The sequence below is a fragment of the Naasia sp. SYSU D00948 genome (genome assembly GCF_017916515.1).
Classification (GTDB): Bacteria; Actinomycetota; Actinomycetes; order Actinomycetales; family Microbacteriaceae; genus Naasia.
In genome coordinates, this window is sequence record NZ_JAFMTA010000001.1 from 1 (window position 1) to 55,864 (window position 55,864).

The window sequence follows — 55,864 nt, forward strand, 5'->3', positions numbered from 1 at the left end:
CGCTGTTGAGTTCTCAAGGATCGGACGCACCCCACACCCCAGCCTTCCGGCCTCGGTCATGAGGGCAACTGCTCCAAATTGTGAGCTCCCGCCTGCCCGGGTCCTGGTGTGCGCGGCACACCGGCCTCGGGGCTTCGGAGGAAGCCATCCATCCTAACTCCGGAGCCGTCGATCCGCAAGGGATCGGGGCTTCGTTGAGGAGGAGGTTTGTCCCGCTTGAGGCCGGGGAGCTCTTCGGCTCTCCCGCACCTTTGGGGCGACGAGGGACTACATTACGTTCCCGTTCCGCGGGCCACAAGTTTCCCTGCGGCCCGGGCGTGTCACGCCTGTCCCCGGTCTCGGTGCGTCAGGAGGCCGGAACCCCCGCCGTCTCCAGGAAGACCCCGGCGAGAGTCCTCTTCCCCCGGCGGAGCACCGCCACTCCCCCGGCGAGCGTCCCCGCGGCGAGAGTCGCCGCCTCGTCCGTCACCTTGACGTTGTCCAGGTAGACGCCGCCCTGGGCGATGGCTCGGCGGGCCTCACTGAGGCTGCTGCAGAGTCCGGTGTCCGCGAGAGCCTGAGCGACCGTGGTGGACGCGGGCGTCGTCGTGTGGGGGATCTCGCGCAGAGCGCCGGCAAGGACATCGGGATCGATGGCGGACAGGTCTCCCTGTCCGAACAGCGCCTCGGAGGCGGCGATCACCCCGTCGGTCGCGGCCTCGCCGTGGACGAGGGCGGTGACCTCCCGCGCGAGCGTCCGCTGCGCCTTCCGCCGGAAGGGCGCCTCGGCGACGGCCCGCTCGAGCGCGGCGATCTCCTCCCGGGAGAGGAAGGTGAAGACCTTGAGCCGGTCGATGACATCCGCGTCGTCCGTGTTGACCCAGAACTGGTAGAAGGCGTAGGGACTCGTGAGCTGCGGGTCGATCCAGATCGCGTTGCCCTCGCTCTTGCCGAACTTGGTGCCGTCGCTGTTGGTGATCAGCGGCGTGCCGATCGCGTGCACGGACGCACCTTCCACCCGGTGGATCAGGTCGGTGCCGCTCGTGAGGTTCCCCCACTGGTCGCTGCCGCCCGTCTGGAGCACGCAGCCGCGGGTGCGGTACAGCTCGAGGAAGTCGAGCCCCTGGAGGATCTGGTAGCTGAACTCCGTGTAGCTGATCCCCGCGTCGGAGTTGAGCCTCGCGGCCACCGCATCCTTCTTGAGCATCGTGCCCACCCGGTAGTGCTTCCCGATGTCGCGCAGGAAGTCGATCGCGGACAGCGGGGCGGTCCAGTCGAGGTTGTTCACCATCTGCGCCGCGTTGTCCCCCTCGAACGAGAGGAAGCGCTCGATCTGCGAGCGCAGGGCGCTCACCCACTCGGCGACCAGCTCTTTGGAGTGCAGCGTCCGCTCCGCGGTGGGCCGGGGATCGCCGATGAGTCCCGTCGACCCTCCGACGAGCCCGATGGGCCGGTGCCCGGCGAGCTGCAGCCGGCGCATGGTCAGCAGCTGCACCAGGTGACCGAGGTGCAGGCTGGCGGCCGTCGGATCGAAGCCGCAGTAGAACGTGACGGGCGGGCCGGACAGCAGCTCGCTCAGCCGGTCCTCGTCGGTGGAGACGGCGACGAGTCCCCGCCACCGGAGCTCGTCCCAGATGGAGGGGAACGAGCGATCGTTCGACTGGCTGTTGAGGTCCGCAGGCACGGACCTACGCTAGCAACGGCCGCTCGGTCGCCCGGCCGGACGGGCAAGGCCCCGTGCTTGCCGCACCGCCGGTCAGGCCTGTCGGCTTGATCGGTCCGGATCAATGCGCCATACTTGAGCGATGTTCGTACTCACCGTGGACCAGGTCGACAGCCGCAACGCGGAGGACCGCGTCCGCTCGGCCATCGACATCGTCACGGATCAGTTCGGGGAGGAGCTGGTGCTGCCTCCCGAGCGGAGCGCCGGCGACGAGTTCCAGACCCTGACCCGTGACGCCCATACCGCCCTCGCCGTGGTGCTGGCTCTGACCCGGCGAGGACACTGGAGCGTCGGCCTCGGCGTCGGCCCCGTCCGCGAGCCGCTGCCGGAGAGCGTCCGCGAGGCGACCGGTCCCGCGTTCGTCGCGGCGCGATCCGCGGTCGAGCAGGCCAAGAAGGCTCCGCACCGCTTCTGGCTCGTCGCGGACGGCCGGGGGCTGCTCGACGGGGAGGGCGTCCGCGCACTGCTCGAGCTGGTGCTCGCGGTTCGCGCCCGGAGATCCGACGAAGGCTGGGAGGTGATCGACCTGCTGAGGGACGGCCGAACGCAGGCCGCGGCAGCCGAGGTCCTCGGGATCAGCCCGCAGGCGGTGAGCCTGCGACTCTCCGCCGCGCAGTGGCGCCTCGAGGAGGCCGCCCTGCCCGCCCTCGTCCTACTCTTGGAGGATCTCGACCGCGGAGTGGTCCGCTCGACGATCCCCTCGCCAGGAGCGCCATGATGCCCGCCGTTCTGTCCGTGCTCTACGTCGTGCTGCTCGTGCTCGTCATGGCAGGGGCCGCGACGCTGAGCGTGCTGGCATGGTGGCGCCCGACGGTGCCCTACGCGGCAGCCGCCTCCGCGGCAGTGGCCTCGGGTCTGCTGCTGGCGGCGATCCCCGCGGGCGATCTCGGCTTCGGCGTGACCGCGCTCGTGACGGCGCTCGCGCTGGTGGCCGCGGTCGTCGGCGGAGGGCCGGCGGCGACCGTCGCCCTCAAGGTCGCGACGCGCGATTCGGTGCTGGAGGGCGTCCACGGAGGGATCCTCGAACACGGCGGCGAGGTGCTCCGCGGCGGCATGATGATCGGCCTGCTCGAGCGCCTGGCGCTTGCGGGCCTGATCCTCGCCGGCTTCCCCGAGGGCCTCGCGGTCCTCGTCGCGGTGAAGGGCGTCGGGCGCTTCGGGGAGTTCGAGTCCCCGGCATCCCGAGAGCGGTTCATCATCGGCACCTTCGCGAGCCTGATCTGGGCCGCGGCCTGCGCCGGCATCGCGGTCCTCGCCCGCGCCTGACGCCGCGCGCTTCTGCGCGGATCAGGAGAACACTCGCGGATCAGGGCCGCCACCGGGACCCGCACGCCGTTCAGGAAGACACGCCGTGCCTGGTGCTCGTTGTCCTGATCCGCGCAGCCTCCGGGCGCGCGGTCAGGCGGGGAGCTGCGACAGGAACGCCAGCACCGCGCGGTTGACGTCCTGGGGCGCCTCGCCGTTGACGCCGTGCCCGGCGCCCGGGATGACCGTCATCCGGGCGCCCGGGATCCGCGCCCGCAGGTCGGCGGCGACCGGCACCGGCGACCGCTCGTCGAGCTCGCCGGACACGAGCAGCGTCGGCACGTCGATCGTGGGCAGCATGCCCCGGAGATCGAGCGGGAGGAACGCACGGGCGACCGGCGCGAAGGCCGCCGGTCGCGAGTCCCGGAGGATCCCCATCGCCTCGTCCCGCAGCGACGCCGCGGCATCGCTGTAGACGCTGCGGAGGAAGTCGCCCGCCCAGTCCTCGACCGGGGTCGCGAAGGCCGCCTCCGTCCACCTCGTCCGTCGCTCCACCTCCTCCGGCGGCAGCGACCCCCTCCACCCGGCGTAGGCACTCATGAGAAGCAGGCTCCGCACGACCGCCGGATGTTCGTGGTACACCACCAGCGCGCACATCGACCCGAACGAGAGTCCGCCGAGGTGCGCGGCCTCGAGTCCGAGGGCGTGGAGGAAGCCGGCGACGACATCGGCGTAGTCGGTCACCCGGAACCCCGGCGGAGGATCACCGGAGGCCCCGCAGCCGGGACAGTCCATCGCGATGACATCGAGCTCCTCGGAGAGGCCCTCCAGCTGCGGCCGCCACTCCCGGCTGTCGCTGAACGCCCCGTGGAGCAGCAGGAGCGGCGGTCCTCGGCCCGCGCGGCGGTAGCCGATGCGAAGGCCGTCCACCTCGACCGTCCGGGTCTCCGGGATCATGCCGACAGGATGCGGTCGCGCGCTGGGAGTCCGGGCAGAGCCCCGCTCGGGCGTCTCGATCGGCCAGGCCGCACCGCGATCCGTGTCCTCGCCGCCGCTTCAGCACCGGGCGGGAGGGCGAACCCTCAGACCGGCAGGCGTCCCTTCGGGTAGCCGCCGTTGCTGTACAGGAGCTGCCCGTTGATCCACTGTCCGGCCTCCGACAGCAGGAAGCGGACCAGGTTGGCCGTGTCCTCCGGCGTGCCCAGGCGTCCGGTCGGCTGTGCCGCGAGGCCCGCCTCCCGGATCTCGTCGGTCATCCAGCCGGTGTCGACGGGGCCGGGATTGATGACGTTGGCGCGCAGCCCCGTATCGCCGAGCTCGTGCGTCGCCGCGAGGACGAGGCGGTCGAGCGCCCCCTTCGTGGCGCCGTAGGGGACGTTGCCGACGGTGTGATCGCTGGTGAGCGCGAGGACTGCGCCACCCGTGCTCGGCAGCTGCCGGGCGAAGCCGGCGATCAGGAGCCAGGACGCCCGGACGTTGACCGCGTAGTGGCGGTCGAAGCTCTCGACGGACGTCGTGAGGATGCTCGAGTCGACGCTCTCGCAGTGCGACAGGACGAGTGCGTCGAGCGGACCAAGCTCGGCATGCGCCCGCGTCACGAGCTCGCCCGCCTGGTCGGGCCGCTCGAGGTCGGCCGGGAGCAGGACGACCTCGGCGCCGCGTCCGCGGAGCTCCGCCGCGATCCGCTCGGGGTCGTCGGGCCCGCCCTCGAGCCCCATCCGGCGGTCGTACGGGGTCCAGTACGAGAGCGCCAGGTCCCAGCCGTCGTCCGCCAGGCCCGCCGCGATCCCGGCGCCGATGCCGCGCCGCCTCCCGACGCCGGTGATGAGAGCCCTCATCCGGCCATCGTGGCATGGGCCGGCGCGGGTGCTGCGGACACCCGCACCCCGCACCCGGTCGCGGGTGTCCGCACGGCCCGCGCACCGCACGGCGCCCGCCACGGCGGACCTCCGCAGGTGGCGGCCGTCAGCCCCGTTTGCGCGGAGTGTGCGCCCGGTACGGCGAGACCGTCGGGTCGCCCGGGAGGTAGAACCGCCACGGGAACACGTGCGTCCCGCCCTCGCCGGACACCCCGGTGCGGGGGCTCACCGCGTACTCCGCGACCGGCGTCGCCGGGAACTCCAGCAGGTAGGGGTCCGCGAACACGTCGGAGCCGCCGTCGCTCAGCGGGATGCCCATGGCGACCGCGAGGCGAGCGGGACCGCGCGCGAGGTCGCGGGAGGCGACGGCGGCACCGCGACGGGCGCGCGCGAGCTCCTCGCCCTCGACGATCTCCCCCGCCCGCAGCAGGCATCCCGCCGCCCGCCCCTCGGGCAGGCAGACGATGTTCGCGCACACGTGCATGCCGTAGGTGAAGTAGGTGTAGAGATGCCCGGACGGCCCGAACATCACCGAGTTGCGCCGGCTCTTGCCGCGGTGAGCGTGCGATCCGGGATCGCGGCCCTCGCCCGAGTAGGCCTCGACCTCGGTGATCCGCAGCGAGACGACGCCGTCCTCACCCCGGCGCGTGAGGACGGCCCCGAGCAGCAGCGGCGCGACCGTCTCGGCGGGGCCGTCGAGCACGGACCGGTCGAGGGCGGCGTGCGTGCTCAGAAGAACGTGCCCCGCGAGATCGACACGAGGATCGCGGCCACGACGACGAGCGACGCGAGGATCGCGACCAGGATCACGAGCCAGTTCCGCGGCTCCTGACCGTCGCTCACAGGGTGTCCCCCGCGAGAGCACGGATGCGTCCGGTCAGCGTCGCGAGCTGCTCGCGGACCCGGTCGGGCGCAGTGCCGCCGACGCCGTCCCTGCTCGCCACCGAGCCGCGCACCGTGAGCACCTCGCGCACCTCCGGCGTGAGGTGCGGGGAGACGGCCGCGAGGGCGGCGTCGTCGAGGCCCTCGAGCCCGACGCCCGCCTGCTCCGCGGCGCGCACGAGCGCGCCCGTGATCTCGTGCGCCTCGCGGAAGGGAACCCCCCGCTTCACGAGCCACTCGGCGACGTCGGTCGCGAGCGAGAAGCCCTCCGGCGCCAGGGCGGCCATCCGCTCCGTGTCGAAGTGCAGCGTCGCAACCATGCCGGTGAACGCGGGCAGCAGCACCTCGAGGGTCTCGATCGAGTCGAAGACCGGCTCCTTGTCCTCCTGCAGGTCGCGGTTGTAGGCGAGCGGGAGGCCCTTGAGCGTCGCGAGGAGCCCGGCCAGGTTGCCGATCAGCCGCCCGGACTTGCCGCGCGCGAGCTCGGCGATGTCCGGGTTCTTCTTCTGCGGCATGATCGACGAGCCGGTGGAGTAGGAGTCGGAGAGCGTCACGAACCCGAACTCGCGCGTGTTCCAGAGGATGATCTCCTCCGCGAGCCGCGACAGGTCGACGCCGATCTGCGCCGCGATGAACGCGAACTCCGCGACCACGTCCCGCGACGCGGTCCCGTCGATCGAGTTCTCGACGACGCGCGAGAAGCCGAGCTCCGTCGCCACCGCCTGCGCGTCCAGGCCGAGCGTGCTGCCGGCGAGGGCGCCCGCCCCGTACGGGGAGGCGTCGGCGCGCCGGCCCCAGTCCGTGAGGCGCTCCAGATTGCGGACGAGCGGCCAGGCGTGGGCGAGCAGGTGATGGGCGAGCAGGACGGGCTGGGCGTGCTGCAGGTGCGTGCGGCCCGGCAGGATCGCCCCGAAGTGCCGGTCCGCCTGGGCGGCGAGGGCGTCGATCAGGTCGACGAGGAGGCGCGTCAGCGTGCCGGCGTGGTCCCGGAGGAGCATGCGGACGAGTGTGGCGACCTGGTCGTTGCGGCTGCGGCCCGCGCGCAGCTTGCCGCCGAGGTCCGGGCCGGCGCGCTCGATGAGGCCCCGCTCCAGGGCCGAGTGCACGTCCTCGTCCGACGGCTCCGGCAGGAAGGCGCCCGACACCACGTCCCGCTCGAGCCGGTCGAGCGCGTCGACCATGGCCGCGAGCTCATCGGTGCTCAGGTATCCCGCCGCCGACAGGGCGCGTGCGTGCGCCCGCGACCCGGCGAGGTCGTAGGGCGCGAGCCGCCAGTCGAAGTGCGTCGAGCGGCTCAGCGCCTCGAGCTCGGGCGCCGGGCCCGAGGTGAAGCGCGCACCCCAGAGCGCGCCCTCGCGGGCGGCTCCCTCGTCGATCTCGTCGGCCATCGGCCCCGCTATCCCTGCAGGTCGCGCTTGCCGGAGATCCTGCTGGGGAGCGACCAGATCTCGATGAAGCCCTTCGCGAGCGACTGGTCGAACGTGTCTCCGGTGTCGTAGGTCGCGAGGTTGAAGTCGTAGAGGCTCTGCTCGCTGCGGCGCCCCGTGACGACCGCGCGGCCGCCCTGCAGGGTCAGCCGGATGTCGCCCGAGACGTGGCGCTGCGTGTCGTCGATGAAGACGTCGAGGCTGCGCTTGAGCGCCGAGAACCAGAGGCCGTCGTAGACGAGCTCCGACCACCGCGACTCGACGCCGCGCTTGAAGCGCGCGAGGTCGCGCTCGAGGGTCAGGTTCTCGAGCTGCTCGTGGGCCTCGATGAGCGCGATCGCGGCGGGCGCCTCGTACACCTCGCGGCTCTTGATGCCGACGAGCCGGTCCTCGACCATGTCGATCCGGCCGACGCCGTGCTTGCCCGCCACTGCGTTGAGCTGCTGGACGGCCTCGAGCGGACTGACGGGCTTCCCGTCGATCGCGGTCGGGACGCCCTCGGTGAAGGTGACCACGACCTCGTCGGCCGGCTTCTGCTCGGCCGGGTCCTGCGTGTACTCGTACAGGTCCTCGATCGGCGCGTTCCACGGATCCTCGAGGAAGCCGGTCTCGACCGCGCGGCCCCACACGTTCTTGTCGATGGAGTAGGGGTTCTTCTTCGACTGCTGGATCGGCAGGCCGTGCTCCTCGGCGTAGACGATCGCCTTGTCGCGCGTGAGGGCGAGGTCCCGGACGGGCGCGATGCTCGTGAGATCGGGCGCCAGTGCGGCGACCGCCGCCTCGAAGCGGACCTGGTCGTTGCCCTTGCCGGTGCAGCCGTGGGCGACGCTGTCCGCTCCGAGCTCCTTCGCGACCCGCGCGAGGTGCCGGGCGATCAGCGGGCGGCTCAGCGCGGAGACGAGCGGGTACTCCTTCTGGTACATCGCGTTCGCCTTGAGCGCGGGCATGAGGAAGTCGGCCGCGAACTCGTCCTTGGCGTCGACGACGACGGACTCCACGGCGCCGCAGTCGAGGGCGCGCTGGCGGATGTCCTCCATGTCCTCGCCGCCCTGGCCCACGTCGACCGCGAGCGCCACGACCTCCTTGCCGGTCGCGTCCTTCAGCCAGCCGATGCCCACCGAGGTGTCGAGTCCCCCGGAATAGGCGAGCACTACGCGTTCTGCCACAACTCTCCTTCTGTGCGTCCTATCAACCCTAAGCGCCCGGCTCCCCGGGTCCGGACGGCCTACTGCTGCTGGCGCAGGAGCCAGACGAGCAGGGCCTTCTGGGCGTGCAGGCGGTTCTCCGCCTCGTCCCAGATCACGCTCTGCGGCCCGTCGATCACGGCGGCGTCGACCTCGTAGCCCCGGTCGGCGGGCAGGCAGTGCAGGAACAGGGCGTCCTGGGCGGCGGCGCCCATGAGCTCCGGCGTGACCTTGTAGCCGCCGAGTGCGCGGATCCGCTCCGCCTTCTCGTCCTCCCGGCCCATCGACACCCAGGTGTCGGTGACGACGACGTCGGCTCCACCGACCGCGGCGAGGGGGTCGGCGAGCACGGCGACCGTGCCGCCGGTCCGCTCGGCGATCGCGGCCGCCCGCTCGACGACGGCCTCGGCGGGCTCGTACTCGATGGGCGCCCCGATCCGCACGTTCATCCCCGCGGTCGCCCCCGCCAGGAGGTAGGACTGGGCCATGTTGCTGGCCCCGTCGCCGAGGAACGCGACCGTGAGGCCCGCGAGGCTCCCGCGGTGCTCCCGGATGGTGAGCAGGTCGGCGAGGAGCTGGCACGGGTGGAAGTCGTCGGAGAGCGCGTTGACGACGGGCACCGTCGTCCCCTCCGCCATCTCGACGAGCCCGGCCTGGCCGTAGGTCCGCCAGACGATCGCGGCGACCTGCCGCTCGAGCACGCGGGCCGTGTCGCTCGGCGACTCCTTGCCGCCCAGCTGGCTGCTCGCCGTGGAGATGATGAGGGGGTTCCCGCCGAGGTCGGCGATGCCGACCGCGAAGGACACGCGCGTCCGCGTCGACGACTTGTCGAAGATGACGGCGACGGTCTGCGGACCCGCCAGCGGCTTCTGGGCGAACCGGTCGCGCTTGAGCTCGACGGCGAGATCGAGGATCTCCGCCTGCTCGTCGGGCGTGAGGTCGTCGTCGCGCAGGAAGTGGCGGGTCATGTGTCTCCGGATCAGCTGTTCGGTGGGTCGCGGGCGTCAGAGGTCCGCGAGAGCGCGCGAGAAGCGGTCGCGGAACTCCTCGAGCTCCTCGTCGCCGACGATCAGCGGCGGGACGATGCGCAGGCTCGACGCGTTCGGCGCGTTGAGGATGAGACCGTGCGCGAGGCAGCGCTCGGCCACCTCGGCCGCGCGGTCGTCCGCGATGCCGACGCCCACCATGAGCCCGCGGCCGCGGGTCTCGGTGACGAGCGGCGATCCGATCCCCTGGATCGCCTCCCGCAGCTGGACGCCGCGGACGGCCGCGTTGCGGACCAGGTCCGCCCGCTCGATCTCCTCGAGGACGGCCCCGGCCACCGCGGTCGCGAACGGGTTGCCGCCGAAGGTGCTCCCGTGATCGCCGCGCTGCAGCAGGTCGCTCGCGCGCCCGAAGGTGACGAGCGAGCCGATCGGGATGCCGCTCGCGATGCCCTTCGCGATCGTGACGGCGTCGGGACGGATGCCGTCGTGCTGGTAGGCGAACCAGTCGCCGGTGCGCGCCACGCCGGTCTGGATCTCGTCGACGATGAGCAGCGCGCCGTGCTCCTCGGTGAGCTCCCGCGCCCGGCGGAGGTAGCCGTCCGGCAGCGGCACGACGCCCGCCTCCCCCTTGATGGGCTCGACGACGAGGGCCGCGACCGAGTCGTCGAGAGCGTCCTCGAGGGCCTCGATCGTGGAGTCGATGTGGTCCACACCCGGCACCATCGGCCGAAACGGGTCCTGCATGGTGGGCTTGCCGGTGAGGGCGAGCGCGCCCATGGTGCGGCCGTGGAAGGAGTTCTTGAGGCTGAGGATCCGCGAACGGCCGTCGGTGGAGTTGCGGCGCGCGAGCTTGAACGCCGCCTCGATCGCCTCCGCCCCCGAGTTGCCGAAGTAGGCGCGGCCGCCCTCCCCCGCTCCGGTGAGCCGTCGGAGGGTCTCGGCGAGGTCGATCTGCTGCGGTGTCGCGAAGTAGTTGGAGACGTGCACGAGGGTCGCCGCCTGCCGCCCGGCAGTCTCGACCACGACGGGATGCGCGTGCCCCAGCGAGTTGACCGCGATCCCGGCGAGGAAGTCGAGGTAGCGGCGTCCGTCGACGTCCCACACCCAGCAGCCCTCGCCGCGCGCGAGCACGAGCTGCGGGGTGCTGAGCGTGCGCATCAGGGCGACGCGGTGCCGCTCGGTGTAGGCCTGCGCGGCCTCTGCGGTGTGCATCACGGCACGACCTCCGTTCCGATCCCGCTGCCCGTGAAGATCTCGATCAGGATCGAGTGCGGCACGCGACCGTCGATCACGGCCGCCTTCTCGACGCCGTTCTCGACCGCTTCCAGGCAGGCGGACATCTTGGGGATCATCCCCGCGTCGAGGCTCGGCAGCAGGCTGCCCAGGCGGGACGCGGTGATGTGGGAGACGAGGGAGCTGCGGTCGGGCCAGTCGCTGTACAGCCCCGGCACGTTGGTCAGGATCACGAGCTTGGCGGCCCGCAGCGCGACCGCGAGAGCGGCCGCGGCCGAGTCGGCGTTCACGTTGAGGGTCTGGCCCGGCTCGGCGCCGTCGGGAGCGATCGAGGAGACGACCGGGATGTGACCCGAGTCGAGGAGCGCGAGGACCGGATCCGGGTCGACGGAGTCGACGTCGCCGACGAGGCCCAGGTCGACCTCGACCCCGTCGACCACCGCGCCGCGGCGCTTGCCCGTGAACAGGCCCGCGTCCTCGCCGGAGATGCCGGCGGCGAGCGGGCCGTGCTCGTTGATGAGGCCGACGATCTCGCGGTTCACCTGGCCGGTGAGGACCATGCGCACGACCTCCATCACCTCGGGGGTCGTGACGCGGTAGCCGCCGCGGAACTCGCTCGGGATGTCGAGGCGCTCGAGCATCGCGGTGATCTGCGGACCGCCGCCGTGCACGACCACCGGCTTGATGCCGACGTAGCGCAGGTAGACCATGTCCTCGGCGAACGCCCGCATCAGCTCGGGGTCCTCCATGGCGTTGCCGCCGAACTTCACGACGACGATGTGCCCGGCGTACCGCTTGAGCCAGGGCAGCGACTCGATGAGGGCGTCGGCGCGCGCGGCGGCGACGGCGGGGTCGGTCTGCTGGAGGGGCAGGGAGTCGGAGGCGGCGGTCATGTCAGCTGGAGTACGCGCTGTTCTCGTGGACGTAGGCGTGCGTGAGGTCGTTGGTCAGGATGGTGGCGACGGCGGACCCGGCGTGCAGGTCGATCAGGACGGTGACCTCGCGGGGCGCCAGGTCGACGGCGCTGCGCGGCTTGTCGGGCGCGCCCTTGTGGCACACCCGCACGCCGTTCATCGAGACGTCGACGTTGTACGGATCGAACTCGGCGGTCGTGGTCCCGATCGCGGCGAGCACCCGGCCCCAGTTGGGGTCGTTACCGAAGACGGCGGCCTTGAAGAGGTTGTTGCGCGCGACGGACCGGGCCACCTCGACGGCCTCGTCCTCGGTGCGCGCGCCGATCACCTCGATCGCGATGTCGTGGGACGCGCCCTCCGCGTCGTGCTGCAGCTGGCGCGCGAGGCTCGCGCAGACCTCGATGAGAGCCTGGCGGAACTCCTCAGCGTCCGGGGTCACGCCGGACGCGCCGGACGCGAGCAGCGTGACCTGGTCGTTCGTCGACATGCAGCCATCGGAGTCGAGGCGGTCGAACGTGACGCGGGTCGCGGAGCGCAGCGCGGCGTCGAGCGCGGCCTGATCGACGACGGCATCCGTCGTGAGCACGACGAGCATGGTCGCGAGGCCCGGCGCGAGCATCCCGGCGCCCTTCGCCATGCCGCCGATGGCCCAGCCGCCGCGGCGCACCTCGGCGATCTTGGGCACGGTGTCCGTCGTCATGATGGCGCGCGCGGCGTTCGCCCCGCCGTCGGCGGACAGGCTCGCGGCCGCGGCGCCGACGCCCGCCAGGACGCGCGCGCGGTCGAGCTGCTCCCCGATCAGCCCGGTCGAGCAGACGAGGACGTCGCCCGCGCTGACGCCGAGCTGCGACGCCACGGCCTCAGCCGTCGCGTGCGTCGTCTGGAAGCCCTGCGTCCCGGTGAAGCAGTTCGCCCCGCCCGAGTTGAGGACGATGGCGGAGGCGACGCCGTCCGCGATGACCTGCTGCGACCAGAGGATCGGGTTGGCCTTCGCCCGGTTGCTCGTGAACACGGCCGCGGCGTGCTGGAGGGGCCCCCGGTTGACGACCAGGGCGACGTCCGGGCCGCCGCTGGCCTTGAGGCCCGCCGCGACGCCCGCCGCCTCGAATCCCGCCGGTGCGGTGACGGTCATGGCGCGACTCCGTCCAGGGGCAGGCCCAGGGTCTCGGGGAGACTGAGCGCGATGTTGAGGGACTGCACGGCGGCGCCCGCGGTGCCCTTCACGAGGTTGTCGACCGCGGCGACGACGATCACACGGCCGGCGGTCGCGTCGACGGCGAGCCCGAGCAGGGCGGTATTGGCGCCCAGCACGTCGGCCGTGCGCGGGAACGCCCCCTCGGGCAGCAGCTGCACGAAGGGCTCCCCCGCGTACGCGGTCTCCCACGCGGCGCGGACGTCCTCGGCGCTCACGCCCGGCGCGAGCATCGCGGTGGAGGTGGCGAGGATGCCGCGGGACATCGGCACGATGGCGGGGGTGAAGGAGATCGTCGACGTCTCCGCCCCGGCCCACCGCAGCGCCTGCTGGATCTCGGGGATGTGCCGGTGCCCGCCGCCCACGGCGTAGGGGTTCGCGCTGCCGAGGATCTCGCTCGCGAGCAGGTGCGACTTGAGTGCGCGTCCGGCGCCCGAGGGCCCGACGGCGAGGACGCTGACGATGTCGGTCGGCAGGATGACGCCGGCGGCGATGCCGGGCGCCAGGGAGAGGGCGACCGTGCTCGCGTTGCAGCCGGGGGCGGCGATCCGGGAGGCGCCCGCGAGCCGCTCGCGCTGCTTGACGGTGCCCCCGGCGGTCCTCAGGAGCAGCTCCGGGACGCCGTAGGCCCACGGCTCGGCGTGGTCGCCGCCGTAGAACGCGGCCCAGTCGTCCGCGGACTCGAGCCGGTGGTCCGCGCCGCAGTCGACGACGACCGCGTCCGGTGACAGCTCGGCGGAGATGGCCCCGGAGGCGCCGTGCGGCAGCGCCAGCAGGACGACGTCGTGGCCGGCGAGGGTATCCGGCGTCGTATCGGCGAGGACCAGGTGCGAGAGCGAGCGCAGGTGCGGCTGCACCTCGCCGAGCGCGCGCCCCGCCGAGGAGTGCGCGGTGACCGTGCGCACGTCGAACTCGGGGTGGGAGGCGAGCAGCCGCAGGAGCTCTCCGCCTGCGTAACCGGACGCCCCTGCGACGGCGACGGTCAGAGGCATGCATTCAACCTTAGCGAGAACGGCGTGCCGCCCCTTGCCCCCTTGCTTCGGCGGCCGGGCGGCGCGGGTGGCCGTGGGCGTGTGCGGTGCGCGCGCTGCCGAGCGCACCCTTCCACACCGAATGCGCCCCGGAACACCGAGCGCACCCCGTGTCCACGGTGCATCCGGTGCTTCAGGGCGCACTCAGCGGCGCCGACCGCGCCCCGCCGGGTCGCACACGCGCCAGGCCGGCACCCCGCCGCGCGGGCTACTCCCGGAGGGACGCCCCGAAGCGCTCGGCCGCGACCGCGACGCCCGCGAGCTTCGCCGCCGTGGCCTCGGCCGCGGTGAGCGTCCGGTCCTCCGCGCGGAAGCGCAGCGCGAACGTGAGCGACTTGGTGCCCTCCGGGACGCCGGGGCCGCGGTAGTCGTCGACGAGGCGGATGTCCTCGAGGAGCTCCCCCGCGCCCTCGGCGACCGCGCGCAGCACGTCGCCGGCCGGCACGTCCATAGTCACGACGAGCGACAGGTCCTGCGTCGCCGCGGGAAGGGCCCGAATCGGGACGGCGTGCGGGTCCGGATCGGACAGCGCGATCAGCCGGTCCAGGTCGAGCTCGGCCGCCGCGACGACGGCGGGAAGATCCGCCGCCTCGGCCACCGCAGGCAGGAGTTCGCCGGCCCAGCCGACCGTCTCCTCGCCCGCCGGGCCGTCCACGACGATGCGAGCGGTGCGGCCCGGGTGGAACGCCTGGTGCCTGCCCTGGACGGCGCGCACGGGCACCCGGAGCGATGCGGCGACGCGCTGGACATCCGTGAGCGCGTCCCGCCAGTCCGCCGGGATCGCGTCCTGGCCGACCTGCTTGGGCACCGCGGCGCCGGTCAGGACCGTGGCGACGTGCCGAGGCTGCGGCGGGATACCGGCCTCGATGCTCGCGAGCACCTCGCGCGTGGGCAGCGCGGCGATCGGCGGGATGTAGTCGGTGCCGTACTCGATGCCCGGCTCCGGGCGGAAGGTCGCGCCGACCTCGAAGAGGTGCAGGTCGACGAAGCCGCGCGAGCGGTTCCGGTGCGCGATCTCGAGCAGGCCGGGCAGGAGCGAGGTGCGCAGGAACGGCGCCTCGGCGTCGAGCGGGTTCGCGAGCCGGACCGCGGGGACCTCGCCCGCCTCCGGCGACCCGAACAGGTCGTTCTGCTCCCTCCGCACGAACGGGAAGGCGAGCACCTCGACCGCGCCGTTCGCGGCGAGCATCTGGGACACCGACCGCCGCAGCTTCTGCGAGCGGGTGAGGCCGCGGCCCGGAGGCGCGACGGGAAGGACGGACGGGATGCGGTCGTAGCCGGCGAGGCGCGCCACCTCCTCGGCGAGCGACGGCGCGTCCACGAGGTCGGGCCGCCACGTGGGCGGCGTGACGCGGAGACCCGCCGGGTGCTCCTCCACCTGGGCGCCGATCCGCGCGAGAGCGGAGCGGATCTCCTCCGCGGAGTAGTCGACGCCGATCAGGCGGGCGACGAAGCCCTCGGGCAGCTCGACAGGGGCCGGCGGCTCGAAGCTGTGGTGGCCGGAGCCGAGGGGGTCGACGGTGCCGCCCGCGAGATCGACCAGCAGCTGGACGACCCGCGCGGCCGCCGCCTCCGCGACGGCGGGATCGACGCCCCGCTCGAATCGCTTCGAGGCCTCACTCGGCAGCTTGTGCCGGCGCGCGGTCCGTGCGATCGAGACGGGGTCGAAGTTGGCGGCCTCGATGAGCACGTCGCGGGTGGTCTCGCTGACCTCGGTGGTCGCGCCGCCCATGACACCTGCGAGCCCGATGGGACCGGAGTCGTCCGTGATGAGGAGGTCCTCGGGCGAGAGCGTGCGGATCTGCCCGTCGAGGGTCTCGAGGGTCTCCCCCTGCTCGGCGCGGCGCACGACGATGCCGCCCGCCAGCTTGTCGAGGTCGTAGGCGTGGATCGGCTGGCCGAGCTCGAACATCACGTAGTTGGTGATGTCGACCGGCAGCGAGATGGACCGGACGCCGGCGAGCCGCAGGCGGGACGCCATCCACGGCGGGGTGGGACGCGTCGGGTCGATACCGCGCACGACGCGCGTCACGAAGACGCTCGCGCCCACGCGCCCGCGGATGGGCGCGCGGTCGTCGATGGTGACGGGGAACCCGTCCCCGGGCACGGCGAGCGGCAGAGCAGCGGGATCGCGGAAGGTCGCTCCCGTGGAGTGCGAGTACTCGCGGGCGATGCCGCGCACCGAGAACGCGTAGCCCCGGTCCGGCGTGACGTTCACCTCGACGGCGGCGTCGTCGAGGCCGAGGAGGGAGAGCGCGTCGGTGCCCGGCTCGGGGTCGAGGCCGAGGGTCGACAGCACCAGGATGCCGCTGTGCTCGTCGCCGAGGCCGAGCTCGCGTGCCGAGGCGATCATGCCGTCCGACACGTGGCCGTACGTCTTGCGCGCGGCGATGGGGAACGGCCCCGGCAGCACCGCGCCGGGCAGGGTCACCACGACCTTGTCGCCGACCGCGAAGTTGTGCGCGCCGCACACGATCCCGCGCACGTCCGCGCCGCCGTCGGCGGAGCGCTGCCCCTCGGGGGCCACGCGGACCTGGCACCAGCGGATCGTCTTGCCGTTCGACTGCGGCTCGTCGGCGTACTCGAGCACCTCGCCGACGACGACGGGACCCGTCACGTCGAACCGGTGCTCCGCCTCCTCCTCGAGGCCGACCTTGACGAGGGCGGCGTGGAGGTCGGCGACGGTGGTGCCCTCGGGCAGGTCGACGTACTCGGCCAGCCAGCTGATCGGGACTCGCATCAGCCCACCATCCCGAACTGGGCGCTGAAGCGGATGTCGCCCTCGGCCATGTCGCGCATGTCGTTGAGGTCGTTCCGGAACTGGAGGGTGCGCTCGATGCCGGTGCCGAAGGCGAAGCCCTGGTACTCGTCGGGGTCGATGCCCGCGGCGCGGAGGACGTTGGGGTTCACCATGCCGCAGCCGCCCCACTCGACCCAGCGCGCGCCTCCCTTGGCGGCCGGGTGCCACACGTCCATCTCGGCGGAGGGCTCGGTGAAGGGGAAGTAGTTGGGGCGCAGGCGGATGCGCGCCTCGTCGCCGAACATGATCCGGGCGAAGTGCTCCAGGGTTCCGCGCAGGTGCGCCATCGTGAGGCCCTTGTCGATCGCGAGCCCCTCGAACTGCGAGAAGACGGGAAGGTGCGTCGCGTCGAACTCGTCCGTCCGGTAGACGCGTCCCGGGCAGAGGACGTAGACCGGGAGGTCGCGCTCGATCAGCGAGCGCACCTGGACCGGCGACGTGTGCGTGCGCAGCACGAGGTGGCGCTCCGGCGGGGCGACGAAGAACGTGTCCTGCATTGCCCGGGCGGGGTGGTCCTCGTCGAAGTTGAGCGCGTCGAAGTTGAACCACTCGTGCTCGAGCTCCGGACCTTCCGCGATCTCCCAGCCCATGCCGACGAAGATGTCGGCCACCTCCTCCTGGAGCAGCGTCAGGGGATGCCGGGCGCCGGGCTGCCAGCGGGTGGACGCGGCAGTGACGTCGACCTGCTCGGCTGCGAGCCGGGCGGCCGTCTCCGCCTCGGCGAGCTCGGCCTCGCGCTGGGCGATCGCCTGGTTCACCCGGCCGCGCGCGCTGCCGACGAGCTTGCCCGTCGCGGCCTTCTCGGGTCCGGGGACCTGCCGGAGCAGGGAGTTGAGCTTCGCGAGCGCGGACGCCTCACCCGCGTGGGCGGTGCGGGCGGCCTTCAGCTCCGCGGTGCTCGAGGCGCCGGCGACAGCCGCGAGGGCCGCCTCGACCGCGGACTCGACGGCCTCCTGCGAGATGGGATTGCCGCCGGAGGGGGCGGGGGAAGGTGCGTCGGACACGGTCCCCGAGTCTACCGAGTGCCTTCCGGCGCGATCTCCGACCTGCGGCGGGAGCAGCGGCGTCTCGGCTGGGGAGGACCCGACTCTCCTTGCGCTCAACAGGCGGGATCTGCGTCGACAGCACGACACGCCGTGGGGCGACCTGGTGGAGGAGTCTCCGCCTGTTGAGCGCAAGGTGCTGGGCGCCGGGTGGCGCGACGGTCCCTGCGGCGGCACGGCAGTCGATGTCGGTGGTCCCGGCGACACTGAATGGGATGAGTCCCACCGTCAGCGAGCAGCGCACGAGACCCCTGCTCGACATCACCCGCATCTACTACGAGCGCGCGGCCGCCGAGCTTCCGCGCGGCCAGGAGATCCTCGCGCGCTGGCCCGGCGCCGACCTCGTCGAGGTCGAGAGCCACTGGCGCATCCCGGAACTCCACGGCGACGAGGCCAACGTCCGCCGCTGGGTCCGCATCAAGACCGAAGCGCTCGTGCTGGGCGTCAAGAAGGGCGTCGCCGTTCGGCCCAACGGACGCAGCGCCGACTTCATCGCGCCCTCGACGGCCAATGGCTGCGCCATGGCCTGCGCGTACTGCTACGTCCCGCGCCGCAAGGGCTACAGCAACCCCATCACGGTCTTCGCGAACATCGACCAGATCGCCGGCAGCATCCACCGCCACATCGGGCGGCAGGGCGTGAAGGCGGAGCCGAACCAGTGCGACCCGCACGCCTGGGTGTACGACATCGGCGAGAACAGCGATTGCTCGGCCGACGCGCTCGTGAGCGACAACGTCCGCGACCTCGTCGACCTGTTCAAGTCCGAGCCGACCGCGAAGCTCTCGTTCGCGACGAAATTCGTCAACCGGGACCTGCTCGAGTGGGACCCGCAGGGCCGCAGCCGCATCCGGTTCTCTCTCATGCCGGCGCCTATGGCGAAGCTCGTCGACATCCGCACCTCCCCGATCCCGGAGCGGATCGCGGCGATCAACGACTTCGTCGAGGCGGGGTGGGAGGTCCACGTCAACTTCTCCCCCGTGATCGTCGCCGACGGCTGGCTCGACGAGTGGCGCGACCTGTTCGACCAGCTCGACGGGGCGCTCAGCGAGCGGGCGAAGGCGCAGCTGTCGAGCGAGGTCATCTTCCTCACGCACAACGAGCAGCTGCACGAGGTCAACCTCGGCTGGCATCCCAAGGCCGAGGAGGTGCTCTGGCGACCCGACCTGCAGGAGAACAAGATCTCGCAGAACGGCGCGCTCAACGTCCGCTACAAGTCCGGGGCGAAGCGGGGATATCTCGCCCAGTTCAAGGCGCTCGCGGGCGAGGGACTGCCGTACTGCGACATCCGGTACGCCTTCTGACCAGGCGCCTGGGGCGACACCGCGATCGCTAGGAGCGCTGGGCGAATGCGCTCTCGTACAGGCAGACGGAGGCGGCGGTGGCGAGATTCATCGACTCCGCCGATCCGTAGATGGGCACGGCGACAGCGCGGTCCACCAGCCGGAGATCCGCGTCGGACAGCCCGTGCGCCTCGTTGCCGAACACCCACGCGGTGGGGGCGGCGAGGAGCCCCGCCGTGCGAGCGTCCAGCAGGTCGTCGCCCTTGATGTCGGCCGCGAGGATCTGCAGTCCGGCCTCCCGCGCTCTGTCGGTCACCGCGGCGAGGTCCGCGCCCACCGCGATCGGCACGTGGAAGAGCGAGCCGGTGGTGGCGCGCACGACCTTCGGGTTGTAGAGGTCCACGGTGCGGCCGGTGAGCACCACGGCGTCCACTCCGGCGGCGTCGGCCGCGCGGATGATCGTGCCGGCGTTGCCGGGATCCCGCACCTCCTCGAGCACCGCCACGAGCCTCGGCTGATCGGCGAAGATCGTGCGGACCGAGATCGGGAACTGGGCGCACACGGCGACGAAGCCCTGGGGCGTCACGGTGTCGGCCATCGCCTCGAGCACCTGCTCGGTCACGAACTGGATGTCGAGCTCGGCGCGCCGGGCCGCGTCCGCGAGAGCAGGATGCCGCTCCAGCGCCGTCGGCGTGGCGTAGAGCTCGAGGACGAGCTCGGGCCGCCAGGTCAGCGCCTCTCCGACCGCCTGCGGCCCCTCGAGGAGGAAATGCCCGGTGTCGGTGCGCGCCGCCTTGTTGGCGAGCTTCGCGACCGCCCGGACGCGCGGCGACCGGGGGTTGTCGAGCATGTGCTCAGCCTACTGACGCCCCTCGGCGCCCCTGAGACGCATCACCGGGACGTGCGCGGATCAGGAGATCCGCCGCGACACGCCGCAGCCGGTCCTGATCCGCGCCGGATTCGCCGGGTCCGTCCTGATTCGCGTGGAAACTCCTGATCCGCGAAATGCCCGGGACACGCAGAAGGGCCCTCCCACACCGGGAGGGCCCTTCTCAGGTCGCGGGACCTACGCGGCGGGGGCGGAGGTGTCGGCCGGCAGCGCGGCGCGAGCGGTCTCGACGAGGGCCGCGAAGGTCGCGGGCTCGTTCACGGCCAGCTCGGCGAGGATGCGACGGTCCACCTCGACACCGGCGAGGCCGAGGCCCTGGATGAAGCGGTTGTACGTGAGGCCCTGCTCGCGCGCGGCCGCGTTGATCCGCTGGATCCAGAGGCGACGGAAGTCGCCCTTGCGGGCACGGCGGTCGCGGTACGCGTAGACGAGCGAGTGGGTGACCTGCTCCTTCGCCTTGCGATAGAGGCGCGAACGCTGCCCGCGGTAGCCCTCGGCGCGCTCGAGGATGACGCGGCGCTTCTTGTGGGCGTTGACCGCCCTCTTGACTCTTGCCATTTCTCAGTCCTTCTTACGGATCGTTCGGCTCAGCGGCCGAGGAGCTTCTTGGCGACCTTGGCGTCGGCCGGAGAGAGGACCTGGTCCTGGCTCAGGCGACGGGTGCGGGTGGACGGCTTGCCCTCGAAGTTGTGGCGCATACCGGCCTGCTGCTTCATGAGCTTCCCGCTGCCGGTGATCTTGAAGCGCTTCTTCGACCCGGAGTGGGTCTTCTGCTTAGGCATTGGTCTCCTTGGTGGTCGCGACGTCCGGGGTTCCGGCGCCGGTGGTCTGCTCGGCGGGGGCTCCCGCCGTCCTGCTGCTGGTGCGGCGCGCCTGGGCCTCGGCCTTGGCGTCCGCCTTGTTCTTGAGCGGCCCGATGATCATCACCATGTTCCGGCCGTCGATGGTCGGGGTGGACTCGACGGATCCGAACTCGCTGACGTCCTCGGCGAAGCGCTGCAGCAGCCGGACGCCCTGCTCGGGGCGGGACTGCTCACGGCCGCGGAAGAGGATCATCGCCTTGACCTTGTCCCCCGCCTTCAAGAACCCCTCAGCGCGCTTGCGCTTGGTCTCGTAGTCGTGGTCGTCGATCTTCAGGCGGAACCGGACCTCCTTGAGGATGGTGTTCGCCTGGTTGCGACGGGCCTCCTTGGCCTTCTGCGCCGTCTCGTACTTGAACTTCCCGTAGTCCATGATCTTGGCGACCGGCGGCCTCGAGTTCGGCGCGACCTCGACGAGATCGAGATCGGCCTCACGGGCGAGGCGGAGGGCGACCTCGATCGGCACGATGCCGACCTGCTCGCCACCCGGTCCGACGAGCCGGACCTCCGGCACTCGGATGCGGTCGTTGGTACGGGGATCGCTGATGCGCTGCTCCTTCACTCCTGCTTCGGTCCGCGCACATCGCGTGAACCGGCCGGGAAAGAGCGGAGGCTTCTTCCTTCGCGCGCGGACGCGCGTACTCCGGCGCCCTGTCTCCCCGCCCGATGACTCTGTGCGGGGGGAGCGCCTTCGACCCGGTAACCTGTTGAAGCGGTCGACCTGGGTGGGAGATTTCTCCACTTTTCCGTCCGGGATCGCTCCCGGGGCCCGCACAAGGATAGCAGAGCCGGTCCGCGCTTCGAAGGGGTCCCCATGTCCGACGACACCGCCGACGCGTACGGCGCCGACGAGGCGGTCCGCGACATCGCGGAGGTGCCGGCCGTCGAGGTCATCAACACCGTCGCGGTGCACCTGCTCAGCGCGGCCGCCGTGAAGTGCGGGCTCGGCGAGGAGCCGGACGCGGCGCCCGACCTGGACGAGGCGCGCAAGCTCATCGACGCCCTGGCCGGACTCGTCACCGCGAGCGCTCCCCACCTCGGGGATCACCACGCCCGCGCGCTCCGCGACGGCCTCCGTTCGGTCCAGCTCGCCTTCCGGGAGGCGTCCCCCTATCCCGATGCTCCGGGACAGGGTCCCGGGGAGCGGTACACCGGCTCCGTCATCTGATCCCGGCCGCCCTCCGCACCGCCTCGACCGTGTCCGCGACCTCCGCCGGTCCCGTCCGCCACGAGCTGACGGAGAAGCGGATGACGGCCTCGTCGCGCCAGACGCTCGCCGACGGCATCACCCGTCCCTCCTCGAGGAGCCGGGCGAAGACGTCGCGGGTCCGCTCCGGCGACTCGAACGCCGCGCTCACCTGGGTGTAGACGACGTCGTTGAGGACCCGGGCGCCGGGGATGCCCTGGAGCCCCTCGGCCAGCCCGGAGGCGGCACTGACGAGCCCGTCGACGAGGCGGCGGACGCCGTCCTCGCCGAGGCTCGCGATCGCCGCCCACACCGGAACGCCCCGGGCGCGGCGCGACATCTCGGGCACGTGCTCGTACGGGCTCGGTGCCTCCCCCTCCACGAGGTAGCTCGCGTGGACGCTCATCGCGGTCCGCAGCGCCGCCTCGTCGCGCACGACGGCGACGCCGCAGTCGTAGGGGGTGTTGAGCGTCTTGTGCGCGTCCGTGGCCCAGGAGTCGGCAGCCGCCATACCGGACACGAGGCCGGCGAGGGCGGGACTGACGGCGGCCCAGAGCCCGAAGGCTCCGTCGACGTGCACCCACGCCCCGGCACGGTGCGCGGCGGCCACGGCCGCCTCGAACGGATCGAAGGCGCCCGAGTGGATGTTCCCCGCCTGCAGGCAGACGATGGCCGGGCCCTCCCCGTCGGCCAGGGCGTCCTGGAGTGCGGCCGCGTCCAGTCGTCCCTGGTCGTCGGCGGCGACGAGCTCGGGCAGGCCGAGCCCGAGGTAGCGGAGGGCGAGATCGACCGATCCGTGGCGCTCCGCCCCGGCGAGGACGCGCACGCGCGGGCCGCCCGCGAGCCCCTCGTCGACGTGCCAGCCGGCGCGCGCGAGCACCGCGCCTCGGGCCGCGGCGAGGCAGGCGAAGTTCGCGGTCGTCGCGCCCGTCGTGAACCCCACCCCCGCGTCCCGGGGCAGGCCGAGGAGCTCGAGCAGCCAGCGGGACGCGATCTCCTCCGCGGCGACGACTCCGGGAGTGGGATCGCGCATGCCCGCGTTCTGGTCCCATGCGGTCACGAGCCAGTCCGCGGCGATCGCGGCCGGGAGCGTCGACCCCATCACCCAGCCGAAGAAGCGACCGGACGGGCTCGCCATGAGTCCCGGCTCCACCGCCGCGGCCAGCCGGTCGACCACCTCGGCGGCCGGGGATCCTGTGCGAGGCAGCTCCGGGCCGAGCGTCGCGACGACGTCATCGATCCGGACGGCCGCGGGAACGGTGCGGACCGCGAGGCCGTCGAGCCAGCGCCGCGCGTGATCCGCCGCACGATCGAGTGCGGCGCCGTCATCGTCGTCCATGCCGCCCGATGCTCCTGCGGGCAGGCAGGCGCGTCAAGAGCTCCGCGTGGAGACGACCCGGACGGCGAGCGAGTCGACCCGTTCGGCGATGACCGGGCTCGAGGCCCAGCGCTCCCCGATCCGGGCGAGCAGGGCGTCGAGCCCGGTCCGGTCCAGCCCGTCTACGAGCGAGAGCTCGACGACCAGCTCGGGTCCGGCCAGGGTCGCGGCGGGGTCGCCGGCGTCGAGCCGCACGCCGCGCACCGCCGGTTCTCCGGCGCCCTCGGCGAACGCCGCCTGGACCTCCGGGTCACCTGCGGCGGGTCGCCACGGCAGCCCTCGGCCGAGCGCCCAGACGGCGGGGCGGCGCACCACGAACTCGGTCTCGGACAGCGGATCCAGCACGACGAGGTCCGTGCCCTCCGCGGCCGCCGCCAGCGCGATGCGCTCGCTCTCCACGGGGATCGGGCGGGCCGAGGGGTTCCAGCGCCGCATCGCATCGACCGAGGTGAAGGTCGGCAGGACGCGCCGCCCGTCCGGCGCGGCGACGGTGACGAGGGCGAGCTCGGCGCTCTTGTCGACCGTCAGGCCCGTCGGACCGACGCCCGACTCGCCCAGCTGGGCGAGCAGCGGCACGAGCAGGCGGACGCCGCGGAGCGCCTCCAGCACCTCGGCCTGCCCGCCGGTCCCGGCTCGTAACGCGGTCAGGGCAGCCAGGAGTCCGGGCGGCGCGCTCCCGTCGTCACCCGAGAAGGCGGTCGGGCTGAAGTGCCGTCCCGCCCACGGCACGCCCGCGGAGTCGGCGAGACGGTCCACGGCGGGGGTCAGCGCCCGGCGACGTCGAGGGCCTCGGGCAGGGTGAACGCGCCGGCGTAGAGCGCCTTGCCGACGATGGCGCCCTCGAGCCCGAGCGGCACGAGCTCGCGCAGCGCGGCGATGTCGTCGAGGCTCGAGATGCCGCCGGAGGCGACCACCGGCCGCTCGGTGCGTCGGAGGATCTCCTCGAGCAGCTGGAGGTTCGGCCCGCGGAGGGTGCCGTCCTTGGTCACATCGGTGACGATGTAGCGGGCGCAGCCGGCGTCCTCGAGCCGCTCGAGCACCTCCCAGAGGTTGCCGCCCTCCTGCGTCCAGCCGCGCGCCGCGAGCGTCTCCCCGCGGACGTCGAGGCCCACCGCGACCGCCTCACCGTGCTCGGCGATCACCGATGCGGCCCACTCGGGCTGCTCGAGCGCCGCGGTGCCCAGGTTGATGCGGGTGGCCCCGGTCTCGAGCGCCTCGTCCAGGCTCCGGTCGTCGCGGATGCCGCCGGACAGCTCGACACGGACGTCCTCGTCCACGGCACGGATGACCCGGCGGATGACGTTCCGGTTGCTGCCGCGGCCGAAGGCGGCGTCGAGGTCGACGAGGTGTATCCACTCGGCGCCCTGCTTGGCCCAGTCCTCGGCGGCGTCCACGGGGTCGCCGTAATCGGTCTCGGTGCCGCTCTCCCCCTGCGTGAGCCGGACCGCCTTGCCGTCGGCGACGTCGACCGCGGGCAGCAGCGTGAGGGCAGGGGTGTCGTGGAAGTTCGTCATGGGACTCCTGATGATGGGCTAGGCCGCGAGGCTGTGGATCCAGTTCGCGAGCAGGCGGATGCCGGCCTGCCCGGACTTCTCGGGGTGGAACTGGGTGGCCGAGAGCGGGCCGTTCTCCACGGCCGCCACGAAGGGCTCGCCGTGCGTCGCCCAGGTCACCGACGGCGCCCGGAACGGCCGCTGCGGCTCCAGCGTCCACTCGCGCGCGCCGTAGGAGTGCACGAAGTAAAAGCGCTCATCCCGGAGCCCGGCGAACAGGACGCTGTCCTCGGGGGCGTCCACGGTGTTCCAGCCGATGTGCGGGAGGACCGGAGCCCTCAGCTCGTCGACCGTCCCGGGCCACTCGCCGAGTCCTGGAGTGTCGACGCCGCGCTCGACGCCGCGCTCGAACATGACCTGCATGCCGACGCAGATGCCGAGCACGGGGCGGCCGCCGGCGAGGCGGCGGTCGATGGTCTCGTCGCCGCGGGCCTCGCGCAGCGCGGACATGACGGCGCCGAACGCGCCGACGCCGGGCACGACGAGCCCGTCCGCCTCCAGCGCCCGCGCGCGGTTCCCCGTCAGCTCGACGTCCGCTCCGGCCTCCTGCAGCGCCTTGACCGCGGAGTGGACGTTGCCGCTGCCGTAGTCGAGGACGACGACCGACGGTCTGCTCACAGCGCGCCCTTGGTCGACGGGATCCCGGAGACGCGCGGGTCCAGCTCCTTCGCCTGGCGGAAGGCCCGCGCGAAGGCCTTGAACTGGGCCTCCGCGATGTGGTGCGGGTCACGGCCGGCAAGCAGCGTGAGGTGCACCGTCAGGCCCGCCGCCATGGTCACCGCCTCGAAGAAGTGGCGGACCATCGATCCGGTGAAGTGCCCGCCGATGAGGTGGTACTCGAACCCGTCGGGCTCGCCGCTGTGAACCAGGTAGGGGCGACCGGAGATGTCGACGACCGCGCGCGCCAGCGCCTCGTCGAGAGGCACGGTGGCGTCACCGAATCGCGCGATGCCCGCCTTGTCGCCGAGCGCCTGTCGGATGGCCGTGCCGAGGACGATGCCGGTGTCCTCGACGGTGTGGTGCACGTCGATCGCGATGTCGCCGTTCGCGGTCACCGTCAGATCCGTGAGGGAGTGCTTGGCGAACGCGGTGAGCATGTGGTCGAAGAACGGGACGCTGGTCGCGATGCGGGAGCGGCCGGTGCCGTCGAGGTCGAGCCGCAGGTCGACCGACGACTCGCTCGTCTCCCGCTGCAGGTGAGCGGTCCGCTGTCCGGGTTCCATGGTCTTCGAGTCTAGGCGGGCGCGCCGGGGCCCCGCCCCGCCCCCGATCGGGTCAGGCGGCGGCGCCGCCGACCTCGGCGAGGGCCGACAGGAACTCGGACGTCTCCGCCTCGGTCCCCGCGCTCACGCGAAGGGTGTGAGGGATGCTGAGGTTGCGGACGAGCACGTCGCGCTCGAGGAGCTCGGACCAGGTCCTGGCGGGGTCGGCCACCCCGCCGAAGAGCACGAAGTTGGCCTCGCTCGGCCAGGGCGAGAAGCCGAGCTCCGGCAGCTCGCGCTCGATGCGGTCTCGCTGCTCCTTGATCTCGTCGACGCGGGCGAGCATCTCGCCGGTGTGCGCGAGGGCTGCGATCGCCGCCGCCTGGGTGAGCGACGAGAGGTGGTACGGCAGCCGGACCAGGCGCAGGGCGTCGACGACCGCGGGGTCGGCGGCCATGTAGCCCACGCGGGCGCCCGCGAACGCGAAGGCCTTGCTCATGGTGCGCGAGACGATGAGCCGCTCCCGGCCGGGCAGGAGCGTCAGCGCGTTCTCGTGGTCGGTCGGCATGAACTCGGCGTAGGCGGCGTCGACGAAGACGATCCCGTCCGTCGCCTCGTAGGCGGCGCGGATGGTGTCGAGCCCGAGACCCGTCCCGGTCGGGTTGTTCGGGCCGCAGAGGAACACCAGGTCGGGGCGGGTGCGCTCGATCTCCCGGACGACCGTCTCCGGCGAGATCTCGAAGCCCTCGTCGCGCTCCCCCTCGACCCAACGGGTCCCCGTCGAGCCCGCGAGGATCGAATGCATCGAGTAGGTGGGAGGGAAGCCGAGGACCGAGCGTGCCGGTCCGCCGAAGGCCTGCAGGACGTGCTGGATCACCTCGTTGGACCCGTTGCCGGCCCACACCTGCTCGACCTGCACGCCGTGACCGAGGTAGCGGGCGAGACTCTCGCGCAGCGCGGTGAACTCGCGGTCGGGATAGCGGTGCAGCGTGGTGACGGCCTCCCGCAGCGCGGCGACGATGTCCTCGGCGACGTCCTCGGGCACCCCGTGGGTGTTCTCGTTGACGTTGAGCGCGACGCGGGCGGGACGCTGCGGAGCGCCGTAGGGCTGGCGGCCGCGGAGGTCCTCACGGAGGGGGAGGTCGGCGAGCGAAGTCACCCGTGCGAGTCTAGGACGCCCTCGGAGGGCGGCCGGCAGCGGCGGCGGCGGTCCGAGACCTCACTGGGAGTACTGGGCCGGGATCGCGATCGTCTGGCCGGCGAGGACGGCGGAGTCATCGAGGGCGTTGAGGCGCTTGAGCTCGGCCACGACATCGCGGGGGTCGGCCCGCGGGGCGATGCGCTCGGCGATCGACCAGAGCGAGTCGCCGGAGGTCACCGTGACGGTCGCGAAGGCGGAGCCGGAGCGCTGCTCGTTCCCGGCCGACGCGGGGGCGGTGACGGAGGCGAACAGGAGGCCTGCGATAAGGGGCGCGGCCGCGAGGCCGGCGAAGACGGCACGACCGCGGTGCGTGAGGCGCAGGGGACGGCGGGCGGGGAGTGCGACGGGGGTGACGCTGATGCTGCTCACGGGATCCTCCTCGAGATCCCGCGGGCGGCGCTCGGCCGGGAGCACCGCCCGCGGAGATGTGTTCCGAACATACTTTCGAATCAACGATCCCGCAACCGGCGCTTCCCGCGGCTTTTCCCGGTTCTCTTCGAAGACACGCTCGAAGGAACCGTTGTCGGCCGCCGGCCCACCGGATACAGTTTCGATGTTCGCCGCAAGGCAACCAGCAGCCACCGACATCGGCTCCGACCGGAGACGGGGGTGGGAGCGACGAGGGGACGGCGATGACCGCGGAACGCACAGGGCAGCGTCGGCGCACCGGCCTCAGCGACAAGCAGCAGGCGATCCTCACCGTCATCCAGCAGTCCGTGGCGACGCGCGGGTATCCGCCGAGCATGCGGGAGATCGGGGATGCCGTCGGGCTCTCCTCACTGTCGAGCGTCACCCACCAGCTCAATCAGCTCGAGCTCGCCGGCGCCATCCGCCGGGATCCCAACCGGCCCCGCGCGCTCGAGGTGCTCGTCGATGTGCCCGCCGCCCAGCCGGACGCGGCACCGGTGACGCCCGACGACACCGCTCTCGTGCCCCTGGTCGGGCGGATCGCGGCCGGCATCCCGATCACCGCCGAGCAGCAGGTGGAGGACGTCGTCCCGCTCCCCCGCTCCCTCGTGGGCAGCGGCGAGCTCTTCATGCTCAAGGTGTCCGGCGACTCGATGATCGACGCGGCCATCTGCGACGGCGACTGGGTGGTCGTCCGGTCGCAGCGCAGCGCGGAGAACGGCGAGATCGTGGCCGCGATGCTCGACGGCGAGGCCACCGTCAAGGTGTTCCGCCAGCGCGACGGGCACACGTGGCTGCTCCCGCGCAACAGCGCGTTCGAGCCGATCCTCGGCGACGAGGCCGACGTCCTCGGCAAGGTCGTCGCGGTCCTCCGCTCCGTCTGACGGCGGCCGCCGTACTACGGCGCGACGTACGGCAGCTCGGCGTCACAACCCGGGCCGTTCCGGTGTTTCCGGGCCGGCACGACGGCCCGGTTCGACCGGATCGGCCCTGGTTGCGACCGAGCCCGTGCCGCAGCCGGGATCAGGACCCGCGTCGAGTCAGGACGCGGCGCGCTCCTCGCGCAGGTAGGGCGCCAGGGCGCCCCGCTCCTCGGCGCCGACCATCGCGTGGATGCGCGTGCCGCCCTCCTCGTAGCCCAGCTCGAGCACCTTGCCGCGCTCGTGCACGAGGGCGACCAGGTCGCCGCGGTCGTAGGGGATCAGCACGTCGACTTCGAGCTTCGGCGTCGGGAGCAGCCCGGCGATCCTGCCCAGCAGCTCGTCGACGCCCTCGCCCGTGCGGGCCGACACGAAGACGGCGTCCGGCTCGAGGCCGCGCAGCACCATCCGGTCGGCGTCGCCGACCAGGTCCGCCTTGTTGAAGACGACCAGCTCCGGGATGTCCCGCGCCCCCACCTCGCCGATCACGTTGCGCACGGTCGAGAGCTGGGCGGCGGGATCGGGGTGCGATCCGTCGACGACGTGCACGAGCACGTCCGCGTCCGCCGTCTCCTCCAGGGTCGACCGGAAGGCCTCCACGAGCTGGTGCGGGAGGTTGCGCACGAACCCGACGGTGTCGGCGAGCGTGAACACGCGTCCGTCCTGGGTCTCGTAGCGACGCACCGTGGCGTCGAGGGTCGCGAACAGCGCGTTCTCGACGAGCACGCCGGCACGGGTGATCCGGTTCAGCAGCGAGGACTTGCCGGCGTTGGTGTAGCCGACGATCGCGACGGACGGGACCGCGTTGCGGCGCCGGTTGGCGCGCTTCGCCTCCCGAGCGGGCTTCATGTCCGCGATCTGCCGGCGCAGCCGCGCCATGCGGGAGTGGATGCGGCGGCGGTCCAGCTCGATCTTCGTCTCACCGGGTCCGCGCGACCCCATTCCGGCGCCCGCGGAACCGACCTGGCCACCGGCCTGGCGGGACATCGACTCACCCCAACCGCGAAGGCGCGGGAGCAGGTATTCGAGCTGCGCGAGCTCGACCTGCGCCTTGCCTTCCCGGCTCTTGGCGTGCTGGCTGAAGATGTCGAGGATCACGGCGGTGCGGTCGATGACCTTCACGCCGACGACGTCCTCGAGGGCGCGCCGCTGGCTCGGCGCGAGCTCGGTGTCGGCCACGACGGTGTCGGCGCCGAGGGCGCGGACGCGGTCGGCGAGCTCCTGCGCCTTGCCGCGTCCGAGGTAGGTGCCGGGGTCCGGGAAGGGACGGCGCTGCAGCAGTCCGTCGAGGACGACCGCGCCGGCGGTCTCCGCCAGTGCCGAGAGCTCGCGCAGCGAGTTCTCGGCGTCGACGATCCCGCCCTGCGGGTAGACGCCGATCAGCACGACGCGCTCGAGGCGCAGCTGCCGGTACTCGACCTCGGTGACGTCCTCGAGCTCGGTCGAGAGCCCGGTGACGCGCCGCAGCGCCTGGCGCTCCTCGAGGTCGAGCTGTTCGCCGTCCACGTCGGGGGCGGCGGGCTGGACGGGCGCGATCGGCGCCGTCGGACCGAAGACCGCGTGGCCCGCGGCGCGGCGCTCGGCGGTCGCGAGGACCCGCGCTACGACGTCGTCGTCCGGCCGCTCCACGTCGGTGTCGGAGAGACTGGGTTCCATTGACGTCAAGACTATTCGTTCCATTCGTAGGGTTTCGGTGATGGTATGCCCCCGGCTGAGCATCGGGATGGGCCCTTGACTGACGGGCACTACTTCTCGACGGCGCCCTCCGGTCCGCTTCGGGAGAGGCGGATCCCGGTGTCACTGGCGGGACGGGAGTTCGAGGCGATCACGGCAGGGGGTGTGTTCAGCCCCGACCACGTCGACGCGGGCACGCGGGTCCTGCTCGACACGGCTCCCCCGCCGCCTCCGGCCGGGGATCTCCTCGACCTGGGCTGCGGCTGGGGCCCTGTCGCGCTCACGCTCGCGCTGTCCTCCGCCGAGGCCACCGTGTGGGCGGTGGACGTCAACGAGAGGGCGCTCGAGCTGACCCGGCGGAACGCCGCCGAGCTGGGGCTCACCGGGGTCAACGCGGTTCCGCCCGACGGTGTTCCCAATGGAGTCGCCTTCTCGGCGATCTGGTCGAACCCGCCCATCCGGATCGGCAAGGCCGAGCTCCACGCACTGCTCTCCCGGTGGCTGCCCCGCCTCGCGCCCGACGGGCACGCCTGGCTCGTGGTGCAGAAGAACCTCGGAGCGGACTCGCTCCACCGCTGGCTCGACACCGAGTTCGCGCCCGAGCTGTCGGTGACCCGCGCGGGCAGTTCAAAGGGGTTCCGGGTGCTCGACGTGCACCGCAGGCCCTGACGAGATGCCACCTGGTGCTCCCATTTCCGTTGGATGGCAGCACCAGGTGGCATCTCGACGGATCAGACCTCGAGGGCGCCGCGGAAGACGAGCTCGGCGGGACCGCTGAGGGCGACGTGCTCGCCGTCCTCGGTCGGGAACATCCGGACGCCGAGGACGCCGCCCGGCACCTCCACGCGCCAGGCGGAAGGCGCTCCCCGACCCGCCCAGTGGCGGGTCGCGAGGGCGGCGGCGGCGACCCCGGTGCCGCACGAGAGCGTCTCGCCGCTGCCGCGCTCGTGGACCCGCATGCGGATGCGGCCAACGCCGTCCCGCACGAGGGGCTCGCGCGGGAGCACGAGCTCGACGTTCGCGCCCTCGGGCGGCGCCGGGTCGAGGACCGGGGCGACCGTGAGGTCGGCGGAGTCGAGCTCGTCCTCGTCGGCGACCGCGATGACCACGTGCGGGTTCGGCACGGTGATCCCGATCCCGGGACGCGCGACGGGCAGGCTCCTGACGGAGACGAGCGGCTCCCCAGGCCGGAGGGCCCAGCGGCCGAGGTCGACCGAGAAGCCCGTCCCGCTGCGCTGGACGTCGCGGACACCGCCGCGGGTGCCGATGGGGAGGGTGCTGCCGTCGGGGAGCTCCGCAAGTCCCTCCTCGAGCAGGAAGCGGGTGTACACGCGGATGCCGTTGCCGCACATCTCGGCGATGCTGCCGTCCGCGTTGCGGTAGTCCATGAACCACTCGGCGTCCGGCTCCTCCGCGAGGGCGGCCGCGCCGTCGGGGATGCTCCGCGACTGCACGGCACGGATGACGCCGTCGGCGCCGACGCCGAAGTGCCGGTCGCAGATCGCCGCGACCGTCTCGGGAGGCAGGTCGAGCTCGCCGTCCGGGTCCGCGATCAGGACGAAGTCGTTCCCGGTGCCGTGGCCCTTCGTGAAGGCGATCGTGGTCATCGTTCCACCCTAGGGTGCGCTTCCAGCGAAGACCCTGGCCGGTGCTCGCGCTGCGCCCGGCAGGCCGCGCCGCGCGGGACTGATGCCCGACGAGGAGCGCGCCCTCCTCGCCGAGCTGCGGTGAGCGGGCGGACGCCCCTCAGCGCGCCGGCACTCCGATGCGGGCGAGGGCGTGCTCGAAGAGGTCAGGAGCCCCGGCGTCGAGGCGCACGGCATCCGTCCACCGGGCGAACCACGAGCGCTGGCGGCGGACGTAGCGCCAGGTGAGCTGGATCGTCTCCTCGACCGCCTCGGGGAGGCCGCTCCTGCCGCTCAGCACGTCGACCGCCTGCGCGTACCCGATGGCGCGGCGAGCGGTGGTGCCGCGCTCCAGCCCGGCCTCGAGCAGGCCGCGCACCTCGTCGAGGAGCCCGTGCTCGAACATCCCGCGGGCGCGCTCGGCCAGCCGGTCCTTGAGCTCGGGCCGGCGCTCGGGCGGGACGTCGAGGAGCAGCACGGTGGCGGGGCGCCACGACCTCGACTCGTCCGGAAGGCTCGCCGCATAGGGGCGTCCGGTGAGCTCGATGACCTCGAGGGCCCGGACCACCCGCCGGCCGTTGCCCGCGTCGATCGCGCGAGCTGCGTCCGGGTCGCGGTCGCGCAGCACCTCCCACATCGCCGCGGCGCCCCGCTCGGCCAGCTCCCCCTCGAGGCGGACCCGGAGGCCGGGGTCGGTGCCGGGGAAGCGGAAGTCGTGCAGCACGGCGGACAGGTACAGCCCCGAGCCGCCCACCAGGATTGGAACCGCGCCCCGCTGCTGCACGTCCTCGACGACGGCCCGGGCGTCGCGCTGGTAGTCCGCGACGGTGGACGTCTCGGTCACGTCGAGCACGTCGAAGAGGTGGTGCGGGATGCCGCGGCGCTCCTCGGGGCGGAGCTTCGCCGTCCCGATGTCCATCCCCCGGTACAGCTGCATGGCGTCCGCGTTCACGACCTCGGCGGAGCGACCGCGCGCCGCGAGGGCCTCGGCGAGGTCCAGGGAGAGCGCGGTCTTGCCCGTTCCGGTCGGACCGACGACCGCGACGAGCGCGGCCCGCTCCGTCACCGTCCGACGCGCAGCGTGGGCAGACCGAGCGAGACGGGGCCGCGCGTCGCGGGTGCGTCGGCCGCCGCAGGGACCCCGCACGACTCCGCCTGGGCGCGATCCCACGCGTCGCCGGCGCGGGTCCTCGTGATCCGCAGCGGCGCTCCCGACGGATCGTCGGCGAGGAGGTGGAAGGGAGCGGCGTGCGTGACGCGGACGTCGACGAGATCGCCGGGCCGCGGCACCGGGGATCCGGCCGGAACCTCGAAGTGCACCAGCCGGCTGTCACGGGCGCGGCCGGTCAGGCGGTGAGTCTCCTCGTCCTTGCGCCCCTCGCCCGTCGATACGAGGACCTCGACGTCCCGCCCGACCTGACGCAGGTTCTCCTCCCAGGAGATGCGCTCCTGGAGCTCGACGAGCCGCTCGTAGCGCTCCTGGACGATCTCCTTCGGCACCTGGTCGGGCATGGTCGCGGCGGGCGTGCCAGGACGGATGGAGTACTGGAACGTGAACGCCGACGCGAAGCGCGCCTGCTCGACGACGCGGAGCGTGTCTTGGAAGTCCTCCTCGGTCTCCCCGGGGAAGCCGACGATGATGTCGGTGCTGATCGCGGCATCCGGGATCCGCGCCCGGACCCGGTCGAGGATGCCGAGGAAGCGCTCCGAGCGGTAGGACCGGCGCATGGCGCGGAGGATGCGGTCCGACCCCGACTGGAGCGGCATGTGCAGCTGCGGCATCACGGCGGGGGTCTCCGCCATGGCGTCGATGACGTCGTCGGTGAACGCCGCCGGATGCGGGCTCGTGAAGCGGATGCGCTGCAGCCCGTCGATCCCGCCCGCGGCCCGAAGGAGCTTGCCGAACGCCTGCCGGTCGCCGAACTCGACGCCGTACGAGTTCACGTTCTGGCCGAGGAGGGTGACTTCGATCGCGCCGTCGTCGACGAGGGCCTGGACCTCGGCGAGGATCTCCCCCGGACGCCGGTCCTTCTCCTTGCCGCGCAGCGACGGCACGATGCAGAACGTGCACGTGTTGTTGCAGCCGACCGAGATCGATACCCAGCCGCTGTAGGTCGAGTCCCGCTTCGTGGGAAGGGTGGACGGGAACACCTCGAGCGACTCGAGGATCTCCAGCTCGGCCTCGCCGTTGTGGCGGGCCCGCTCCAGCAGCCGAGGGAGCGATCCCATGTTGTGGGTGCCGAAGACGACGTCGACCCAGGGCGCACGCTGCAGGATGACGTTCTTGTCCTTCTGCGCGAGGCAGCCGCCGACAGCGATCTGCATCCCCGCGTGCGACCGCTTCACGGACGCGAGGTGACCGAGCGTGCCGTAGAGCTTGTTGTCGGCGTTCTCGCGCACGGCGCACGTGTTGATCACGACGATGTCGGGCTCGGCGCCGTCCGCGGGCACGTAGCCGGCCGCCTCGAGCGAGCCGCTCAGGCGCTCGGAGTCGTGGACGTTCATCTGACAGCCGTAGGTCCGCACCTCGTACGTGCGGGGACGCGTCTCGTCCACGAGGTCCATGCGCTCGGCGGTCATGCTCACGATCGGCAAGTGTACGTCGGCGGTCGGCGACGACCGGCCCGGTTCTGCACTCCGGCGGGTCAGGACCGGCGGAGCCGATTCAGTCGTCCGACTCGACGAAGACGACCGAGTTCGCGGACGCGCGGGGCAGCGCGGCGCGGAGGGCGTGCTGCATCACGGAGCCGGAGAACCCGCGGCGCTGCAGGAAGCCCGCGAGACGTCGCCGCGCGGTCTCGGGATCGAGGCCCGACAGCTGGCGTGCGCGCTTCTCGGCGACGGAGACGGCGAGCCGCAGCTCCTCCTCGTCGTCGAAGTCGTCGAGCGCCTCCTCGATGGCGGAGTCGGTCACCCGGCGTCGGCGCAGCTCGGCCACCACGGCGGCGCGGCCCTTGCCCTTGCGCTCCGTCTCGACCCGGACGACCGCCTCGGCGAGCCGCAGGTCGTCGAGGTAGCGACCCTCGGTCAGGCGGGCGATCTCCGCCTCCGCCTCGGCCTCGTCGATGCCCCGCTGCGCGAGCGTGTCCCGCAGCTCGGCCTCGGACATCCCCCGCCGGGTGAGCGCGGCGACGCTCACGTTCTGGGCTCGCCGCGCACGGCGCTCCGCGCTCCGCGCGGGGTGGTTCTCCGAGGGCTCCCCCACCGGCTCCTCAGGAGGCGCGGGCCGGTCGTCCCGCCGGAACAGCGGGACGACCGGAGCCACCCAATCGGCATCGTCCGACCTGGACGGCACGATCAGGCTCCTGCCGCCTTGCGCGCCGCGAGCTTCTGCTCGATCGGCACCGGGCCCGCCGGCGCGGCGGCACCGGTGTCCGGTCCCTTGACCACGCCGAGCTTCACCAGGATCTTCTTCTCGATCTCATTGGCGATGTCGGGGTTGTTCGCGAGGAAGTTGCGGGCGTTCTCCTTGCCCTGCCCGAGCTGGTCGCCGTCGTAGGTGTACCAGGCGCCCGACTTCTTCACGATGTTGTGCTCGACGCCGAAGTCGATGAGGCTGCCCTCGCGGCTGATGCCCACCCCGTAGAGGATGTCGAACTCGGCCTGCTTGAACGGCGGGGCCATCTTGTTCTTGACGACCTTGACCCGGGTCCGGTTGCCCACGGCCTCGGCGCCGTCCTTGAGCGTCTCGATCCGGCGGATGTCGAGCCGGACGGAGGCGTAGAACTTGAGCGCCTTGCCGCCCGCGGTGGTCTCGGGGCTGCCGAAGAAGACGCCGACCTTCTCGCGGAGCTGGTTGATGAAGATGGCCGTGGTCTTCGTCTGGTTGAGGCCACCGGTCAGCTTGCGCAGAGCCTGCGACATGAGGCGGGCCTGGAGGCCGACGTGCGAGTCGCCCATGTCACCCTCGAGCTCGGCGCGCGGGACGAGCGCCGCGACGGAGTCGATGACGATGAGGTCGATCGATCCGCTCCGGACCAGCATGTCGGCGATCTCGAGGGCCTGCTCACCGGTGTCCGGCTGCGACACGAGCAGGGAGTCGATGTCGACGCCGAGCTTCTTCGCGTACTCGGGGTCGAGCGCGTGCTCCGCGTCGATGAACGCGGCGATGCCGCCGTTGCGCTGGGCGTTGGCGATCGCGTGCAGCGTCAGCGTCGTCTTTCCCGAGGACTCCGGGCCGTAGATCTCGACGATGCGGCCCCGCGGGAGTCCGCCGATGCCGAGGGCGACGTCGAGCGCGATGGACCCGGTCGGGATGATCTCGATGGGCGCGCGCTCCTCGGTGCCGAGGCGCATGACGGAGCCCTTGCCGAACTGGCGGTCGATCTGGGCGAGAGCGGTCTCGAGGGCCTTCTCGCGGTCTGCGGGTGATGGCATGGGATCTCCTGAATCATCGAAGGTGGCGGCCTCTAGGCTGTCGCCGCCGCTCCGTCTCCGGAGGGTGTCGACAAGGCTCTGCGGTGTTCTCGCCGGCTGCCTCCGACGGTAGACGGGACCTCCGACATCGCTGCCGGAGACGCTCGGTCCGCGGAGAATCCCCTGCTCGGGCACCTGTGCAGGACACTACGACTCTTCGAAGGTATCTTCGAGAGGCGAGCGGCGTGTCGCCGCCCTACTTCGCGACCGGCCGGCCCCTCCCGTGCCAGCGCTCGCGCGGCACGCCCGTGGCCTTGCACAGGGCCACCCAGACCTCGCCCGGCCGGTAGCCGTCGGCGAGGGCCTGCTCGGCCGTCCTCTCGCCGAGCTCGCCCATCACGAGCTCGCGGACGAGGGCGCGCCCGTACGCGTCGCCGAACTCCTCGGCGACCGCGATCCGGAACTCGCTCAGCCGCACCCGGTCACGCTACCAATCGCCGGCCCAGCCCCGGAAACGGCGAACGCCCCGCCGGAGCGGGGCGTTCGACGAGTGCGGGTGCGCTGTCAGCGGGCGACGAGATCCGCGGGGCCCAGGTCCTTCGCGAACGAGTTCGTGAAGTCGGCGGGGACGGTGTCGGGGATGACGTCGATGCCTTCGAGGACGGCGAGCCGGTCGCCGACCTCACGCATGATGACCGAGATGGGGGTGTCGAGCGCCTCGGCGACCGACGCGAGGATCTCGGAGGAGGCCTCCTTCTGGCCGCGCTCCACCTCGCTCAGGTACCCGAGGGCGACGCTCGCCTTGCTGGCCACCTGCCGGAGGGTGCGTCCCTTCTGCAGACGGAAGTCGCGCAGAACGTCGCCAAGCTCCTGACGAACTAGAACCACTGTCCCTCCCTACTGTGAGATGCCTCGTGATTGCGGATGGTTGGGGCACGATACCCCGGACGTGCCTCAAACCCTACTGAGGCGCGTTGAGTGTTGCTTGTGAGCACGAAAGATGTAACCCTCGCGAAACCTGCGCTATTCCGCCTCAAGTACGCCGGCGGCCATCGCGAGGAGGCGGTCGACGGTCGCTCCGCGGATGCCGCTCCGGTCGCCGTCCAGGTCGAGACGCTCGACGGAGAACCCGCCCGGACCCGCCACCGCGACGTACACCTCGCCCGGCTGGTGGCCGTCCTGGGGGTCGGGACCCGCCGCCCCCGTGGTGGCCAGCCCGACGTCCGCGCGGCAGAGGTCGCAGACGCCCTCCGCCATCTGCCGCGCCACCTCGGGGTGGATCGGTCCGTGCTCGGCGAGCAGCTCGCCGTCGACACCCAGGAGGGAGCGCTTGAGGTCGGTGGAGTAGGCCACGACTCCGCCTCGGAAGACCGCGGACGCGCCCGCCACGGACACGATCGCGTCGGCCAGCCTGCCGCCCGTCAGCGACTCGGCCACGGCCAGCGTGAGGCCACGACGCTGCAGCTCGGCCAGCAGCGCGGCGGCGCCGCTCACCGGCGCCGGTTCCGCGAGTAGGCCTGCCAGAGGTAGTCGATGCCCGTGAGGACGGTGAGCGCGACCGCGAGGACGAGCAGGCTCACGCCGAGCCCGAGCACCCACGGCACCGCCTCGGGGAAGCCCAGCTGAGACACGAGCGCCGGGAGGGGCGCGAGCAGCACCGAGATCGCGACGGACTGGACGACGGTCTTGAGCTTGCCGCCGCGCGACGCCGGGACGACGCGGTCGCGCAGGACGCTGAAGCGGAAGACCGTGATGCCGATCTCGCGCACGAGGATGAGGATCGTGACCCACCAGGGCACCTCGCCGAGGACCGACAGCGTGATCAGCGCGCCGCCGGTGAGGACCTTGTCGGCGATCGGATCGAGGAGGATCCCCACGTTCGTGACGAGGTTCCGCCGCCGCGCGAGCAGGCCGTCCACACCGTCGGTCGCGATGCCCACGACGAAGAGCGCCGTGGCGACCCAGCGGAGCACACCGCCCTCGCCGTTGTCGGCCAGCAGCAGCCAGATGAAGACGGGTGCGAAGAGGATGCGCACCACGGTGATCAGATTGGCGACGTTCCCGTCGCTCGCCTTGGTGTCGCCGTGCTGGACGACGCGTCCCCGGGCTCGCTCGACGACCTTCGCCTGTCCGCGCGCGTAGCTCGCCCGAGCCCGCTCCTGGGCTCGGCGTGCGGTGGCCCGCGCCGTGCCGGCCCGGCCGCCTTCGTTCCGCGTCACCCGAACTCCCCTGTCCCGGGCCGCGTCGGCATCGGCACGGCCGCCAGGAGTTCCGGCGGCAGGACCCGAGGTCGTTCCAGCGTAATCGAGGATCGGCGAGTCGACCGGGCAGGGCCTCGCCCCCGTGATCCCCCGTCCGCCGAGCCATGCCGGAGGCCAGGATGGGACCGGGAAGGGGACACGATGGTCCGCAGGGCGCGAGGCGGCGAGAGCCCGCGCATCGATCCGCTCCGGCTGCCGGAGCTCGAGGAGGCCGACCCCGCCGAGGTGGTCGCCGGCGCCTACCGGGAGACGGAGCGCCTCGCGGGCGCCGACCTCAGCGGGCGCCCCCTCCAGCGCCTCGTCGTCGACTCGTGCGAGTGGGACGACGTGACGGTCGCGGACGCCGACCTCACCGACGCCCGTTTCGCGGAGAGCCTGCTGCGGCGGGTCTCCGCGCCCGTCCTCCGCGCCGCCGGCACCGAGTGGCGGGACGTGGTGCTCGAGCACTCGCGGATCGGCTCGGCGGAGCTGCGCGAGGCGGAGTGGCGCTCGGTGCGGCTCACCGGCTGCAAGCTCGGCTACGTCGGGCTCCGGGGTGCCCGCCTCACCGACGTCCTCATCGAGGACTGCGTCATCGACGAGCTCGACCTGGGCGGGGCCGACGCGACCCGGATCGCCGTCGCGGGCACGACCGTCACGACTCTCGACGTCACCGCCGCCCGGCTCCGCTCGGTGGACCTCCGCGGCCTCGAGCTGTCGGCGCTGCGCGGCATCGAGTCGCTGCGCGGCGTCCGGGTCACGACCGAGCAGCTGGCGCAGCTCGCCCCGCTCCTCGCGGCCGAGCACGGCATCGACGTGGACTGAACGCGAGGTGCTCCGTTCGCGGCCGTGCTCCGCCGCTCAGTCGCGTCCGGTGAGGCCCCAGGCGTCCTCGGAATCGGACGCGTCGACGACCTCGTAGCCGGCGAACTGGTCCTCCACCGCGTCGAGAGGCATCTGCACCGAGGCCGGTGCGGCGCCGCCCTCCTCGCCGCGCAGCTTCGCGAGGACGCCGGGGAGCTGCTCGGCCGTGATGAGCACGTCGCGCGCCTTCGAGCCCTCGGACGGGCCGACGATCTCGCGGGACTCGAGCAGGTCCATGAGCCGGCCGGCCTTCGCGAAGCCCACGCGGAGCTTCCGCTGCAGCATCGAGGTCGACCCGAACTGCGTCGTCACGACGAGCTCGGCGGCCTGCAGCAGGAGGTCGAGGTCATCGCCGATGTCGGCGTCGATCTCCTTCTTCTCGGTGACCGCGGCGACGTCCGACCGGTACTCGGGCCGGCCCTGGAGCGTGCAGTGCTCGACGACCTTCGCGATCTCCGCCTCGGTCACCCAGGCGCCCTGCACGCGGATCGCCTTCGATGCGCCCATGGGCAGGAAGAGCCCGTCGCCCTGGCCGATCAGCTTGTCCGCCCCGGGCTGGTCGAGGATGACGCGGGAGTCGGTGACGCTCGTCACGGCGAACGCCAGGCGGGAGGGCACGTTCGCCTTGATGAGGCCCGTGACGACGTTGACGCTCGGCCGCTGCGTGGCGAGCACGAGGTGGATGCCGGACGCGCGCGCGAGCTGGGTGATGCGCACGATCGAGTCCTCGACGTCGCGCGGCGCGACCATCATGAGGTCCGCGAGCTCGTCGACGACCACCAGCAGGTACGGGTACGGCTTGAGGACGCGCTCGCTCCCGGCGGGGAGGATGATCTCGTTCGCGATGACGGCCGCGTTGAAGTCGTCGATGTGCTTGAACCCGAACGACGCGAGGTCGTCGTAGCGCATGTCCATCTCCTTCACGACCCACTGCAGCGCCTCGGCGGCCTTCTTGGGGTTCGTGATGATGGGCGTGATGAGGTGCGGCACACCGGCGTAGGCCGTTAGCTCGACCCGCTTCGGATCGACGAGGACCATGCGCACCTCGGACGGCGTCGCGCGCATGAGCAGGGACGTGATCATCGAGTTGACGAAGCTTGACTTCCCGGACCCGGTGGAGCCGGCGACGAGCAGGTGCGGCATCTTCGCGAGGTTCGCGACGACGAATCCGCCCTCGACGTCCTTGCCCACGCCGATCGTCAGCGGATGCTTGCTCTTCGCCGCGTTCGGGGAGCGCAGCACGTCCGCGAGGGCGACGGTCTCGCGGTCCGGGTTCGGGATCTCGACGCCGATCGCGCTCTTTCCGGGGATCGGCGACAGGATGCGCACCTCGTTCGAGGCGACCGCGTACGCGATGTTCTTCTCGAGCGCGATGACCTTCTCGACCTTGACGCCCGTGCCGAGCTCGACCTCGTAGCGCGTGACCGTGGGACCGCGGGAGAAGCCGGTGACCCTCGCGTCGACCGAGAACTGGGTGAGCACGCCGGTGATGGCGGCCACGACCTGGTCGTTGGCCTCGGAGCGCTTCTTGGCGGGCGGGCCTGGGGTGAGTAGGGACGCGGGCGGCAGGCGGTAGGGCCCGGCCGGGATCGGCGTCGCGAAGTCGGGCTCGGCGTCCGCCTCTGCGGCAGCAGGCTCCGCGGCCGGCACGATCGCGGGCGACTCGGCGGCGGCGACGGGGACGGCGGGCAGGATCTCGGTCGCGTTCGCGGACGGGGCGGGGCCGCTGTCCACACGGAGCATGTCCTCGAGCAGCTCGATGCCGAAGTCCGCGCTCTCGTCGGGCGGCTGGACCGCTCCGGGCGCCGGACCGGACGGCGGCGGGACGAGGTCGAGGACGTCGGTGAACGACTGCTCGACGATCGGGGTGTCGAAGGCGCGCTCGGCCTCCCGCTTCCCCTTGTTCCGGCGCCACCACGGCAGGCTCTCGGGATCGACGTCCTCCGCGGACTCGAGGCCGAAGTCCTCGAGCGAGTTCGTGAGCGTCGCGTCCTTGCCCGTCTTGCGGTTCTTCGCCGGGACCGGCTCCTCGGGCGTCTCCGCCCCGAAGAGGTACGCGTAGAGCTGGCGCAGCCGATCGCCGACGTGGTTCGGAGGCGTCTTCGTGATGATGAACAGCGACAGGACCGCGAGCAGGGCCAGGACGAGGGTCGCCCCGACCGGCGTGATGAGCCAGGCGAGCGGGGCGCCGATGAGCCACCCGAAGACCCCGCCGCCGAGCGCGATCGCGTCGACGCCGTCCCGGGGCGCCGGCGTCCCGGCCCAGAGGTAGCAGATGCCGGACACCGAGATGAGGAGGATGGCGAGACCGATGCCGATCCGGCCGTTGTCCTCCACCGAGCTCGGATGCCGGAACAGCCAGATCGCGAAGACGAAGAGGACGACGGGCAGCGCGAACGCGACGCGGCCGAACAGGCCGCCGAACGTCCAGGCGTCGAGCGTCATGGCGATGGGGTCGCCGACGAAGAACCACTCGACGATCGCCCCGACGACGGCGAGCACGAACAGCAGGAACGGGATCCCGTCCCTGCGCTCCTCCTTCGCGAGCTTCTCCGGCCCGAGCGCGCGGACCGCGGCCCCTGTCGCGTGTGCGAGGCCCATCCAGGCCTTCGCGAGCAGCCCCTGCTCCTCCTGGACGACCGGGTACTTCTTGGTCCGCTGGGTGGACGTGGATCGGCTGCGCGGCTTCGTGCCCGTGCTGCGGGCGGCCGTCGTGCGGGCACGGCTCGTCGTCCTCGGGCCTCCAGCCATGCGGACCACCATACGTCCGGCCTGCGACGGGCGGACGGGTGACACGCGAGCGGCGGGCGCGCCGCGTCCCGAGCGGATGCTCAGAGTCGGGGCTCCTCGGGACGAAGTCGGGCCTGTGTCTCACCTCCCGGACGCCCGCAGAGGAAGGAGGCGGAGGGCGCCCGCCTAGAGGAAGGTCCGCACCATCACATCGGCGTCCGCGCGCTGCTCCACCGTGACGAAGCCCTCGCTGAGGTACAGCCGCTGGGCGAAGTTGCCGCGCTGGACGCTGAGGCTGATCCTGGTGTGGCCGTCCGCCTCGGCCCGGCGCACGAGGTGCTGCAGGATGCTCCGTCCCACGCCCTGCGCACGCCACACCGGCCGGACTCCGAGGATCAGCTCGGGGACTCCGGACGCGACGAAGCCGAGTCCCGGCCGGTCGGCGGAGAAGACGCGGTACCAGCCCGCCGCGACCGGCTCCCCCGTGGCGTCCTCCGCGACGAACCCCGCGTCGCCCGGCCGCTGCCAGCCGGCGATGTACCGCCGGCGCACCGGATCGGCGAGCACGGACACCCGCGGCGAGGTGCGGTCGGGATCCCAGTTCGCGGCCTCGACCAGTGCCTCGGTGAGCGCGAGCGAGTCCGCCGGCCTCGCCTCACGGATCCGGTAGCCCGCCATGCCTGGTGATTGTGGCACGGGAGGGCCGCTCCTGACCCGTCCTCGCGGCTCGGGGGCGCCTCAGCCTTCGATGACGATGGGGACGATCATCGGGCGCCGGCGGTGCTGCGTGTTCACCCAGCGGCCCACGGTCCGGCGGACGACCTGCGACAGCGCGTGGATGTCACGGGTCCCGTTCTCCGCGGCCTCCAGCAGGGCCCGGCGCACCTTCGGGATGACGTCGTCGAAGACGGCGTCGTCCTCGGCGAAGCCGCGGGCGTGCACGTGCGGACCGGCGATGATCCGGCCGGTGAGGGTGTCGACGACCGCGAAGATCGAGATGAACCCCTCCTCGGCGAGGATGCGGCGGTCCTTGAGGTCCGCCTCGCTGATCTCGCCCACCGACGACCCGTCCACGTAGACGTGCCCGAGGTCGAGCTGCCCCACGACGCGGGCGACGCCGTTCCGGAGGTCGACCACCGTGCCGTTCTCGGCGACGATCGTGTTCGCCTCCGGGACGCCGGAGGCGATCGCGAGCTGCGCGTTGGCGACGAGGTGGCGGTGCTCGCCGTGCACCGGCATCGCGTTCCGCGGCTTCAGGATGTTGTAGCAGTAGAGCAGCTCCCCGGCCGACGCATGCCCGGACACGTGCACCTTCGCGTTGCTCTTGTGCACGACGTTGGCGCCGAGCTTCGTGAGCCCGTTGATGACGCGGTAGACGGCGTTCTCGTTGCCCGGGATCAGGCTCGAGGCGAGGATGACCGTGTCGCCCTGCCCGATCTCGATCTGGTGCTCCAGGTTCGCCATCCGCGCGAGCACCGCCATCGGCTCGCCCTGGGAGCCGGTGGACATGTACACGATGCGGTCGTCCGGCAGGTCGGCGGCCTTCTTGGCGTCGATCAGGAGGTTGTCCGGGACGCGGAGGTAGCCGAGCTGCTCGGCGATCCCCATGTTCCGGACCATGCTGCGGCCGATCAGGGCCACCTTGCGGCCGTGGGCGACAGCCGCGTCGAGGACCTGCTGGACGCGGTGCACGTGGCTCGAGAAGCTCGCGACGATGACCCGCCGGGGCGCGGACCCGATCACCTGGCTCAGGACGGGCCCGATGTCCCGCTCGAGCGGCGTGAACCCGGGGACGTCGGCGTTGGTGGAGTCGGCGAGGAACAGGTCGACGCCCTGCTCGCCGAGGCGGGCGAACGCGCGGAGGTCCGTGAGCCGTCCGTCGAGCGGCAGCTGGTCCATCTTGAAGTCGCCGGTGTGCAGCACGCGGCCCGCGGGCGTCGTGATGGCGACCGCGAGCGCGTCGGGGATCGAGTGGTTCACCGCGACGAACTCGAGTGAGAACGGGCCGAGCTCCTCGGTCTGCCCCTCCTTCACCGTGAGGCTGTAGGGGCTGATCCGGTGCTCCTTGAGCTTCGCCTCGACGAGACCGAGGGTGAGCGCGGACCCGATCAGCGGGATGTCCGGCTTGAGGCGCAGGAGGTACGGCACCGCGCCGATGTGGTCCTCGTGCCCGTGCGTGAGCACGATCCCGAGGATGTCGTCGAGCCGGTCCCGGACGGGAGCGAAGTCGGGCAGGATCAGGTCCACGCCCGGCTGGTCGACATCGGGGAAGAGCACACCGGCGTCGACGATGAGCAGCTGCCCGCCGAACTCGAACACGGTCATGTTGCGGCCGACCTCGCCGACTCCGCCCAGGGGGATCACCCGGAGGGTCCCGGATTCGAGGGTCGGCGGCTCGGACACCTGCTCCTGCATGGAACTCCTTCTGCGATGGGCCGCTGACGGCGACCCGAACGGCTCAGCGGGTCGTGCCCGCGACCTTGGGCAGCGCTCCGCCGGCCGCGGCGTTGCGGTCCGGTCGGAAGTTCTTCGTGCTCACACCGGGGACGTCCTTCACGAGGGCGATCTCGTCCTCGATCTGGGCGGCCTCCCACTCCTCCGGGCCGACGAGCGGAAGCCGGACCCGGGGCGAGCCGATGCGGCCGAGGCCGTGGAGGATGTACTTGGTCGCCACGGTGCCGGGCACGTGGGTCATCACGGCGCGCACGAGCGGCTCGAGCGCCTTGTGCGCCGCGGTGGCGGTGTGCAGGTCGCCGCGGTTCACGGCGTCGACCATGGTGCGGTACGGGCCGGACGCGATGTTGGCCGTCACGCCGATGAGGCCGACGCCCCCGATCGCGAGGGTGGGGAGGGCGTTGGCGTCGTCGCCCGCGAAGTAGATGAGGTCCGTCTGGTTGAGCACCCGGCTGACCTCGCTCAGGTCGCCCTTGGCGTCCTTCACGGCCAGGATGTTCGGGTGCTTCGCGGCCCGGAGGATGGTCTCGTAGCGGATCGGGACTCCCGTGCGGCCCGGGATGTCGTAGAGGATCACGGGCAGGTCGGTGGCGTCGGCGACCATCCGGAAATGGGTGAGGATCCCCGCCTGCGTGGGCTTGTTGTAGTACGGCGTGACGACCATGACGGCGTCCGCTCCGACGCGCTCGCTCTTCCGGTAGAGCTCGATGGCGTGGGCGGTCTCGTTCGAGCCGCCGCCCTGGATGATCTTCGCGCGGCCCCCCGCGACGTCCTTGCCGACCTCGACCAGGCGGACCTTCTCGGGGTCCGTCAACGTGCTGGTCTCCCCGGTGGTGCCGCTCACGACGATCCCGTCGGCGCCCGCCTCGATGACGTCGTTCATGTGCTTCTCGACGCCGGGCCAGTCCACTTCGCCGTCGGAGGTGAACGGGGTGACCAGGGCGACGAGCACCTGGCCGAAGGGGTTGTCCTGCGACTGCACGCCCCCAGGCTACCGGGCGCGCTCGCCGCGGCTCCTCCCGCCCGCCTCTCGTGGCATACCGTGCCCGAGTCGCAAGGGATCGTGCGTGCTGCATCCGTCTGCGGGTGCAACACGCCCGGGCGGCTGCGGTTCCGCCGGGTCAGCGGGCGCGGAGGGCGCCCGTCGCGGCGAGGCGGGCGGGCAGGATCCGCGCCAGGGCGGTCAGCGCCTTGTAGCGGAGGGACGGGATCGCGACGGCACGACCTCGATCGGCGGCGCGCAGCGCGGCGGCCACGACCGGCGCGGGGCGCAGCCACAGGACGGACGGGACCGAGGACGTCCGGACCTGCATGCGGTCGTGGAACTCGGTGCGCACGAAGCCCGGAGCCACGGCCGTCACCGTGACGCCCCGGCTCCGGTAGGTGAGGTTCGCCCAGCGGCTGAAGGAGACCACCCACGCCTTCGCCGCGCCGTACGTGCCGCGCGGGGTGAAGGCGGCGACGCTCGCGATGTTGAGGATCGTGCCGGAGCGCCGCGGCAGCATCGCGGCCAGGGCGGCGTGGCTGAGCCGCATCGGCGCGGTCACGAGGACGTCGAGGAACGCCTGCTCGGCCTCGACGGGGTTCTGCTCGAACTGCTCGCGCAGCCCGTAGCCGGCGTTGTTCACGAGCACCGTGATGGGCCGATCGGGATCCGCCAGCCGGCGCTCGACCGCGGCGAGCTGGTCGCGGTCGGCGAGGTCGGCGGGCAGCGCCTCGGCCTCGACGCCGTACGCCGAGCGCAGCTGGGCCGCGAGCTCCTCGAGTCGCTCCCGGTCGCGGGCGACGAGCACGACGGACAGGCCGCGCCGGGCGAGCTGGCGGGCGAACTCCGCGCCGAGGCCCGCCGTGGCGCCGGTGACGAGCGCCCAGCCCGCGGTCCGGTCGCTCAGGGGGCGACCCTCCCGTTGGCGTCGAACGCGGCGGCGGTCATCGGCATGAGCGGCTTCCAGAGGTCCTCCATGCGCTCGGCGACCATCTCGATCTCCCGCTGCGGGAAGGACGGGAACTTCGCGTCGTCCCGCTTCGTCCGGAGGGAGAGGAAGTTCATGAGCGACCGGGCGTTCATGGTCACGTACATGGACGAGTAGAGGCTGAGGGGCAGGACGATGCGCGCCACCTCGCGGGCGACGCCGGCGGCGAGCATCCGCTGGTAGGCCTCGTACGCCTGCGTGGCCGCGGCCTTCGCCTCCTCCTGCACGAGGTCGCTGAGCTCCGGTGCGCCGGCGATGAACTCGTAGGCGCCGGGGCGCCCGACCTGGACGAGATTGCGCTCGCGAGCCGGGACGTAGAACACGGGACGGAGCTCGCGGTAGCGGCCCGACTCCTCGTTGTAGGACGCGATCCGGTGCCGCTGGAACTCGCGGAACACGAACAGCGGCGCCTGGACGTAGAAGGTCATCGAGTTGTGCTCGAACGGCGTGCCGTGCCGGTCGCGCATCAGGTAGTTGATGAGGCCCTTGTCGCGCTTCTCCGAGGCGTCCTCGCCGGACTGGGCGGCGTCCAGCGTCTTCTCCCCCTGCGTGGACACCCGCGCGGCGAACACGACGTCGGAGTCCTGGGCGCTCGAGCGGACCAGCTCGACGGTCACGTCGCTGCGGAACTCGATGGCGGTGGTCTGGGCGTTCTGCGTCTCGGTCTCGGCCACGCCCTTCACCCTACGGGCCCGACCCCCGGCCGGCGCGGACCTGGCCGCCGTTCCGGGGTCGCGGCTTAGGCTGACCCTCATGGCGGCTCCGAAGCGCACCCCGGTCCCTTCCGCACGACGCACGCCCGCCCCGAAGCCGACCCCGCCCGCGAAGCCGGTCGTCCCGCAGAAGCCGACGGCCGCGCCGAAGGCCGCCCCCAGAGCGGTCACGCGGGACAGCAAGCTCCGCGTCCTCATCTCGGGTGCGAGCGGCATGATCGGCACCGAGGTGCAGCGCCAGCTGAAGGACGCGGGGCACACCGTGCTCACGCTCGTGCGCCGGGCGCCCGCCGCGCCGACCGAGTACACCTGGTCCCCCGACGCGAAGATCCTCGACTTCCGCCTCCTCGAGGACGTCGACGCGGTGATCAACCTGTCCGGGGCCGCGCTCAGCCGCATCCCGTGGACGCCCGGGTGGAAGCGCGCGCTCCGCAGCTCCCGCATCAACGCCACGCGGGCACTGGTCGAGGCGATGGAGATGGCGGGACGGCCCCCGGCCGTGTTCCTCAGCGCGAGCGCGGTCGGCTTCTACGGGAGCCGCCCGGGTGAACGGCTCACCGAGGAGTCACCGCGGGGGACGGGGTTCCTCGCGGATCTCGTGGCCGACTGGGAGGCCGCGGCATCCCTCGCCCCCGACGCGACGCGCACGGTGCTGCTGCGCACCGGCGTCGTCGTGGGTCCGGGCGGGGCGATGGCGCCCCTGCGCCTGCAGACGAAGCTCGGGCTCGGCGGGCCGCTCGGGAGCGGAAGGCAGCACTGGCCGTGGATCAGCCTCCACGACGAGGCGGCGGCGATCGTGCACCTGCTGACGTCGACGCTGTCCGGGCCGGTGAACCTCACGGGGCCCGAGCCCGCCACGGCCGCGCAGATCGGGGCCCGGCTCGCCAAGGACCTGAACCGCCCGTTCGCGATCCCGGCGCCCGAGCCGATCCTCAAGCTCGCACTCCAGGACGTGGCCCGCGAGCTCCTGCTCGCGGACCAGCAGGTCGTGCCGGTCCGGCTCCAGGCCGACGGCTTCTCCTTCCGCCACCCGACGAGCGACGCGGCCGTCGACGCCTACGCCCGCTGACGCCTACGGCCGCTGACGCCGCTCGAGCGCGATCGCCTGCCGCACCGCCTGACGCGCCCGCCGTCGGTCGCCCGCCTCGTCGTAGGCGACGCCGAGCCGGAACCACGCGCGCCAGTCCTCGGGCGAGCGCTCCACCGCCTCCTTGAAGCGCGGGAACCGCGCGTCTGCGGCGGCGCGCTCGGCGCGTCCGCTCGGCAGTCTCGGCACGCTCTCCTCGGTCCCGTCGTCCTGCAGGCGCTCCGCGAGCCGCTGGGCCCGGATCCCGAACAGCAGCTCGCGGGCGAGCCCCCACGCCCCGAGCACCGGCAGGACGGCGAGGGCGATGCCGATCGCGACGGCGACCGGCTCGCCGCTGAGCACGAACAGCACGGCCTGCTGCCCCGCGACGAACAGGTAGAGCACGAGCAGCGCGGCCATGAGGCCGACGCCGAGGAGCGTCCGGAGCCGGGGTGCGCTCACGCGGTGGTCGCGGCGGCCGCCTGACCGGAGGGCTCGCCGTCCGCGGGCGGCCGCGCCGCCGTCCCGTCACGCGGCGGGGCCAGCCGGAGGTCGAGCAGGGAGTCGAGTCCGACCGTGACGCCCTCGAGGTCGCGCGCCGCGCGGAGGGCGAGCAGGATCCCGCTCTCGTACGCGCTCGGCGAGAGCGTCTCGTGGCTGATCGTCAGCACCTCGCCGTCGCCGCCGAAGAGGACGTCCTGCTTCGCGACCACGCCGGACAGCCGGAGCGAGTGGACGGGGACGCTCGCCACCTGCTGGCCCCTCGCCCGCTGGTCCGCGTGGGGCGCGGACACGGGTCCGAGGTCCGCACGGGCCGCCCCGATCAGCTCGGCGGTCCGCACGGCGGTTCCGGACGGGGAGTCGACCTTCCGGGCGTGGTGGGCCTCGAGGATCTCGATGGAGTCGAAGAAGCGCGCCGCCATCGCGGCGAAGGAGGTGGCGAGGACCGAGCCGACCGAGAAGTTGGGGACGATGAGCACCCCGGTGCCGGGTGCGGCGGCGACCCGGCGCCGCAGCGCCTCGATCCGCTCGCCCGTCCACCCCGACGTCCCGACCAGGGCCCGCATGCCGTGCGCGACCGCGAAGTCGACGACCTTGGGCGACACGTGCGGGAGCGTGAAGTCGACCACGAGGTCCGCGTCCGTCATGGCGTCGAGCGGGGTGCGCGAGTCCAGTCGGGCGACGACCTCGAACCCCTCGGCGGCCTCGATCAGCCGGTCCGCGAGCGATCCCATCCGGCCCGTGGCCCCGGCGATCGCCACACGGGTCGTCGGGGCGCTCTGCACGGCTCAACCCTAGCAACGGTGCCGTTGCGGCAGCCCGGGCCGGCCCGGCTCGGCCCGTTGCGGGTTCCTCGTGGTTGCGCGGATCAGGAGTTCCGTCCCGACACGCCGTCCCGGGTCCTGATCCGCGCTCGAAATCCGCCGGACGTCCTGATCCGCGCAGGATCTCCTGATCCGCGCAAGGACCCGGAACGTGAGCGGCGGAGGAGGCAGCCCCAACGCGGCCGCGCCGCAGGCTAGAAGGGCTGCGGCTCCGGCAGGCCCGTGCGCAGCTCGACGGGGAGGTGTGCGAGGTCGTTGTGCGCGACCAGCACGGGCGGCTTCGTCGAGCGGACCCGGATGATCGTCAGCCCGCAGTTCGCCTGGTTGACGCCGAGCCAGCGCCACTCCGGGGCGTCGAAGACGTGCCGGACGAACCAGGCGATGACGAAGTTGTGGGTGATCAGCAGGTCGTGCCGCTCGCCGCGCGCCGGCGCGAACCACTCGTCGATCGCGTCGGCCATCTGAGCCCGGCCCGCCTCGATCTCGGCCTCGGTGACCGAGTGGAACCAGGAGTCGAAGGCGCGCGGCATGTCGGGCGTCGGTCCGCAGGGGACGCAGTCGAACAGCAGAGCCGACGGCTGCGGGTCGAGGGCGGGGAGGACCTCCCCGAACACCTGGGCCGTCTCCTCCGCCCGCCGCAGCGGCGAGTGCCACGCTCCCGTGAACGGGACGCCGCTCAGGCGCTGGGCGATCAGCTCCGCCTGGCGCCTGCCCCGCGCGGACAGCGGACCGTCCGGCATGCCGTGCTCGGCGTCCTGCTGCTCGCCATGCCGGACGAGGTAGAGGTAGTGAGACAACCGTTGCCCTTCATGCTGGTGTCGTGGCTCGCGCCGCCTCGGAGGGCGGCTCGAGGATCCCGTCGAGGTCCGCCGGCTCGGCGACGCCGACGGCGGTGATCGAGCGGGGGCGCGCCACCAGTTCGGCGGCCAGCGCCTGCACGTCCTGTGCGGCGACCCCCTCGAAGCGGCGGATCTGCTCGTCCAGGTCGACGAACTCGCCGTTGCCGAGCTCGGCCCGGCCGAGGCGGGACATCCGCACGTCCGAGTCCTCGAGCGCGAGAGCCGACGAGCCGGAGAGCTGGCCGATCGCCCGCCGCAGCTCCTCGGCGGTGATGCCCCGGTCGGCGAGACCCTCGAACTCGCCGAGCATCAGCTCGCCGACGGCGGCGGCGTTCTGCGGTGCCGTGGCCGCGTAGAGCCCGAACAGACCTGCGTCGGAGAACGAGGACGCGAAGGAGTAGACGGCGTACGCGAGGCCGCGCCGCTCCCGCACCTCCTGGAACAGCCGCGACGACATCCCGCCGCCGAGCACCGCGTTGAGCACGGCGAGGGCGTACCGGCGGTCGTCGTCGGCGACGAGGGCCGGAACGCCGACGAGGAGGTGCGTCTGCTCGAGGGGCCGCTCGACGATCGAGAGCGCCGCGCCCCGCACCAGCTCCGCGGGATCGGCGGGGCGGCGCTGCTCGGGGGGCGCGTCAGCCGAGAGGTCCCACCCGGCGTCCTCCAGGGCCCGCACGACGGACCGGACGAGCTCGTCGTGGTCCACTCCCCCGGCGGCCGTGACGACGAGGCTGGACGGCCGATAGCAGGCGCGGTAGTGCGCGGCCACGCCGTCCCGGGTCGCGTTGCCGATCGTGACGGGGTTCCCCCCGATCGGCCGGCCCAGCGGATGATGCCCGAGCACGGCCTCGAAGAACCGCTCGTTCGCGACATCGGCGGGGTCGTCCTCCGCCATCGCGAGCTCCTCGAGGATGACTCCGCGCTCGAGCTCGAACTCTCCGGGGTCGAGGGTGGATGCGGCGACCATGTCGGCGAGCACGTCGACCGCCATGCCGAGGTCGCGGCTGCGGACCTTGGCGTAGTAGCAGGTGTACTCCTTGGCGGTCACCGCGTTGTGCTCGCCGCCCACGGCGTCGAACGCCACCGCGATGTCGAGGGCGCTGCGGCGCGGGGTGCCCTTGAACAGGAGGTGCTCGAGGAAGTGCGTCGACCCGAGCGCGTCGGCCGCCTCGTCCCGGGATCCGACCGGCACCCAGAAGCCCACGGTGGCGCTCGCCGCCCCGGCCACCTGCTCGGAGAGGACCCGGACGCCCGACGGCAGGATGCTGCGCCGGACCCGCGAGTCGGGGAGGGAGAGGGAGAGCTCCGGCACGTCGAGAGGAAGAGCGACCGCGCCTGACATCGCTCCCAGCCTATGTCACCCGCGCTGGGGGTCCCGCCCGCAGTCACCCGAACTGGGGTGGGTCGAAATGAGGACAAACAGACTTGTCTGTCCCCACGTCCTGCTAAGTTCGTGCTCGCGATCCTCCCCCCGGGATCGCCAGGGCCCCCCACCCTGGATCGTCGGATCGTCCGGTTCCCCCAAGCCGTGCGGTCCCCGCCGCCGAGGCCGTGCCCGGCGGCAGACGGCCGCGCCCCCACGCGGCCAGAAGAAGGAGACGCCGTGGCGGCTGACACCCCCACCCCAGCCGCCCGGCGTCCCTCCGCCGCCAAGGTGCGCCTCCTCGAGGTCGCCGACGAGCTCTTCTACGCGGAGGGCATCAACACCGTCGGCATCGATCGGATCATCGCCGAGGCCGGCGTGACGAAGGCGACCTTCTACAAGCAGTACGGCTCGAAGGACAAGCTGATCCTCGAGTACATCGCCGGACGGGACCGCCAGGTCCGCGAGTCGATGACCGACCTCGCCCGCTCGGGCCCCGACGCCGCCGCAACGCTCCGGGCGCTCGTCGACACGATCATCGCCGACACCAGCCGGCTGGACTTCCGCGGCTGCCCCTTCCTCAACGCGGCGGCCGAGTTCCCCGACCCGGGGCACCCCGTGCGGCGGGCGATCGTCGCCCACCGCGACTGGTTCACGACCTTCCTCGAGGGCCTGCTCGAGCGCATCGGGCATCCGGCTCCCGGCGCCGCCGCGGACGAGATCTACCTCCTCCGTGACGGTGCGATGTCCGGCGGCTACGCGGGCGACCCGATCGCCGCGACGTCGGCGCTCACGCGCGCGGCCGCCCGGGTCCTCGCCGAGGCGTCCCACCCCTCGGACTGACGAGGCCGCGCCCGACGCTGACCACCGAAGCTCGCTGGTCGAGCGTGGCGCTCAGTGCTCCGACGCGCGGTCGAGGGCCGCGACCTGGGAACGCGTGAGGTGGATCCTCGCGGCGGCGACCAGGTCGGCCACCTGGTCCGGTCGGCTCGCGCTTGCGATCGGCGCCGTCACGAGCGGCTTGGTCAGCAGCCAGGCGAGGGCGATCGTCGCCGGTGCGACCCCGTGCTGGGCCGCGACGTCGTCGAGGGCGGCGAGGACGCGGAAGCCGCGCTTGTTCGCGTACTGCTCCACCGAGGCTGCGCGCGAGTGGGCGTCCGACAGGCGGGAGCCCCGGGACCGGTACTTGCCCGTCAGGAAGCCCCCGCCGAGCGGCGAGTGGGCCAGCACGGCCAGCCCCTGCGCCTTGGCGACCGGGAAGATGCGCTGCTCGAACTCCTCGCGGTGCACGAGGCTGTACCGGGCCTGGATCCCGGCGAAGCGCGGAAGCATCAGCTGCCCGGCCGTGATGCGGGCCTCCATGAGGCGCTCGGGCGAGAAGTTGGAGGAGGCCAGGTAGCGGACCTTGCCGCTGCGCAGCAGGGAGTCCGCCGCCGTGAGGCTCTCCTCGAGCGGCACCGCGGGGTCGTCCATGTGGAAGTACAGGAGGTCCACCGCGTCGACGCCCAGCCGGGTGAGCGATCCCTCGGCCGCGCGCACGATGCTGTGCGCCGACAGTCCCGGGTTGTCGGGGCTGCGGGAGACCTTGGTGGACAGGACGATCCGGTCGCGGTTGCGCCGGGACTTGAGCCAGGCCCCGATCAGGGTCTCGCTGCGGCCGGCCGCGTACGAGTCCGCCGTGTCGACGGCGTTGCCGCCCGCGGCGGTGTAGGCGTCGAGGATGGCGGGGACCGCGTCCGCGCTCGCCGTCCAGCCGAAGGTGCTGGCTCCGAGGACGACGGGGAAGACCGCGAGGTCCGTGTCGCCGATGCGCCGCGGCCGCCAGCGCGGCGCGGGCTCGTCGAGCAGCGGACCGGTCTCGGTCGCGGCCATGGCGGCGAGGGTGCCGGCGACGACGGCCATCGCGTCGCCGACGGCCGGCTCGACCTCGCGCACCTCGATGCGTGCGGGCGGGGCGGGCGCCGCAGCGCCACTGCCCGGAAGGGGCGCGGACTCGAGGGGCCAGTCCCAGAGGGGGACCTGCTCGTAGACGGGACGGTGCTCGCTCACCAGCCCTCCGTCCCCCAGCAGATGCGGGCGCTCGCGCCCGCTCCCAGCCCGATTCTACGCGGGGCCGCCGCGCGCGTCGCCGAGAGGGTCACCCCCCGTTCAGGCGGTCACCTTGTCGAGCAGGGCGAGCTGATGGCGGCTCAGCGTGAGCTCCACGGACGGCAGCAGGTCGAGCAGCTGGGGGCCGTCCTTCGCGCGGACCACCGCGGCGGCCACCCCCGGCCGGCTGAGGACCCAGGCGATCGCGATGCGGCCGATGTTCTCGCCCACCTCGTGCGAGATCGTCTCGAGCGTCTCGAGCACCTTGTTCCCCTTGCGTCCGACGTACCGGAGCGCGGCCGCGAACATGGGGGAGCTCGGCAGATCGTCCCTCGTTCGGAAGTCGCCGCGGAGGTAGCCGCTGGCCAGCGGGAGCCGCGCGATCGCGCCGAGCGACTCGCTCTCGACGACGGGCGCGAGCTCGGTCTCGTAGCGGCGCCGCTCCATGAGGTTGTACTCCGAGAACACGGCCTCGGGGGCGGGCAGCCCCAGCGTCCGGGCGATGCGGCGGGCTTCGATGAGCCGCGCCCCTGTGTAGTCGGACACGGACAGATGGCGCACGCGACCGGCCGCCATGAGCTCGGCGATGGCGGTCAGGCTCTCCTCGAGGGGCGTCTCCGGGTGGTCGCCGTCGAAGGACAGCAGGTCCACGTACTCGGTGCGCAGCCGCTCGAGCGACGCGTCCACCGCGGCCCGGATGCTGGCAGCACTGAGGCCCGGGGCGTCGGGATGGCGGCCGATCTTCGTGGCGACCACGACGTCCTCGCGCCGAGGATGCCGGGCGAGCCATGCGCCGATCATGACCTCGCTGCGCCCGCCCGCGTAGTGGTCTGCGGTGCTAATCAGCGTGCCGCCCGCGGCATGGAACTCGTCGAGCACCTCGATCGCGGCATCGAAGCCGGCCGTCCAGCCGAATACGGAGCCGTCGATGCCGTAGGGGAACACGCCGACGCCGGTCCGGCCGATCTGGCGACGCAGCGGCGTCGGAGCCACCTGGCCCATCTCGCTCCCTCCGACGGGTCGAGTTTATGGGCTCCGGGGTGCACCGCCCCCGTCGCGGCGCCCCCTTGCATTGCGCCGCGAAATGACGGAAGCCCGCCCCGCTGCTGCGGGACGGGCTTCCGGTGAGAATCGGATCAGATGACGGCGGCGGGCTCCGCCTCGGCCGTCTCCTCGACCACCGGGCTCAGCGACAGCTTGCCCCGATCGTCGATCTTCGTGATCTCGACCTGGATCTTCTGACCGACGCCGAGGACGTCCTCGACGTTCTCGACCCGCTTGCCGCCCGCGAGCTTGCGCACCTCGGAGATGTGCAGCAGGCCGTCGCGGCCGGGCAGGAGCGAGACGAACGCGCCGAAGGCGGCGAGCTTCACGACCGTGCCGAGGAACCGCTCCCCCACCTCGGGGTTGTGCGGGTTCGCGATCGCGTTGACCGCCTGGCGGGCAGCCTCGGCCGAGTCCCCGTCGGTGGCGCCGATGTAGACGGTGCCGTCCTCCTCGATCGAGATCTCGGCGCCGGTGTCGTCCTGAATCTGGTTGATCGTCTTGCCCTTGGGGCCGATCAGCTCGCCGATCTTGTCGACCGGGATCTGGACGCTGATGACGCGCGGCGCGGTCGGCGCCATCTCGTCGGGAGCGTCGATCGCCGCGTTCATGACCGAGAGGATCGCGACGCGGGCCTCCTTCGCCTGCTTCAGCGCGCCGTCGAGGACGGACGAGGGCAGACCGGAGAGCTTGGTGTCGAGCTGGATCGCGGTGACGAACTCGCTCGTGCCGGCGACCTTGAAGTCCATGTCGCCGAGCGCGTCCTCGGCGCCCAGGATGTCGGTGAGCGCCGCGTAGCGGGTCTCACCGTCGACCGTGTCGGACACGAGACCCATCGCGATGCCGGCGACCGGGGCGCGCAGGGGCACTCCGGCGTTGAGCAGCGCCAGGGTCGACGCGCAGACCGAGCCCATCGACGTCGAGCCGTTGGAGCCGAGCGCCTCGGACACCTGGCGGATCGCGTAGGGGAACTCGTCCCGCGAGGGCAGCACCGGCACGAGGGCGCGCTCGGCGAGGAAGCCGTGCCCGATCTCGCGGCGCTTCGGCGACCCGACGCGGCCGGTCTCACCGGTCGAGTAGGGCGGGAAGTTGTAGTGGTGCAGGTAGCGCTTGCTGGTGACGGGCGACAGCGAGT

At 72.5% G+C, this 55,864-nt stretch carries 56 protein-coding genes (1 of these 56 cut by a window edge); 9 read left to right on the forward strand and 47 right to left on the reverse strand.

Annotated elements, in window-relative coordinates; all coding sequences use genetic code 11:
* Positions 1-346 precede the first annotated feature (346 nt).
* On the reverse strand, positions 347-1,663 hold the full coding sequence (gene tyrS / locus J3P30_RS00005; RefSeq protein WP_210478704.1) for a tyrosine--tRNA ligase: 1,317 nt from the start codon (positions 1,661-1,663) through the stop codon (positions 347-349).
* Between the two features lie 121 nt (positions 1,664-1,784).
* Between tyrS and J3P30_RS00010 the strand changes: the two genes are divergently transcribed.
* Complete coding sequence (locus tag J3P30_RS00010; protein ID WP_210478706.1) at positions 1,785-2,420, forward strand: DNA-binding protein; 636 nt, start codon at positions 1,785-1,787, stop codon at positions 2,418-2,420.
* Positions 2,420-2,968, forward strand: a complete 549-nt coding sequence (locus J3P30_RS00015; protein WP_246852669.1) for a hypothetical protein — start codon at positions 2,420-2,422, stop codon at positions 2,966-2,968. Before J3P30_RS00010 ends, J3P30_RS00015 begins: the two co-directional genes overlap by 1 nt.
* Positions 2,969-3,100: 132 nt before the next feature.
* Here the strand turns inward: J3P30_RS00015 and J3P30_RS00020 are convergent, their stop codons facing one another.
* From J3P30_RS00020 to pheS, 12 genes are all read right to left on the reverse strand, one after another.
* Entirely contained in the window at positions 3,101-3,904 is an 804-nt protein-coding gene (locus J3P30_RS00020; protein WP_210478712.1) for an alpha/beta fold hydrolase, read from the reverse strand.
* 125 nt (positions 3,905-4,029) lie between these two features.
* Positions 4,030-4,785 (reverse strand): SDR family oxidoreductase, encoded by a 756-nt coding sequence (locus J3P30_RS00025; protein WP_210478714.1) that lies wholly within the window; start codon positions 4,783-4,785, stop codon positions 4,030-4,032.
* Positions 4,786-4,912: 127 nt separating this feature from the next.
* Positions 4,913-5,539, reverse strand: coding sequence for a DNA-3-methyladenine glycosylase (locus tag J3P30_RS00030; protein WP_210481776.1), 627 nt, complete (start codon positions 5,537-5,539; stop codon positions 4,913-4,915).
* 106 nt (positions 5,540-5,645) lie between these two features.
* Positions 5,646-7,076: an argininosuccinate lyase gene (gene argH, locus J3P30_RS00035; protein ID WP_210478716.1), complete on the reverse strand. Its 1,431-nt coding sequence runs from the start codon at positions 7,074-7,076 to the stop codon at positions 5,646-5,648.
* Positions 7,077-7,084: 8 nt separating this feature from the next.
* Positions 7,085-8,281: an argininosuccinate synthase gene (locus J3P30_RS00040; RefSeq protein WP_210478718.1), complete on the reverse strand. Its 1,197-nt coding sequence runs from the start codon at positions 8,279-8,281 to the stop codon at positions 7,085-7,087.
* A gap of 59 nt (positions 8,282-8,340) precedes the next feature.
* Positions 8,341-9,267: an ornithine carbamoyltransferase gene (gene argF / locus J3P30_RS00045; protein WP_210478721.1), complete on the reverse strand. Its 927-nt coding sequence runs from the start codon at positions 9,265-9,267 to the stop codon at positions 8,341-8,343.
* Between the two features lie 36 nt (positions 9,268-9,303).
* Positions 9,304-10,497 (reverse strand): acetylornithine transaminase, encoded by a 1,194-nt coding sequence (locus tag J3P30_RS00050; protein WP_210481777.1) that lies wholly within the window; start codon positions 10,495-10,497, stop codon positions 9,304-9,306.
* On the reverse strand, positions 10,497-11,411 hold the full coding sequence (argB, locus tag J3P30_RS00055) for an acetylglutamate kinase (protein ID WP_210478723.1): 915 nt from the start codon (positions 11,409-11,411) through the stop codon (positions 10,497-10,499). The genes J3P30_RS00050 and argB overlap by 1 nt, the downstream gene beginning before the upstream one ends.
* A gap of 1 nt (position 11,412) precedes the next feature.
* On the reverse strand, positions 11,413-12,564 hold the full coding sequence (gene argJ / locus J3P30_RS00060) for a bifunctional glutamate N-acetyltransferase/amino-acid acetyltransferase ArgJ (protein ID WP_210478726.1): 1,152 nt from the start codon (positions 12,562-12,564) through the stop codon (positions 11,413-11,415).
* Positions 12,561-13,616, reverse strand: a complete 1,056-nt coding sequence (gene argC / locus J3P30_RS00065) for an N-acetyl-gamma-glutamyl-phosphate reductase (protein WP_210478728.1) — start codon at positions 13,614-13,616, stop codon at positions 12,561-12,563. The genes argJ and argC overlap by 4 nt, the downstream gene beginning before the upstream one ends.
* A 247-nt stretch (positions 13,617-13,863) precedes the next feature.
* Complete coding sequence (gene pheT, locus J3P30_RS00070) at positions 13,864-16,395, reverse strand: phenylalanine--tRNA ligase subunit beta (protein ID WP_210478731.1); 2,532 nt, start codon at positions 16,393-16,395, stop codon at positions 13,864-13,866.
* Positions 16,395-17,459 (reverse strand): phenylalanine--tRNA ligase subunit alpha, encoded by a 1,065-nt coding sequence (pheS, locus tag J3P30_RS00075; protein WP_210478733.1) that lies wholly within the window; start codon positions 17,457-17,459, stop codon positions 16,395-16,397. Before pheS ends, pheT begins: the two co-directional genes overlap by 1 nt.
* 254 nt (positions 17,460-17,713) lie before the next feature.
* On the opposite strand from pheS, the gene J3P30_RS00080 reads away from it, so the two are divergent.
* Positions 17,714-18,799: a spore photoproduct lyase family protein gene (locus J3P30_RS00080; protein ID WP_210478735.1), complete on the forward strand. Its 1,086-nt coding sequence runs from the start codon at positions 17,714-17,716 to the stop codon at positions 18,797-18,799.
* A gap of 28 nt (positions 18,800-18,827) precedes the next feature.
* Here the strand turns inward: J3P30_RS00080 and J3P30_RS00085 are convergent, their stop codons facing one another.
* The 4 genes from J3P30_RS00085 to infC form a co-directional block, all read right to left on the reverse strand.
* Positions 18,828-19,628: an RNA methyltransferase gene (locus J3P30_RS00085; RefSeq protein WP_210478737.1), complete on the reverse strand. Its 801-nt coding sequence runs from the start codon at positions 19,626-19,628 to the stop codon at positions 18,828-18,830.
* Between the two features lie 216 nt (positions 19,629-19,844).
* Positions 19,845-20,225: a 50S ribosomal protein L20 gene (rplT, locus tag J3P30_RS00090; protein ID WP_210478739.1), complete on the reverse strand. Its 381-nt coding sequence runs from the start codon at positions 20,223-20,225 to the stop codon at positions 19,845-19,847.
* 29 nt (positions 20,226-20,254) lie between these two features.
* Entirely contained in the window at positions 20,255-20,449 is a 195-nt protein-coding gene (rpmI, locus tag J3P30_RS00095) for a 50S ribosomal protein L35 (RefSeq protein WP_210478743.1), read from the reverse strand.
* The gene (gene infC, locus J3P30_RS00100) at positions 20,442-21,089 is read right to left on the reverse strand and encodes a translation initiation factor IF-3 (protein WP_210478746.1); all 648 of its coding nucleotides are present in this window, start codon (positions 21,087-21,089) and stop codon (positions 20,442-20,444) included. Before infC ends, rpmI begins: the two co-directional genes overlap by 8 nt.
* Before the next feature lie 252 nt (positions 21,090-21,341).
* On the opposite strand from infC, the gene J3P30_RS00105 reads away from it, so the two are divergent.
* Positions 21,342-21,695, forward strand: a complete 354-nt coding sequence (locus J3P30_RS00105; protein ID WP_210478748.1) for a DUF1844 domain-containing protein — start codon at positions 21,342-21,344, stop codon at positions 21,693-21,695.
* On the opposite strand, the gene J3P30_RS00110 is transcribed toward J3P30_RS00105, so the two are convergent.
* Genes J3P30_RS00110 through J3P30_RS14980 form a run of 7 tightly spaced genes read right to left on the reverse strand, consistent with a single transcriptional unit; the run spans position 21,688 to position 27,416 of the window.
* The gene (locus J3P30_RS00110; RefSeq protein ID WP_210478750.1) at positions 21,688-23,052 is read right to left on the reverse strand and encodes an aminotransferase class V-fold PLP-dependent enzyme; all 1,365 of its coding nucleotides are present in this window, start codon (positions 23,050-23,052) and stop codon (positions 21,688-21,690) included. The genes J3P30_RS00105 and J3P30_RS00110 overlap by 8 nt on opposite strands.
* Before the next feature lie 33 nt (positions 23,053-23,085).
* Complete coding sequence (locus J3P30_RS00115) at positions 23,086-23,847, reverse strand: SseB family protein (RefSeq protein ID WP_307807330.1); 762 nt, start codon at positions 23,845-23,847, stop codon at positions 23,086-23,088.
* An 8-nt stretch (positions 23,848-23,855) separates the two neighbouring features.
* A complete protein-coding gene (gene priA, locus J3P30_RS00120; RefSeq protein ID WP_210478753.1) occupies positions 23,856-24,605 on the reverse strand; it encodes a bifunctional 1-(5-phosphoribosyl)-5-((5-phosphoribosylamino)methylideneamino)imidazole-4-carboxamide isomerase/phosphoribosylanthranilate isomerase PriA in 750 nt (249 codons plus the stop codon).
* 18 nt (positions 24,606-24,623) lie between these two features.
* Positions 24,624-25,262: an imidazole glycerol phosphate synthase subunit HisH gene (gene hisH, locus J3P30_RS00125; protein ID WP_210478756.1), complete on the reverse strand. Its 639-nt coding sequence runs from the start codon at positions 25,260-25,262 to the stop codon at positions 24,624-24,626.
* The gene (gene hisB / locus J3P30_RS00130) at positions 25,259-25,867 is read right to left on the reverse strand and encodes an imidazoleglycerol-phosphate dehydratase HisB (RefSeq protein WP_210478758.1); all 609 of its coding nucleotides are present in this window, start codon (positions 25,865-25,867) and stop codon (positions 25,259-25,261) included. Before hisB ends, hisH begins: the two co-directional genes overlap by 4 nt.
* Before the next feature lie 52 nt (positions 25,868-25,919).
* Entirely contained in the window at positions 25,920-27,005 is a 1,086-nt protein-coding gene (locus J3P30_RS00135; RefSeq protein ID WP_210478760.1) for a histidinol-phosphate transaminase, read from the reverse strand.
* Positions 27,006-27,065: 60 nt separating this feature from the next.
* Complete coding sequence (locus J3P30_RS14980; protein ID WP_307807331.1) at positions 27,066-27,416, reverse strand: LysM peptidoglycan-binding domain-containing protein; 351 nt, start codon at positions 27,414-27,416, stop codon at positions 27,066-27,068.
* A gap of 263 nt (positions 27,417-27,679) precedes the next feature.
* On the opposite strand from J3P30_RS14980, the gene lexA reads away from it, so the two are divergent.
* Positions 27,680-28,339: a transcriptional repressor LexA gene (gene lexA, locus J3P30_RS00145; RefSeq protein ID WP_210478764.1), complete on the forward strand. Its 660-nt coding sequence runs from the start codon at positions 27,680-27,682 to the stop codon at positions 28,337-28,339.
* A gap of 156 nt (positions 28,340-28,495) precedes the next feature.
* Here lexA and hflX read toward each other — a convergent pair whose 3' ends face one another.
* Positions 28,496-30,031 carry a GTPase HflX gene (gene hflX, locus J3P30_RS00150; protein WP_210478766.1) on the reverse strand — a complete coding sequence of 512 codons (1,536 nt, stop codon included), beginning with the start codon at positions 30,029-30,031 and terminating at the stop codon, positions 28,496-28,498.
* A gap of 75 nt (positions 30,032-30,106) precedes the next feature.
* On the opposite strand from hflX, the gene J3P30_RS00155 reads away from it, so the two are divergent.
* Positions 30,107-30,718, forward strand: coding sequence for a class I SAM-dependent methyltransferase (locus J3P30_RS00155; RefSeq protein ID WP_210478768.1), 612 nt, complete (start codon positions 30,107-30,109; stop codon positions 30,716-30,718).
* 62 nt (positions 30,719-30,780) lie between these two features.
* Here the strand turns inward: J3P30_RS00155 and dapF are convergent, their stop codons facing one another.
* From dapF to pgsA, 9 genes are all read right to left on the reverse strand, one after another.
* Positions 30,781-31,656, reverse strand: coding sequence for a diaminopimelate epimerase (gene dapF / locus J3P30_RS00160; protein WP_210478771.1), 876 nt, complete (start codon positions 31,654-31,656; stop codon positions 30,781-30,783).
* Between the two features lie 139 nt (positions 31,657-31,795).
* A complete protein-coding gene (gene miaA, locus J3P30_RS00165; RefSeq protein ID WP_210478773.1) occupies positions 31,796-32,740 on the reverse strand; it encodes a tRNA (adenosine(37)-N6)-dimethylallyltransferase MiaA in 945 nt (314 codons plus the stop codon).
* Entirely contained in the window at positions 32,737-34,254 is a 1,518-nt protein-coding gene (gene miaB, locus J3P30_RS00170; protein WP_210481779.1) for a tRNA (N6-isopentenyl adenosine(37)-C2)-methylthiotransferase MiaB, read from the reverse strand. The genes miaA and miaB overlap by 4 nt, the downstream gene beginning before the upstream one ends.
* 85 nt (positions 34,255-34,339) lie before the next feature.
* Entirely contained in the window at positions 34,340-34,969 is a 630-nt protein-coding gene (locus J3P30_RS00175) for a regulatory protein RecX (protein ID WP_210478775.1), read from the reverse strand.
* A gap of 2 nt (positions 34,970-34,971) precedes the next feature.
* Positions 34,972-36,051 (reverse strand): recombinase RecA, encoded by a 1,080-nt coding sequence (gene recA / locus J3P30_RS00180; RefSeq protein WP_210478778.1) that lies wholly within the window; start codon positions 36,049-36,051, stop codon positions 34,972-34,974.
* Between the two features lie 235 nt (positions 36,052-36,286).
* Complete coding sequence (locus tag J3P30_RS00185) at positions 36,287-36,508, reverse strand: DUF3046 domain-containing protein (protein WP_210478780.1); 222 nt, start codon at positions 36,506-36,508, stop codon at positions 36,287-36,289.
* Between the two features lie 86 nt (positions 36,509-36,594).
* Positions 36,595-36,918: a helix-turn-helix domain-containing protein gene (locus J3P30_RS00190; protein WP_210478782.1), complete on the reverse strand. Its 324-nt coding sequence runs from the start codon at positions 36,916-36,918 to the stop codon at positions 36,595-36,597.
* A gap of 135 nt (positions 36,919-37,053) precedes the next feature.
* Positions 37,054-37,524 carry a CinA family protein gene (locus J3P30_RS00195; protein ID WP_210478785.1) on the reverse strand — a complete coding sequence of 157 codons (471 nt, stop codon included), beginning with the start codon at positions 37,522-37,524 and terminating at the stop codon, positions 37,054-37,056.
* Entirely contained in the window at positions 37,521-38,078 is a 558-nt protein-coding gene (gene pgsA, locus J3P30_RS00200) for a CDP-diacylglycerol--glycerol-3-phosphate 3-phosphatidyltransferase (RefSeq protein WP_246852797.1), read from the reverse strand. Before pgsA ends, J3P30_RS00195 begins: the two co-directional genes overlap by 4 nt.
* Before the next feature lie 354 nt (positions 38,079-38,432).
* On the opposite strand from pgsA, the gene J3P30_RS00205 reads away from it, so the two are divergent.
* Positions 38,433-39,095 (forward strand): pentapeptide repeat-containing protein, encoded by a 663-nt coding sequence (locus tag J3P30_RS00205; protein ID WP_210478790.1) that lies wholly within the window; start codon positions 38,433-38,435, stop codon positions 39,093-39,095.
* 36 nt (positions 39,096-39,131) lie between these two features.
* Here J3P30_RS00205 and J3P30_RS00210 read toward each other — a convergent pair whose 3' ends face one another.
* The 6 genes from J3P30_RS00210 to thyX form a co-directional block, all read right to left on the reverse strand.
* On the reverse strand, positions 39,132-41,885 hold the full coding sequence (locus J3P30_RS00210) for a DNA translocase FtsK (protein WP_210478793.1): 2,754 nt from the start codon (positions 41,883-41,885) through the stop codon (positions 39,132-39,134).
* Positions 41,886-42,050: 165 nt separating this feature from the next.
* Positions 42,051-42,542, reverse strand: coding sequence for a GNAT family N-acetyltransferase (locus J3P30_RS00215; protein WP_210478795.1), 492 nt, complete (start codon positions 42,540-42,542; stop codon positions 42,051-42,053).
* A gap of 60 nt (positions 42,543-42,602) precedes the next feature.
* The gene (locus J3P30_RS00220; RefSeq protein ID WP_210478798.1) at positions 42,603-44,279 is read right to left on the reverse strand and encodes a ribonuclease J; all 1,677 of its coding nucleotides are present in this window, start codon (positions 44,277-44,279) and stop codon (positions 42,603-42,605) included.
* A gap of 43 nt (positions 44,280-44,322) precedes the next feature.
* Positions 44,323-45,300 carry a 4-hydroxy-tetrahydrodipicolinate synthase gene (gene dapA, locus J3P30_RS00225; RefSeq protein WP_210478801.1) on the reverse strand — a complete coding sequence of 326 codons (978 nt, stop codon included), beginning with the start codon at positions 45,298-45,300 and terminating at the stop codon, positions 44,323-44,325.
* A 139-nt stretch (positions 45,301-45,439) separates the two neighbouring features.
* Positions 45,440-46,270 (reverse strand): SDR family oxidoreductase, encoded by an 831-nt coding sequence (locus tag J3P30_RS00230; protein ID WP_307807532.1) that lies wholly within the window; start codon positions 46,268-46,270, stop codon positions 45,440-45,442.
* Positions 46,207-46,965 (reverse strand): FAD-dependent thymidylate synthase, encoded by a 759-nt coding sequence (thyX, locus tag J3P30_RS00235; RefSeq protein ID WP_307807332.1) that lies wholly within the window; start codon positions 46,963-46,965, stop codon positions 46,207-46,209. Before thyX ends, J3P30_RS00230 begins: the two co-directional genes overlap by 64 nt.
* A 79-nt stretch (positions 46,966-47,044) precedes the next feature.
* Here thyX and J3P30_RS00240 point away from each other — a divergent pair, with 79 nt between their 5' ends.
* A complete protein-coding gene (locus J3P30_RS00240; protein WP_210478805.1) occupies positions 47,045-48,073 on the forward strand; it encodes a TIGR01777 family oxidoreductase in 1,029 nt (342 codons plus the stop codon).
* Between the two features lie 3 nt (positions 48,074-48,076).
* On the opposite strand, the gene J3P30_RS00245 is transcribed toward J3P30_RS00240, so the two are convergent.
* The 4 genes from J3P30_RS00245 to J3P30_RS00260 form a co-directional block, all read right to left on the reverse strand.
* A complete protein-coding gene (locus J3P30_RS00245) occupies positions 48,077-48,532 on the reverse strand; it encodes a tetratricopeptide repeat protein (protein ID WP_374058534.1) in 456 nt (151 codons plus the stop codon).
* Entirely contained in the window at positions 48,529-49,356 is an 828-nt protein-coding gene (gene dapB / locus J3P30_RS00250) for a 4-hydroxy-tetrahydrodipicolinate reductase (protein ID WP_307807333.1), read from the reverse strand. The genes J3P30_RS00245 and dapB overlap by 4 nt, the downstream gene beginning before the upstream one ends.
* A gap of 233 nt (positions 49,357-49,589) precedes the next feature.
* Entirely contained in the window at positions 49,590-50,192 is a 603-nt protein-coding gene (locus J3P30_RS00255; protein ID WP_210478808.1) for a histidine phosphatase family protein, read from the reverse strand.
* 10 nt (positions 50,193-50,202) lie between these two features.
* Positions 50,203-51,576: a pitrilysin family protein gene (locus J3P30_RS00260; protein ID WP_210478811.1), complete on the reverse strand. Its 1,374-nt coding sequence runs from the start codon at positions 51,574-51,576 to the stop codon at positions 50,203-50,205.
* Between the two features lie 261 nt (positions 51,577-51,837).
* On the opposite strand from J3P30_RS00260, the gene J3P30_RS00265 reads away from it, so the two are divergent.
* On the forward strand, positions 51,838-52,440 hold the full coding sequence (locus J3P30_RS00265) for a TetR/AcrR family transcriptional regulator (RefSeq protein WP_307807334.1): 603 nt from the start codon (positions 51,838-51,840) through the stop codon (positions 52,438-52,440).
* A gap of 51 nt (positions 52,441-52,491) precedes the next feature.
* Here J3P30_RS00265 and J3P30_RS00270 read toward each other — a convergent pair whose 3' ends face one another.
* The 3 genes from J3P30_RS00270 to J3P30_RS00280 all read right to left on the reverse strand — a co-directional run.
* A complete protein-coding gene (locus J3P30_RS00270) occupies positions 52,492-53,646 on the reverse strand; it encodes an aldo/keto reductase (RefSeq protein ID WP_307807335.1) in 1,155 nt (384 codons plus the stop codon).
* Positions 53,647-53,745: 99 nt separating this feature from the next.
* Positions 53,746-54,678, reverse strand: coding sequence for an aldo/keto reductase (locus J3P30_RS00275; protein ID WP_210478816.1), 933 nt, complete (start codon positions 54,676-54,678; stop codon positions 53,746-53,748).
* Between the two features lie 143 nt (positions 54,679-54,821).
* Positions 54,822-55,864: the end of a polyribonucleotide nucleotidyltransferase gene (locus tag J3P30_RS00280; RefSeq protein WP_210478818.1), read on the reverse strand. 1,201 nt of this gene lie beyond the right edge of the window; only the last 1,043 of its 2,244 coding nucleotides appear in the window; its start codon lies off the right edge, out of view; it ends in the stop codon at positions 54,822-54,824.

Excerpts from the sequence above, each read along its gene's own strand:
- J3P30_RS00010 (WP_210478706.1), top strand. The coding sequence starts at position 1,785 with ATGTTCGTACTCACCGTGGACCAGGTCGACAGCCGCAACGCGGAGGAC.
- J3P30_RS00015 (WP_246852669.1), top strand. The coding sequence starts at position 2,420 with ATGCCCGCCGTTCTGTCCGTGCTCTACGTCGTGCTGCTCGTGCTCGTC.
- J3P30_RS00020 (WP_210478712.1), bottom strand. The coding sequence starts at position 3,904 with ATGATCCCGGAGACCCGGACGGTCGAGGTGGACGGCCTTCGCATCGGC.
- J3P30_RS00025 (WP_210478714.1), bottom strand. The coding sequence starts at position 4,785 with ATGAGGGCTCTCATCACCGGCGTCGGGAGGCGGCGCGGCATCGGCGCC.
- argH (WP_210478716.1), bottom strand. The coding sequence starts at position 7,076 with ATGGCCGACGAGATCGACGAGGGAGCCGCCCGCGAGGGCGCGCTCTGG.
- argF (WP_210478721.1), bottom strand. The coding sequence starts at position 9,267 with ATGACCCGCCACTTCCTGCGCGACGACGACCTCACGCCCGACGAGCAG.
- J3P30_RS00050 (WP_210481777.1), bottom strand. The coding sequence starts at position 10,497 with ATGCACACCGCAGAGGCCGCGCAGGCCTACACCGAGCGGCACCGCGTC.
- argB (WP_210478723.1), bottom strand. The coding sequence starts at position 11,411 with ATGACCGCCGCCTCCGACTCCCTGCCCCTCCAGCAGACCGACCCCGCC.
- argJ (WP_210478726.1), bottom strand. The coding sequence starts at position 12,564 with ATGACCGTCACCGCACCGGCGGGATTCGAGGCGGCGGGCGTCGCGGCG.
- argC (WP_210478728.1), bottom strand. The coding sequence starts at position 13,616 with ATGCCTCTGACCGTCGCCGTCGCAGGGGCGTCCGGTTACGCAGGCGGA.
- pheT (WP_210478731.1), bottom strand. The coding sequence starts at position 16,395 with ATGCGAGTCCCGATCAGCTGGCTGGCCGAGTACGTCGACCTGCCCGAG.
- J3P30_RS00080 (WP_210478735.1), top strand. The coding sequence starts at position 17,714 with ATGAGTCCCACCGTCAGCGAGCAGCGCACGAGACCCCTGCTCGACATC.
- J3P30_RS00085 (WP_210478737.1), bottom strand. The coding sequence starts at position 19,628 with ATGCTCGACAACCCCCGGTCGCCGCGCGTCCGGGCGGTCGCGAAGCTC.
- rplT (WP_210478739.1), bottom strand. The coding sequence starts at position 20,225 with ATGGCAAGAGTCAAGAGGGCGGTCAACGCCCACAAGAAGCGCCGCGTC.
- rpmI (WP_210478743.1), bottom strand. The coding sequence starts at position 20,449 with ATGCCTAAGCAGAAGACCCACTCCGGGTCGAAGAAGCGCTTCAAGATC.
- J3P30_RS00105 (WP_210478748.1), top strand. The coding sequence starts at position 21,342 with ATGTCCGACGACACCGCCGACGCGTACGGCGCCGACGAGGCGGTCCGC.
- J3P30_RS00110 (WP_210478750.1), bottom strand. The coding sequence starts at position 23,052 with ATGGACGACGATGACGGCGCCGCACTCGATCGTGCGGCGGATCACGCG.
- priA (WP_210478753.1), bottom strand. The coding sequence starts at position 24,605 with ATGACGAACTTCCACGACACCCCTGCCCTCACGCTGCTGCCCGCGGTC.
- hisB (WP_210478758.1), bottom strand. The coding sequence starts at position 25,867 with ATGGAACCCGGACAGCGGACCGCTCACCTGCAGCGGGAGACGAGCGAG.
- lexA (WP_210478764.1), top strand. The coding sequence starts at position 27,680 with ATGACCGCGGAACGCACAGGGCAGCGTCGGCGCACCGGCCTCAGCGAC.
- hflX (WP_210478766.1), bottom strand. The coding sequence starts at position 30,031 with ATGGAACCCAGTCTCTCCGACACCGACGTGGAGCGGCCGGACGACGAC.
- dapF (WP_210478771.1), bottom strand. The coding sequence starts at position 31,656 with ATGACCACGATCGCCTTCACGAAGGGCCACGGCACCGGGAACGACTTC.
- miaB (WP_210481779.1), bottom strand. The coding sequence starts at position 34,254 with ATGACCGCCGAGCGCATGGACCTCGTGGACGAGACGCGTCCCCGCACG.
- recA (WP_210478778.1), bottom strand. The coding sequence starts at position 36,051 with ATGCCATCACCCGCAGACCGCGAGAAGGCCCTCGAGACCGCTCTCGCC.
- J3P30_RS00205 (WP_210478790.1), top strand. The coding sequence starts at position 38,433 with ATGGTCCGCAGGGCGCGAGGCGGCGAGAGCCCGCGCATCGATCCGCTC.
- J3P30_RS00210 (WP_210478793.1), bottom strand. The coding sequence starts at position 41,885 with ATGGCTGGAGGCCCGAGGACGACGAGCCGTGCCCGCACGACGGCCGCC.
- J3P30_RS00215 (WP_210478795.1), bottom strand. The coding sequence starts at position 42,542 with ATGGCGGGCTACCGGATCCGTGAGGCGAGGCCGGCGGACTCGCTCGCG.
- J3P30_RS00220 (WP_210478798.1), bottom strand. The coding sequence starts at position 44,279 with ATGCAGGAGCAGGTGTCCGAGCCGCCGACCCTCGAATCCGGGACCCTC.
- J3P30_RS00240 (WP_210478805.1), top strand. The coding sequence starts at position 47,045 with ATGGCGGCTCCGAAGCGCACCCCGGTCCCTTCCGCACGACGCACGCCC.
- J3P30_RS00260 (WP_210478811.1), bottom strand. The coding sequence starts at position 51,576 with ATGTCAGGCGCGGTCGCTCTTCCTCTCGACGTGCCGGAGCTCTCCCTC.